The sequence below is a fragment of the Psychroserpens sp. NJDZ02 genome, from assembly GCF_004843725.1.
Classification (GTDB): domain Bacteria; phylum Bacteroidota; class Bacteroidia; order Flavobacteriales; family Flavobacteriaceae; genus Olleya.
In genome coordinates this window covers 2,025,658-2,083,328 of record NZ_CP039451.1, presented here as the reverse complement: position 1 = coordinate 2,083,328, position 57,671 = coordinate 2,025,658, and the positions used below count along the sequence as shown (strand labels likewise).

Annotated in this window: 41 protein-coding genes and 1 tRNA gene (2 of these 42 only partly in view); 15 read left to right on the top strand and 27 right to left on the bottom strand. The window is 33.6% G+C overall.

Annotated features, from left to right (window positions below; all coding sequences use genetic code 11):
- The 8 genes from E9099_RS09030 to E9099_RS08995 all read right to left on the bottom strand — a co-directional run.
- Nucleotides 1-1,238 carry the 5' portion of an alpha-amylase family glycosyl hydrolase gene (locus E9099_RS09030; RefSeq protein WP_136583326.1) on the bottom strand. It extends 187 nt beyond the left edge of the window, so 1,238 of the gene's 1,425 nt are visible here — the first part of the coding sequence; it begins with the start codon at nucleotides 1,236-1,238; its stop codon lies beyond the left edge, outside the window.
- Nucleotides 1,239-1,743: 505 nt separating this feature from the next.
- Nucleotides 1,744-3,420 carry an alpha-amylase family glycosyl hydrolase gene (locus E9099_RS09025; protein WP_136583325.1) on the bottom strand — a complete coding sequence of 559 codons (1,677 nt, stop codon included), beginning with the start codon at nucleotides 3,418-3,420 and terminating at the stop codon, nucleotides 1,744-1,746.
- 7 nt (nucleotides 3,421-3,427) lie between these two features.
- A complete protein-coding gene (locus E9099_RS09020) occupies nucleotides 3,428-5,815 on the bottom strand; it encodes a TIM-barrel domain-containing protein (RefSeq protein WP_136583324.1) in 2,388 nt (795 codons plus the stop codon).
- A gap of 42 nt (nucleotides 5,816-5,857) precedes the next feature.
- A complete protein-coding gene (locus E9099_RS09015; protein ID WP_136583323.1) occupies nucleotides 5,858-6,850 on the bottom strand; it encodes an alpha/beta hydrolase in 993 nt (330 codons plus the stop codon).
- A gap of 119 nt (nucleotides 6,851-6,969) precedes the next feature.
- The gene (locus E9099_RS09010; protein ID WP_136583322.1) at nucleotides 6,970-9,276 is read right to left on the bottom strand and encodes a glycoside hydrolase family 65 protein; all 2,307 of its coding nucleotides are present in this window, start codon (nucleotides 9,274-9,276) and stop codon (nucleotides 6,970-6,972) included.
- 88 nt (nucleotides 9,277-9,364) lie between these two features.
- Nucleotides 9,365-10,021 (bottom strand): beta-phosphoglucomutase, encoded by a 657-nt coding sequence (pgmB, locus tag E9099_RS09005; RefSeq protein ID WP_136583321.1) that lies wholly within the window; start codon nucleotides 10,019-10,021, stop codon nucleotides 9,365-9,367.
- A 2-nt stretch (nucleotides 10,022-10,023) separates the two neighbouring features.
- Nucleotides 10,024-11,397: an MFS transporter gene (locus E9099_RS09000; protein WP_136583320.1), complete on the bottom strand. Its 1,374-nt coding sequence runs from the start codon at nucleotides 11,395-11,397 to the stop codon at nucleotides 10,024-10,026.
- Nucleotides 11,398-11,528: 131 nt separating this feature from the next.
- On the bottom strand, nucleotides 11,529-12,569 hold the full coding sequence (locus E9099_RS08995; RefSeq protein WP_136583319.1) for a LacI family DNA-binding transcriptional regulator: 1,041 nt from the start codon (nucleotides 12,567-12,569) through the stop codon (nucleotides 11,529-11,531).
- Nucleotides 12,570-12,837: 268 nt separating this feature from the next.
- Here E9099_RS08995 and E9099_RS08990 point away from each other — a divergent pair, with 268 nt between their 5' ends.
- The 4 genes from E9099_RS08990 (at nucleotide 12,838) to E9099_RS08975 (ending at nucleotide 21,419) form a co-directional block, all read left to right on the top strand.
- Complete coding sequence (locus tag E9099_RS08990) at nucleotides 12,838-15,777, top strand: SusC/RagA family TonB-linked outer membrane protein (protein ID WP_136583318.1); 2,940 nt, start codon at nucleotides 12,838-12,840, stop codon at nucleotides 15,775-15,777.
- A gap of 12 nt (nucleotides 15,778-15,789) precedes the next feature.
- Nucleotides 15,790-17,364 (top strand): RagB/SusD family nutrient uptake outer membrane protein, encoded by a 1,575-nt coding sequence (locus E9099_RS08985; RefSeq protein WP_136583317.1) that lies wholly within the window; start codon nucleotides 15,790-15,792, stop codon nucleotides 17,362-17,364.
- A gap of 15 nt (nucleotides 17,365-17,379) precedes the next feature.
- A complete protein-coding gene (locus E9099_RS08980) occupies nucleotides 17,380-18,465 on the top strand; it encodes a SusE domain-containing protein (protein ID WP_136583316.1) in 1,086 nt (361 codons plus the stop codon).
- Nucleotides 18,466-18,533: 68 nt separating this feature from the next.
- A complete protein-coding gene (locus tag E9099_RS08975) occupies nucleotides 18,534-21,419 on the top strand; it encodes an alpha-amylase family glycosyl hydrolase (RefSeq protein WP_136583315.1) in 2,886 nt (961 codons plus the stop codon).
- A gap of 112 nt (nucleotides 21,420-21,531) precedes the next feature.
- Here E9099_RS08975 and E9099_RS08970 read toward each other — a convergent pair.
- Nucleotides 21,532-21,613: transfer RNA gene (locus E9099_RS08970), tRNA-Leu, on the bottom strand.
- A 114-nt stretch (nucleotides 21,614-21,727) separates the two neighbouring features.
- Between E9099_RS08970 and E9099_RS08965 the strand changes: the two genes are divergently transcribed.
- Together E9099_RS08965 and E9099_RS08960 are read left to right on the top strand one after the other, a co-directional pair.
- Entirely contained in the window at nucleotides 21,728-23,116 is a 1,389-nt protein-coding gene (locus tag E9099_RS08965; protein WP_136583314.1) for a dipeptidase, read from the top strand.
- A 132-nt stretch (nucleotides 23,117-23,248) separates the two neighbouring features.
- Nucleotides 23,249-24,112: a DMT family transporter gene (locus E9099_RS08960; RefSeq protein ID WP_136583313.1), complete on the top strand. Its 864-nt coding sequence runs from the start codon at nucleotides 23,249-23,251 to the stop codon at nucleotides 24,110-24,112.
- A 3-nt stretch (nucleotides 24,113-24,115) separates the two neighbouring features.
- Here the strand turns inward: E9099_RS08960 and E9099_RS08955 are convergent, their stop codons facing one another.
- On the bottom strand, nucleotides 24,116-25,486 hold the full coding sequence (locus E9099_RS08955; RefSeq protein WP_136583312.1) for a M28 family peptidase: 1,371 nt from the start codon (nucleotides 25,484-25,486) through the stop codon (nucleotides 24,116-24,118).
- A gap of 122 nt (nucleotides 25,487-25,608) precedes the next feature.
- On the opposite strand from E9099_RS08955, the gene E9099_RS08950 reads away from it, so the two are divergent.
- The 3 genes from E9099_RS08950 to E9099_RS08940 all read left to right on the top strand — a co-directional run bounded on the left by E9099_RS08950 (nucleotide 25,609) and on the right by E9099_RS08940 (nucleotide 29,421).
- Complete coding sequence (locus E9099_RS08950) at nucleotides 25,609-25,974, top strand: BlaI/MecI/CopY family transcriptional regulator (RefSeq protein ID WP_136583311.1); 366 nt, start codon at nucleotides 25,609-25,611, stop codon at nucleotides 25,972-25,974.
- A gap of 2 nt (nucleotides 25,975-25,976) precedes the next feature.
- Nucleotides 25,977-28,052, top strand: coding sequence for a M56 family metallopeptidase (locus tag E9099_RS08945; RefSeq protein ID WP_136583310.1), 2,076 nt, complete (start codon nucleotides 25,977-25,979; stop codon nucleotides 28,050-28,052).
- A 268-nt stretch (nucleotides 28,053-28,320) separates the two neighbouring features.
- Nucleotides 28,321-29,421 (top strand): DUF4407 domain-containing protein, encoded by a 1,101-nt coding sequence (locus E9099_RS08940; protein ID WP_136583309.1) that lies wholly within the window; start codon nucleotides 28,321-28,323, stop codon nucleotides 29,419-29,421.
- 53 nt (nucleotides 29,422-29,474) lie between these two features.
- Here E9099_RS08940 and E9099_RS08935 read toward each other — a convergent pair whose 3' ends face one another.
- From E9099_RS08935 to E9099_RS08920, 4 genes are all read right to left on the bottom strand, one after another.
- Nucleotides 29,475-30,053 (bottom strand): PhnA domain-containing protein, encoded by a 579-nt coding sequence (locus tag E9099_RS08935; protein ID WP_136583308.1) that lies wholly within the window; start codon nucleotides 30,051-30,053, stop codon nucleotides 29,475-29,477.
- Between the two features lie 64 nt (nucleotides 30,054-30,117).
- Nucleotides 30,118-31,119: a type I phosphomannose isomerase catalytic subunit gene (locus E9099_RS08930; protein ID WP_136583307.1), complete on the bottom strand. Its 1,002-nt coding sequence runs from the start codon at nucleotides 31,117-31,119 to the stop codon at nucleotides 30,118-30,120.
- Nucleotides 31,120-31,129: 10 nt separating this feature from the next.
- Nucleotides 31,130-31,627 (bottom strand): family 2 glycosyl transferase, encoded by a 498-nt coding sequence (locus E9099_RS08925; RefSeq protein WP_136583306.1) that lies wholly within the window; start codon nucleotides 31,625-31,627, stop codon nucleotides 31,130-31,132.
- A 48-nt stretch (nucleotides 31,628-31,675) separates the two neighbouring features.
- Nucleotides 31,676-32,839, bottom strand: coding sequence for a response regulator (locus tag E9099_RS08920; RefSeq protein WP_136583305.1), 1,164 nt, complete (start codon nucleotides 32,837-32,839; stop codon nucleotides 31,676-31,678).
- Between the two features lie 274 nt (nucleotides 32,840-33,113).
- On the opposite strand from E9099_RS08920, the gene E9099_RS08915 reads away from it, so the two are divergent.
- From E9099_RS08915 to E9099_RS08905, 3 genes are read left to right on the top strand one after another with little or no spacing between them, the layout of a single operon-like run.
- A complete protein-coding gene (locus E9099_RS08915; RefSeq protein WP_136583304.1) occupies nucleotides 33,114-36,203 on the top strand; it encodes a hypothetical protein in 3,090 nt (1,029 codons plus the stop codon).
- Nucleotides 36,203-37,420 (top strand): hypothetical protein, encoded by a 1,218-nt coding sequence (locus tag E9099_RS08910; protein WP_136583303.1) that lies wholly within the window; start codon nucleotides 36,203-36,205, stop codon nucleotides 37,418-37,420. Before E9099_RS08915 ends, E9099_RS08910 begins: the two co-directional genes overlap by 1 nt.
- Entirely contained in the window at nucleotides 37,414-38,928 is a 1,515-nt protein-coding gene (locus tag E9099_RS08905) for a glycoside hydrolase family 2 TIM barrel-domain containing protein (RefSeq protein ID WP_136583302.1), read from the top strand. The genes E9099_RS08910 and E9099_RS08905 overlap by 7 nt, the downstream gene beginning before the upstream one ends.
- A gap of 251 nt (nucleotides 38,929-39,179) precedes the next feature.
- On the opposite strand, the gene E9099_RS08900 is transcribed toward E9099_RS08905, so the two are convergent.
- The 3 genes from E9099_RS08900 to E9099_RS08890 all read right to left on the bottom strand — a co-directional run bounded on the left by E9099_RS08900 (nucleotide 39,180) and on the right by E9099_RS08890 (nucleotide 42,387).
- Nucleotides 39,180-40,376 (bottom strand): glycosyltransferase, encoded by a 1,197-nt coding sequence (locus E9099_RS08900; RefSeq protein ID WP_136583301.1) that lies wholly within the window; start codon nucleotides 40,374-40,376, stop codon nucleotides 39,180-39,182.
- A gap of 461 nt (nucleotides 40,377-40,837) precedes the next feature.
- Nucleotides 40,838-42,082 (bottom strand): oligosaccharide flippase family protein, encoded by a 1,245-nt coding sequence (locus E9099_RS08895; protein ID WP_136583300.1) that lies wholly within the window; start codon nucleotides 42,080-42,082, stop codon nucleotides 40,838-40,840.
- Nucleotides 42,083-42,108: 26 nt separating this feature from the next.
- Nucleotides 42,109-42,387 carry an STAS domain-containing protein gene (locus E9099_RS08890; RefSeq protein ID WP_136583299.1) on the bottom strand — a complete coding sequence of 93 codons (279 nt, stop codon included), beginning with the start codon at nucleotides 42,385-42,387 and terminating at the stop codon, nucleotides 42,109-42,111.
- 152 nt (nucleotides 42,388-42,539) lie between these two features.
- Here E9099_RS08890 and E9099_RS08885 point away from each other — a divergent pair, with 152 nt between their 5' ends.
- A complete protein-coding gene (locus E9099_RS08885) occupies nucleotides 42,540-44,600 on the top strand; it encodes a tetratricopeptide repeat protein (RefSeq protein ID WP_136583298.1) in 2,061 nt (686 codons plus the stop codon).
- Between the two features lie 83 nt (nucleotides 44,601-44,683).
- On the opposite strand, the gene E9099_RS08880 is transcribed toward E9099_RS08885, so the two are convergent.
- The 3 genes from E9099_RS08880 to E9099_RS08870 form a co-directional block, all read right to left on the bottom strand.
- On the bottom strand, nucleotides 44,684-45,412 hold the full coding sequence (locus E9099_RS08880; RefSeq protein ID WP_136583297.1) for a thioredoxin family protein: 729 nt from the start codon (nucleotides 45,410-45,412) through the stop codon (nucleotides 44,684-44,686).
- A gap of 6 nt (nucleotides 45,413-45,418) precedes the next feature.
- Nucleotides 45,419-45,982: a TlpA family protein disulfide reductase gene (locus tag E9099_RS08875; RefSeq protein ID WP_240788980.1), complete on the bottom strand. Its 564-nt coding sequence runs from the start codon at nucleotides 45,980-45,982 to the stop codon at nucleotides 45,419-45,421.
- 216 nt (nucleotides 45,983-46,198) lie between these two features.
- Complete coding sequence (locus E9099_RS08870) at nucleotides 46,199-47,482, bottom strand: APC family permease (RefSeq protein ID WP_136583296.1); 1,284 nt, start codon at nucleotides 47,480-47,482, stop codon at nucleotides 46,199-46,201.
- 348 nt (nucleotides 47,483-47,830) lie between these two features.
- Here E9099_RS08870 and E9099_RS08865 point away from each other — a divergent pair, with 348 nt between their 5' ends.
- Together E9099_RS08865 and E9099_RS08860 are read left to right on the top strand one after the other, a co-directional pair.
- Nucleotides 47,831-49,345: a sensor histidine kinase gene (locus E9099_RS08865; protein ID WP_136583295.1), complete on the top strand. Its 1,515-nt coding sequence runs from the start codon at nucleotides 47,831-47,833 to the stop codon at nucleotides 49,343-49,345.
- On the top strand, nucleotides 49,332-49,736 hold the full coding sequence (locus tag E9099_RS08860; RefSeq protein WP_136583294.1) for a response regulator: 405 nt from the start codon (nucleotides 49,332-49,334) through the stop codon (nucleotides 49,734-49,736). The genes E9099_RS08865 and E9099_RS08860 overlap by 14 nt, the downstream gene beginning before the upstream one ends.
- A gap of 165 nt (nucleotides 49,737-49,901) precedes the next feature.
- On the opposite strand, the gene E9099_RS08855 is transcribed toward E9099_RS08860, so the two are convergent.
- The 7 genes from E9099_RS08855 to E9099_RS08825 form a co-directional block, all read right to left on the bottom strand.
- Entirely contained in the window at nucleotides 49,902-52,505 is a 2,604-nt protein-coding gene (locus tag E9099_RS08855; protein WP_136583293.1) for a T9SS type A sorting domain-containing protein, read from the bottom strand.
- Between the two features lie 124 nt (nucleotides 52,506-52,629).
- Nucleotides 52,630-53,127, bottom strand: coding sequence for a CAP domain-containing protein (locus E9099_RS08850; protein ID WP_136583292.1), 498 nt, complete (start codon nucleotides 53,125-53,127; stop codon nucleotides 52,630-52,632).
- A gap of 231 nt (nucleotides 53,128-53,358) precedes the next feature.
- Entirely contained in the window at nucleotides 53,359-54,081 is a 723-nt protein-coding gene (locus tag E9099_RS08845) for a LytR/AlgR family response regulator transcription factor (RefSeq protein WP_136583291.1), read from the bottom strand.
- Between the two features lie 6 nt (nucleotides 54,082-54,087).
- Nucleotides 54,088-54,408 carry an Hpt domain-containing protein gene (locus E9099_RS08840; RefSeq protein WP_136583290.1) on the bottom strand — a complete coding sequence of 107 codons (321 nt, stop codon included), beginning with the start codon at nucleotides 54,406-54,408 and terminating at the stop codon, nucleotides 54,088-54,090.
- Complete coding sequence (locus E9099_RS08835; RefSeq protein WP_136583289.1) at nucleotides 54,395-55,459, bottom strand: sensor histidine kinase; 1,065 nt, start codon at nucleotides 55,457-55,459, stop codon at nucleotides 54,395-54,397. The genes E9099_RS08840 and E9099_RS08835 overlap by 14 nt, the downstream gene beginning before the upstream one ends.
- Nucleotides 55,459-56,592, bottom strand: coding sequence for an FIST signal transduction protein (locus E9099_RS08830; protein WP_136583288.1), 1,134 nt, complete (start codon nucleotides 56,590-56,592; stop codon nucleotides 55,459-55,461). Before E9099_RS08830 ends, E9099_RS08835 begins: the two co-directional genes overlap by 1 nt.
- Nucleotides 56,593-56,594: 2 nt before the next feature.
- Nucleotides 56,595-57,671, bottom strand: partial view of a PAS domain-containing sensor histidine kinase gene (locus tag E9099_RS08825; protein WP_136583287.1) — the 3' portion only. 516 nt of this gene lie beyond the right edge of the window; 1,077 of the gene's 1,593 nt are visible here — the last part of the coding sequence; its start codon lies off the right edge, out of view — the gene reads right to left on this strand; it ends in the stop codon at nucleotides 56,595-56,597.

The window sequence follows — 57,671 nt, the reverse complement described above, 5'->3', positions numbered from 1 at the left end:
GAAATGACAGATTTACCATTATCAATTGTATTGTATTTAGCGGAAGCTTTTCCGCCATTTAAAGCCGAATTACTTTGTTTAAGCATGGCTAATTTCTCTAATAATTTCCAAGTAGTTCCTTTAGTGTGTGGGAAACTATCTTTTTCAAAGAATAATAACCTGTGATCTAAATCATATTCTTGTCCCGAATAAATTAATGGCATTCCAGGTGTTAAAAAACTTAAGGCTGTCATCATTTCTGAGGCGTCTCCCATGCGTTCTTTTACTGTTCCATTCCATGAGTTTTCATCATGATTAGTCACAAAATTCATTAAGATATCATCACTTGCATAACGCTCAAAATCAGTTTGCAAAGCAGTAGTAAATTCGGAAGCATCCTTTTCTCCTTTGGCCATAGCATTCATGGCATGATGTCTGTCCCACGCGTACCCCATATCAAATAAACCATCTTCTAATAATTCTGGCTTCCAAGCTTCAGCTAGCATAAAAATGTCTTTTTTAGCGCGTAATTCAGGAATAGCTTGTTGCCAAAAATTGGTTGGCACAGAACCTGCCACATCACATCTAAAACCATCAACACCTTCTTCTGTCAACCAATAGCTCATATCTTTAATCATTGCCTTACGCATCTCTTGATTGTCGTAATTTAAATCTGCAACATCCGTCCAATCCGTATCCAAAGGATGTACTACTTCTCCTTTATCATTTTGTGTATAATATTCCGGATTAGTCTTTAACCAAGTATGATCCCAACCAGTATGATTTGGTACCCAATCTAAAATCACATAAATTCCGTTATCGTGAGCAGTTGTTAATAATGTTCTAAAATCGTCCATTGTTCCAAACTCTGGATTGATTTTAGTAAAATCCGATACTGCATAATAACTTCCTAAATATTTATCTTGCTCTGCTTCTGGAAACTCAGATGCAAACTTACTATCTGCTCCTCCTGTTGCTTTACGTTTTGTTTCCGAAATAGGAAAAATAGGCATTAACCAAATGACTTTTACACCTATTTGTTTTAACTGCGGGATGTCCTTTGTGAATTGTTCAAAAGTCCCTTCTGGGGAATATTGTCTAATATTAGCTTCGTAAATAACAGCTGTTTCTAAATCTGAATCTGCTATAGGTTTTAGTGCTGTTTTTTCTTCTGAAACCACTTTTGTCTCGACTTGTTTTTGCTCTTCTTTACAAGCAAAAATGGTAAATATTGCTAGAGATACTATTATTTTTTTCATTGTGTATGATTATTAAAGAGCACTTCGACTGCGCTCAGTGTAACATTAGTTGTTTGTGATAGAAATGATGTTTTGTTTGCTTCTTTTGAATATTCTCTTTTTTATTTTAAATCTTACTTACCTTTTATAAGCACTTCGACTGCGCTCAGTGTGACATTGGTTATTTGTGATAGAAATGATGTTTTGATTGCTTCTTTTGAATGTTCTCTTTTTTATTTTAAATCTTACTTATAACTTATAAGCACTTCGACTGCGCTCAGTGTGACATTAGTTGTTTGTAATAAAAATGGTGTTTTATTTGCTTCTTTTGAACGTTCTCTTTTTTATTTTAAATCTTGCTTATCATTTATAAGCACTTCGACTGCGCTCAGTGTGACATTGATTATTTGTGATAGAAATAATGTTTTGTTTACTTCTTTTGAATGTTCTCTTTTTTATTTTAAATCTTGCTTATCATTTACAAGCACTTCGACTGCGCTCAGTGTGACATTGGTTATTTGCTAGTTTAATTATTTGCTTTTTCTAACAAAATGATGTTTGTATCTGTTGCTATTGTAATTGTTCCGTTAGCCACTGTAAATGTTTCTCCCGAATAAAAATCTTTAACTGTCGTTCCGTTTTTAAACACAGAAGACACCGTAATAGTTTGTTCGCCTTCAGGCAAGTCTAAACCAATAATAACATCATCTTTAAAATCGTTTTTACTATAACTTCTGCTAAACACATAAGGCAATTCACTTATCATTTTATGTTGTCCTGCTCCTACTGCTGGATGATTACGTCTAAATTGCCCAAGCTTTTGCCAATGGATTACTATGTCTTGTTTTTGAGATAATTCGTTCCAATTCATATTACTTCTTAATGTCGCATCACCAATTGTCCCTTCGATGGTTAAATCTCTTGCAGACTCATCTCCATAATAAATTTGAGACGTTCCTGGCGCAAGTAATAAACGGGTTGCAGTTTCAAATGGTTTTTCTCTATTAGCATCAAAAGGTTGCCCATCGTCATGAGAGGTTAAGTAATTTAAAATACCGTAACCTTTTAAGTTGCTATTTAAAATACTACCATAGCCCTTAAATTGTGTTTCGTAAGATTTTTGAGCAGCATCCCATTTAAATTCAAAATTGATTAAGCTATTAAATGCTTTGTCAAAATAGTTGACTTTTTTATCTCCAAAATCAAAAGCTGTTCCTGCCGAAATTCCGTAGTTGTAAACCTCTCCAACCATATAAAAGTCATTATCATCTAAAACCTTATCTGGGTTGTTCTGCTTAAATTCCGCGAAAGCGTTATCACAAACCGACTTAAACTCTTGCCAAACATAAGCTTCGGTGTGTTTTACGGTATCGACTCTGTAACCATCAATTCCAAAATCTGTGATGTAATCGCTTAACCATTTCATGATATAAAAACGAGGTGCGCGAGGGTAACCCGTTGCTTTAAAAAACGCATCTAACTCTGCGACCTCTTGCTCATAACGCCCTTCTGCTTTCCACTTTTTGACTAATTCAGGTGGCAAAGCGACAGCCTCATTGCTTTCTGTTTTTATATCTGGAAGATTTTTAACTAACGTACACGTTACTGTATTATCGTAATTTTTATAGTCACATTGTGGCCCTATCCTCACCCAATCGCTTGGCCAAACAGGATCTTTTTCTGTAACAGGTCCCGTGTGGTTAATTACCGCGTCCAATAAAACACGAATGCCTTTTTTATGTGCTGCATCCACTAGATTTTTAAGATCTGCTTTGGTTCCCAAATTGGCATCGATATTAGTCCAATCTTTTGTCCAATAGCCATGATATCCGTAAGTATTTCCGGTCCCTTCATTGGTTGCACCATGAATTTGCTCCACAATTGGTGACATCCAAATCGCATTAACACCCAAATTGGTAAAATAACCAGCTTCAATTTTTTGAGTGATTCCTTTTAAATCGCCACCCTCAAAACCGCGTAAAATACCTGTTTCTTTAGTGCGACCGTAGTTAATATCGTTAGTTTTATCGCCATTATTAAAACGATCCGTTAACAGAAAATATAAGTTTGCTGCTTCCCAAACAAAAGGTGTTTCCATAGTCTTTGGTTTTTGATTATCGGCTAAGTTTTGTGCTTCTTTTGTCTCAGTTTTACAACTGAAAGCAAGCATTGTAATTGCTATTAAAAGTATCCCTTTTTTCATATTATACTTAATATTTTATTTGTGTTTTGCTGCCTTCTGACGTATTCCATTGCACATCAAAACTTAAAACCTTACTAGTTTGATTATAATTAAAGTCTATTTTTTTTCTGTTGAATTTTATATGCTTTGGATCCTTTGGAAAATTATGAATTACAACCGTCATTATTTTTATCGAAGTTGCATAACTAGAACCAACCTCCGCATCAAACTGAAACTCTAGTGCTTTTTTTGTGGTTTTAGAATCAAACTCTAAAATCTCGTATTTCCCTTTTTCAAAAGCAGCATTAGTTACTCCATCATCATTATAAAGTGTGCGCTTACTTTTTGAAACCGATGCATCAAAATAGTAATGCAACTCCAATCTGTTTCCGTCATACTCCGCTGTACTTTGCATTGGTTTTGCAGTCGGAATAAAGGCACCACCACGAACGTATGTCGGAATGCTATTTTCTTCCGTTTTCACGGAAAGTGTTTGTCCTCCGTTTACCTTTTGGTCTGTGTAATAATTAAACCAATTACTTTTTTTCGGAAAGTAAACCTCAGCTTCCGTTTGATTAGGATTTACAATTGGCGTAACTAAAAAATCATTACCCCAAAGATAAGTGGATGCATTGGTTTGCAAATTTGTATTGTCTTCCTCTTCAAAAAACAAGGCACGCATTAAAGGTGCTCCGGTTTGGTTATTTTGAAACACCAAATTGTAATTATATGGTAGTAATTTATAACGTAATTCGATTGCTTCTTTTGCCAATGCTTTGGCTTTATCGCTTCTAAACACAGGTTCTGCTGGCACATCTTCTTGCGCATGCGGTCTATAAATAGGTTGAAAAACACCATATTGTAACCAACGTGCATACAACTCGTCATCTAAATTATTACCAGCAAAACCCCCTAAATCACTGTGCATATACGCCAACCCTTGCAGTCCCATTTGTAGTGCAATTTCTGGCTGAGATTGTAATCCTCCCCATGTACGATTAACATCTCCAGACCAAGGAATCATTCCAAAACGTTGCGATCCCGAACTTCCGGCACGCATTAAAATAAAAGGTCTTGTGTTGGGCGTATTTTTGCTGTACATTTCTTGCACTAATTCCGCCCAATTATGACCGTAAATATTATGCATTTCGTCTGCTGTTCCTGTGGCGTGTTGTAATCCTTTAGGATGCACTTCGGGTTCTCCCAAGTCTCCCCAAACACCAGAGACACCTAAATCCGATAAGTCTTTATATATGTTTTGAAACCATTGTTTTCCTTTTGGATTATAAATATCTATCAGTCCTGTGTTACCAAAATAAAAATCGAATGTAAACGGGTTTCCAAGCGTATCTTTTGCTAAAATATCTGCTTTGACTGCTTCTTCCCAACGTTTTGATGTGGTTAATATAAAAGGCTCTGTAACCAAAACAGTTTTTACATTATTGTCTTTTAGCCCTTTTATCATTTGTTTTGGATTAGGAAAAGAATCGCGATCAAACGCTAAATTCCCCATGGTCCCTTGAATGGTTTTCCCGAACCAAAAAATGTCAATAATTATAGCGTCTAACGGAATCTCCTCCTCTCTAAATTTTTGAACCGTTGCTTCGACTTCTTGTTGCGAATGATAACCAAAGCGACTAGAAAAATTACCCAAAGCCCATCTTGGTGGCATCGGTTGTGTTCCTGTTAATTTCGTGTAGTTTTTGGTTAGATCCAACCAAGAATCACCAACCACTATTTGATAAGTTTTTCTACCTGAAATGGTTTCGTAAGTCAGGGTATTATCTTTTTTAGAATCTAAATCTAAAAAGCCAATGGGCGCATTATCAAAATGAATTAAATATTTGTTTGAAGACACCACAATTGGCATCGTGTAATTCATTAATTCACTACGGTCTTCATAACCATAATGTGCTTTGTTGTATAACTCTAAACGGTTACCTCTGCGGTTCATGCCTAATGCTCTTGCGCCTCCACCGTATAATACTTCGTCTGGTTTTAAGTTAAACTGAATCGTTTCTAAACTGTCATTTTTGACGTAACCCGCTTTTTCTGAAATGATAGGTTTATCATGATAAGAATATAAAATTTGAAACGGTTGTTTTTGAATGGTTATTGAAATACCTTCCGATTTATAACTAACCTGAGAGTCATCCTCATCAATAGTTATATGTGTTGCTTTAGGCTGCATGATTACTGCATGCGATTTACTGTTTACATCTTCACCCTTTGGAATGAAAGTCGTTTCAATAATTTCTGAATTATAAAAATTAATGAAATAAACACCATCATTAACTTCCACTTTAAAGGTATTACCAGATTGAAGATTGGCATCTACAAATTGCCTATCACTATTCTGAGCAATAGAAACTGTAGTTATTAAAAATAGAAGTAGTATGTATTTAATTTTTTTCATCTCTGTATTTTAAAAGGCACTTTACTTAGCACCAAATGCCATTTATTTTGCAAGTAAAAAAGTTAACGGAATATCAAAACGTTTTTGCCAAGACAACTCGCTATGATCCGTACCTTCAAATTTTAGATTTTTAAAATTTGAAGCGTTATACCCTTTATCTTTATAAATAGTGTTTACTGTTGCTTCGTATTGTGGATAAAACTGATCTAATGTCTTGGTTCCAAAATCAAAATACAACTTATGGTTTTTAGGGTTTGGAGCATTCGCTTTAGCGTAATCAAAAATAGCTTTCGCTATGGGATTATCTTTTTTTGGCTCTCCTCCTGGCCAATGTGTTGACAAACCTGCTGCCCCACCAAAAATGTCTGGATATTCTGAAATAGCATACATAGCCATTAATCCGCCCATACTAGACCCCGCCACAAATGTATTTGAACTGTCGGTGTTAACGGAATAAGTGGCATCTATAAACGGTTTAACCTCTTCTACTAAAAACTTGAGGTAATTGTCTCCATTTAAATTGGTGCTAAAGTTGTTTTTCTTAGCTTCTGATAAGACGGTTTCCTTATCTGTATCTGATAAATAATCGAATGCTTTTTGAGGAAATAAATCTTGCCAACGGATATCCGGGATGTTATGAATACCAACGACGATAAAATCTTTAACCACGTTTGCTGACATTAGCTTAGTCGCTATTTCATCCACCATCCATTCTTGCTTATTCCAAGTGGTTGTCGCATCAAATAAATTTTGACCATCATGCATGTATAAAACTGCATACGTTTTGTCTGTTGTATAATTTTCTGGCAACCAAATATCAACTGGTCTTGGTGTAATATATTTTGAAGGAAATGGATTGACCCGATATAATGCACCGCCAGCTAAAATTGCTTTTTCAAGTTTTATAGCTTCAATAGCATCAACACTATGCGCCGTTTCTATATCTTTATTAGAATTTGAAATACTAGTCTGATCAGGTTTCGTTTTACACGAAAAGTAACCGATAAATATTAATAGTACTAGTGCTTTTTTCATCTTTAAATGTTTTAAATGCTCCGTTAATCTCCAAATGACAATTATATTATAAGCGATTCTCCGAAAGATAATTCTATTATTTTTTTATAATAAATTAAATCCTTCGGAGATAGTAATGCTTATGCTTTCACCAAATTATTTGGCGAAACAGTTAAGGAGTTATTATTCACAATTATATCTAAATCGCAGTTACCTTCCAACTCGAAAGTCGTTTCGGATTGTGATACATTTACTTTTAAAATCTGCTCTCTAAAATTAACTTTAAACGAATAGGCATCCCATTGTTTAGGAATACGAGGTTCAAAATTTAGCATATCATTTTTAATACGCATACCACCGTAACCTTCCACAATACTCATCCAAGTACCAGCCATACTAGTAATATGCAAGCCTTCTTCTACCTCTTTATTATAATCATCTAAATCCAAACGAGACGTACGTAAATAGAACGTATATGCTTGATCCATCTGATCCAGCTTAGCTGCTTGAATACTATGCACACAAGGTGATAGTGAGCTTTCATGCACTGTAAATGGCTCGTAAAAATCAAAATGACGTTTTAATTCTTCAGTAGAAAATTGATCTTCAAAAAAGTAAAATCCTTGTAATACATCAGCCTGTTTAATATAAGGCGAACGTAAAATACGATCCCAACTCCACTTCTGATTTATTGGTCGGTCTACTTTTGGTAAATCCGCTACAGTAATTAATTCTTTATCTAAAAAGCCATCTTGTTGTAAAAACACTTGATGCTTTTCAGAATATGGGAAATACATATTATCTGCAACTTTTTGCCAAGCACGTAACTCTTCGTGCGTGATTTTGGTTTTGCCTGTTATACGCAAGTAATCGTCGTGATGTCCTTCTTTAACTTTCTCGATATTTTCTAACGCATAAGCAATACACCACTTTGCTAAATAGTTAGTATAAAAATTATTGTTGATGTTATTTTCATATTCGTTTGGACCTGTAACACCTAAAATAACGTACTTATTTTTATCTTCTGAAAACGTAGCACGTTGTTGCCAGAATCTTGCGATTCCGATAAGGACTTCTAATCCCATTTCCGGAATATAACTGTAATCGCCTGTATAACGATAGTAGTTAAAAATAGCGAACGCTATAGCTCCGTTTCTATGGATTTCTTCAAAGGTAATTTCCCATTCGTTATGGCACTCTTCACCATTCATGGTTACCATTGGATATAATGCGGCTCCGTTTTTAAACCCTAACTTCGCAGCATTTTCAATTGCTTTTTCTAAGTGATTATATCTATATTTTAATAAGTTACGCGCCACATTTTGATCTTTGGTAGCCATGTAAAACGGGATACAATACGCTTCCGTATCCCAATAGGTGCTTCCTCCATATTTCTCGCCAGTAAATCCTTTTGGACCAATATTTAGACTAGAATCTTTACCTAAATAGGTTTGATTTAATTGAAAAATATTAAAACGAATCCCTTGTTGTGCTTTTACATCTCCATCAATAGTGATATCTGACATTTTCCAAATCGCATCCCAAGCTTGCTTTTGCGCTTCTAAAAGTTGTGTAAATCCTTTTTCTGAAGCTGTATGTAATGCTTTTTTTGCTGCTGAAACTAATTGATCTTTATCGTGATTACGATCTACAGTATAACCTCCAAACTTAACAACACTTGCTGTTTGTCCCTTTACAACCGAAAGGCTATAAGTAAATGTAATCGCATTTTCCTGTTGGTTAATTTCAGGGTTTTGCTCTTGTTTTTGGTTATCGACATATACTGAAGCCTGCATAAACGTACACGTATGAAAACCTGTTTTCATTGTTTTTGCTTCAATAAAAGCTTCATTATTCTCTATAGTCAATTTTAAAGTATCCCAAAATTGGTCGTCCCAATTGGTGTCTTCATTAGTAATTCCTGAATCTAAATACGGTTGAAACTTGATAGTTGCGTCTCCATTTAAAGGTGTTACTTGGTAATTAATTGCACCAACTTCATCTAAATCCAAACTTAAAAAACGAAGTGCTTTCACTTCAATTTCTAGTTTATTTTGAAGCGTTGCAGTAAACGATCTAGACAACCAACCTTCTTGCATGTTAAGCTCTCTTCTAAAATTAGAAACAGAAACACACGTATTTAAATCTAGTTGTTCACCATTTATTTCTACATTTATACCTATCCAATTTGGTGCATTTAATACTTTAGCAAAATATTCTGGATAACCATTTTTCCACCAACCTACTCTGGTTTTGTCAGGATAGTAAACACCTGCAATATAACTTCCTTGAAAAGTTGGACCTGTGTATTGTTCTTCAAAATTAGCACGCTGACCCATTGCACCATTACCGATGCTGAATAAACTTTCTGAAGACTTAACGCGATCTGCATCAAAACCTTCTTCAATTATGGACCAATTGTCTGGTTGTATATAATCTTGATTCATTTTATATATTTATTTATCAATGCGACACATAAAATGAAGAAATACTCTTTTTATAAGATTCCTTCACTATGTTCGGAATGACGTTATTTTATCTATTTATTAATTCTTCTATAAAGCTATTTTCTATTTCAGTAAAATCTGAAAAGATATAATCAGCTTCATGTAGCACCTCTTTTTCGCCAATACCAATAGAAATCATGTTTGCAGTATTTGCTGCTTGCACGCCAGCTACAGAATCTTCAAAAACGATACAATCTTCAGGCTTCATGTTTAAATGCTTTGCTGCAATTAAAAACACCTCTGGATCTGGTTTTGCTTTGCTAACATCGTTACCATCCACAATAGCATCAAACTTTGAAAGTAAATTGACTTTTTCTAAAATTGGTCGTGCATTTTTACTTGCAGACCCTAAAGAAATTGGCTGTTGTTTTTCGATTAAATAATTTAATATTTTTGGTACGTCGGGTAAAATTTCTTCATCGGTCATTTTTTCAATGAAGCTTAAATACTCTTCATTTTTTTTACCCATTAATGATGCAAATAATTCTTCTGAAATGGTTTTATTTCCCCATTCTAATATTTTTTCTAATGATTTTACTCGGCTAACTCCCTTAAGTTGTTCGTTTTGTTTGTGTGTAAAATCAATATCTATACTTTTAGCAAGGTTTTGCCAAGCCAAAAAGTGATATTTTGCAGTGTCTACAATGACACCGTCTAAATCGAATATAAATCCTTTTTTATTCATCTTTAAATGTCTTCTGCTTGATATGAGATTGCGTGTTTGTTTGTAATTAATAGATTGCAAAGTCCCGCAATTATTAGACTTATTCCTGCAACCGTCATGGCATTTATAGCCTCTTCACCTAATAATCCTGAGATATAATTAATACCTCCAAGTGCTGCTATAATTTGTGGGATAACAATAAACATATTGAAAATCCCCATAATTACACCCATCTTTTTTGGGTCTACAGAACTGGACAACATGGCGTAAGGCATTGATAGAATACTTCCCCAAGCAAAACCAATAAGTACAAAACAATACTTAAGTTGTTCTGGCGAGGCATAACTCATTAATAAAAAACCTACTCCTCCTAAAATTAAGGACCCCATGTGTACTAGCTTACGATTTATACGCCTTTTGGCTGTATATAGTACTAGTAATAATGCAAAAGCCATAGACGACAATCCATAAATACCCATTGCTGACCCAACTAAATTTGATGATTTTTGAAATGCTGTATTCTGTGTATCAAAAGCTGCTTTTTGCACAGTATTTGCCATATCAAAAGCGGCCTCTATAGGCGCTGGTGTATGAAAAACATGTTCTGTTAGTGCTGGATTGGCTAAACTCCACATTGTAAAAAAGGCAAACCAAGAAAAGAATTGGATGATACCTAATTTTTTCATAGTCAAAGGCATATTTCCAATATTGTCTAAGATATCAGGAATGAAATTGTTTTTCTTAGCTTTCTCCCGCTCAAACTCTTCCATGTCTTCTGGCGGATATTCTGATGTAGTAAATACGGTATAAATAATACTTAGTAAAAACACAAAAGCACCAATTGCAAAAGCAATTTTAACCGAATCTGGTATAACTCCTAAATCTGCAGAGTCACTGACTCCAAACTTAGACACCATCCAAGGTAAATTACTTGCCACCCAAGTACCAATACCAATAATTAAGGTTTGAACTACAAAACCATAAGAGCGTTGCGAGTCAGGCAATTTGTCTGCCACTAAGGCTCTAAACGGCTCCATGGATACATTAATAGAAGCATCTAGAATCCATAAAAATCCTGCTGCCACCCATAGAGTTGGCGAAAAAGGCACAAAAAATAGTGCTAACGAACTTAATATAGCGCCGATTAAGAAAAACGGTCTACGTCTTCCCCATTTGACACTCCAAGTACGATCACTCATGTAACCAATTATTGGCTGAACCAACAAACCAGTTAAAGGTGCTGCTATCCATAATAATGGAATATCATCCTTACCTGCTCCTAAAGTTTGAAATATTCGAGACATAAAGCCTCCTTGCAATGCAAAACCAAATTGAATTCCTAAGAAACCGAAACTCATGTTCCAAATTTCCCAAAAGCCAAGGGTACGCTTTTTCATAAATAGTAAGTTTAAATTATTACTATTTTGATAAGCTTTTACTTATCAAAACTATATTACCTGAGAAGTAAAAATATATGTTTTGATTGCCGTAAAGATATAAAAGATTTTAAATGAGCAATGTTAAATTTTTATTTTGTGGACGCGCGTTCAATTAATTCGGTTTCAATAACTACGGTTTCGTAGACATCTTCCTCGTCTTCTCTTTCTAAATTATTTATCAATAATTCGGCAGCTTTTTCACCTATTTTCTGACTATGCTGACTTACGGTAGTTAAGGCTGGCACTGCATGCTTAGACAAAACACCGTCTGTAAATCCAATAATTTGAATATCTTCTGGTATTTTTAAACCAAGCTTTCTAGCGACCTTCATTGCCGTCAGTGCATACAGTTCATTCACTGCAAAAATCCCATCTAATTTTTTATTCTTTTGAAATAAAACTTCTATTTCTTTTTCAAGAGAATCTAAATGATCTTCGGATAATAATTGATCATCAACCTTTAAAATCAAGCCTGCTTTTGGGTTTATTTTATGGTCTTCTAAAGCTTCTAAATAGCCTTGTGTTCTTAATTTCCCAACACTAACATAATCCTTGGTAGTAATAATTGCAATACGCTTACATCCATTATCAATTAGTTTGTTCACTGCCTTTTTAGCGCCTAAAGCATCATCTACAATTACTTTATCACAATTAATCTCATTAACGACCCTATCAAACATAACTATAGGCATCCCTTGATTAATAGTTTCAATAAAATGATGATAATCTTGCTGTTGCAACGTCTCTTTGGCTATTGAAAGAATAAATCCATCTATACTTCCGTTCGCCAACATTTCCATATTAATGACTTCTTTAGAAAAAGACTCATTTGACAACCCTACAATAACATTATAACCCCGCTTATTAGCCACAGCTTCAATACCACTAATCACCTTAGAAAAAAAATGATGTACTATTTCTGGAATGATTATACCTATTGTTTTCGTCTTTCTGTTTTTTAAACTCAGTGCGATATTATTAGGCCTGTAGTTATAAAATTTAGCAAATGCCTGAATCTTCTGACGCGTATCCTCACTAATTTCGATACTGTTTCTTAAGGCTTTGGAGACTGTAGATATAGAAACATCTAGCTCTCTAGCGATCTGTTTAAGGGTTATTTTCTTTTTCATAAGTTACACTTAGGTAAACGGAGTGTTTAAGATTTGACAAATATAAGACGTTAAACTTATTGGTTTTAACCTAAACAGCACCAAAAAATGATGATTATTCATTATTAATAGTGGTTTTTTCTCAAAAACACAAAAACTTGTTAACACGAAAACGTTTTCGTTGCGGGTAATACAAGCGTCACCGAAAAATTAACGTAAAATTTACATAGCTTTAACCTCGAGAAGTAGAAATATACATTTATAATTTAAACTAATTTAATACTATTGTATGAAAACAATTTTAAAAAGGCTTCTACTAGCTTTACTGTTTATACCAACTGTTATATTTGCCCAAAGCAAAGTTACAGGAATAGTTACTGAGCAAACTACAGCCTTACCCATACCTGCGGTTAATGTTATTGTAAAAAACACGCGGAGAGGTGCCTCTACCGATTTTGATGGTAAATACTCGCTTGCTGTAAATAGTGGAGATGTATTAGTCTATTCTTACGTGGGCTACACGACTCAAGAAATAACCTACACTGGACAGTCAACGATTAATGTTGTTTTAATTGAAGACGCTTCACTTTTAGATGAAATTGTAGTTATCGGATATGGAGGCGTTAAAAAAGAAGATTTAACGGGTTCTGTAGATTTAGTAACAGAAAAAGATTTTAATGATGGACCAATAGTATCCGCACAACAACTTATATCTGGTAAAATAGCTGGTGTTAATGTAAGTTCTGGTGGAGGAGCTCCTGGAGAAGGACAAAACATTACCATTCGTGGAGTTGGTTCGTTATCTTTAAATAGTTCTCCTTTATATGTTATTGATGGATTTCCTATTGACAACGGAGGTGTTGGAGGAACAAGAAACCCATTAAACCTTCTAAATCCGAGTGACATAGAAAGTATCACTGTTTTAAAAGATGCCTCGGCGACTTCAATTTACGGGTCTCGAGGGGCTAACGGTGTTATTATTGTTACTACTAAAAAAGGAAAAAATAAAGACTTTGAATTTAATTTAAGTACTAAAACAACAGTTTATAATCCTGTAGATTATGTTGATGTTTTATCTGCTGATGAATTTAGAAGTGTCGTGCCATTAGATTCTAATGCAGACGCTACAAGTGTTGCTTTATTAGGAAATGCAAACACAGATTGGCAAGATGAAATCTACCAAACGTCTTTTGGTAAAGATTATGGATTTAGCGCATTAGGTAACGCCTTCGGTGTTCCAATAAGAGCATCTTTAGGGTATTCTGATCATGATGGTGTTTTATTAGGTGATAATTTTGAACGTATAAATGCCGCTTTAAGTCTTTCTCCAACATTTCTAGACGAAAGTTTAAAGATTCAAATAAATGCTAAAGGAAGTTATACCGAAAATCAATTTGCAAACAGAGGTGCCATAGGATCGGCAACATCGTTTGATCCTACACAATCTCCTTACGATGTAAATTCGCCATATGCTGGTTACTTTACATGGATAGATCAAAGTACTGGGCAACAAGCTAATTTAGCAACAACAAACCCACTTGCTCTCCTAAACTTAGTGGACGACACAGCAGAGGTTAGACGTTTTTTAGGGAATTTTAAAGCCGACTATACGCTACCATTCTTTAAAGACATTACTGCTACTGTTAATGTTGGTTTAGACAAATCTAACAGTCACGGAAGAAACAGCACATCACAGTTTATTCCTACTTCAGACCCGACATGGAATGGTTCTTTCTCTAATTACACACAAGAAGCAACCAACAAATTGTTTGATGCCTACCTTACCTATACTAAAACTTTTAAGGAAAAACATAACGTTACAGCAGTTGCTGGACACTCTTACCAATCTTTTGAATATGATAACTTTAGTTATAATAGCGAAAAAGAAGAAGATGGATTAGAATATGAATTTGTAGACAAATCTAAAAATGTATTATTATCTTATTTTGGAAGATTAAACTATAATTTTGACAGCCGTTATTTACTAACAGCTACACTTAGAGCTGATGCTTCTTCGAAACTTAACCCAGAAGATCGTTGGGGTTATTTCCCATCGCTTGCTGCTGCTTGGAATATCAGTAATGAAAATTTCATGGAAAATTCTTTCTTTGATGATCTAAAAGTTAGAGCTGGTTATGGAGAAGTTGGTAACGTTAATGGTTTAGGTGATTATTTATTCCTAACGCGTTATACAGCAAGTACGGATAGTGCTGGTTATCAATTTGGATATAACAATGGTTCCCCTTCATTTTATCAAACGTATAGACCTGAAGCGATCAACACTAATCTAAAATGGGAAATTGGTCGTACTTTAAACCTTGGTTTAGATTTTAGTATTTTAGACCGAAGAATTACAGGTTTATTTAATGCTTATTTAAGAAAGACACAAGACTTAATCGCAACATCTACAGTAGACCCTTTTACCAATTTTTCTAACACCATTCAAGCGAATCTTGGTGACATGGAAAACAAAGGAATTGAAATTGGTTTAAATGTAATCCCTGTTCAAAATGACAACTTTACGTGGTCCTTTAACTACAATGTTGCTTTTAACGAAAACACAGTAACAAGCTTACCAGGAGATCAACCCATTGGAGGAATTTCTACTGGTGTAGGAACTAACGTTCAAGTTCACCGAGAAGGAGAAACACCTTTTAGCTACCTAGTTTACAAACAACTTTACGACACTAATGGAAGCCCTATTGAAGGTGCTTATGCCGATTTAAACGGTGATAATGTCATTAATGATGCCGATAAATACCTATACAAAGACGCTTTAGCTGATGTTACCATGGGCTTTAATACTAATCTTAATTATAAAAATTGGGACCTAGCAGTTATATCAAGAGCAAGTATTGGAAACTATGTATATAACGATGTGGCTTCTTCAAAAGGAGCATTAAACAATGTCGTTCCAACAACAAATAACTACTTAAGTAATTTGAGTTCAGATTATCTAAATACAGGTTTTCTAAACACCACAGAAACTAACGCTTTAAGTGATCACTATGTTGAAGATGGGTCTTTTTTCAAAATAGACAATATCACTATTGGTTATAACGCCAAAGACATATTTAAAGACATCAATGCTAGATTCTATGGTTCTTTACAAAACGTGGCTACTTTTACTAATTACGATGGTATTGATCCTGAAATTAGCGGAGGTATAGATAACAACTTCTACCCTAGACCACGTTCGTTTGTTTTAGGTGTTAATATTGATTTTTAAAAAAAATAACATATGAAAAATTTATTCAAACAATTTAATTATGCCCTAGCATTACTTTTATTAGTATCTGCTTGTCATGATGATTTAGATCAATCCCCTATTGATCCTGATAGTTTTACTGAAGAAGATGTGTTTACAAATGCAACAGAGGCCAAAGGTGCGCTAGCCAAAGTTTATGCTAGTTTAGCTTTAACTGGACAAGAAGGACCTTCTGGACAACCAGATATCGCTAATATTGACGAAGGATTTTCACAATATTCTAGAATGCTTTTTAATCTTAACGAATTAACTACAGATAATGCTGTAATTGCTTGGGGAGATGCCGGACTACAAGATTTACATGGTATGTACTGGACGGCAAGTAATGACTTTACAGATGCGATGTACAATAGACTAGCGCAAACAGTCTCTTTTTCTAATTCTTTTATAGGAAACGCTGCTAACTTAAGTGATGCAGTCGTTACTCAATATATTGCAGAAGCTAGATTTGTAAGAGCTTTTGCCTATTACAACCTAATGGACTTATACGGTAACGTTCCTTTAGTAACAGAGATCGCAACAACACTTCCTAGTCAAAACTCTAGAGAAGAAGTTTTTACTTTTGTAGAAACAGAATTATTAGAAATCCAAAACCAACTAGCCACTAGTGGTTCTAACGAATATGGTCGAGTAGACCAAGTAGCAGCATGGGCACTACTATCTAAACTTTATTTAAATGCAGAAGTATGGATTGGTCAACCGCTTTATAACGACGCTGTAACATACGCTAACAATGCCATAAACTCAAGCTATAGTATTAATACTGTAGATGCGAATGGTAATGGTTCTGCTTATGACGAGTTATTCCTAGCTGACAATAATGTTAATGGTGCACAAAACGAATTTATTTTCACCTTAAATTTTGACGGTATAAATAGCCAAACTTATGGGGGTACAACATTTTTAGTACATGCCGCTATTGGAGGTGATATGGATCCTAACGAGTTTGGCGTTAATGGAGGCTGGGGAGGTCTTAGAACCACTAGTGCTTTAGTTAACAAAATGGGCACTGGAGACTCAAGAGCCCTGTTTTATTCCGCTGGTCAAAATTTAGAAATTACAGACATGACAACATTTACTGATGGCTATGCTGTGACTAAATTTAAAAACCTTAAATCTGATGGTACACAAGGTTCTGATACTGCTGGAGATTTTGTTGACACCGATTTACCTTTAATTAGATTATCTGAAATCTATTTAAATTATGCAGAAGCAACATTAAGAGGTGGTAGCGGAAGCACATCAATTGCTTTAGACCTTATCAATGAATTAAGAGAAAGAGCATACGGAGACACCTCAGGTAATATTTCGTCAGGAGATTTAACATTAGATTTTATTTTAGATGAAAGAGCACGAGAATTATATTGGGAAGGTCAACGTCGTACAGACCTAGTAAGATATAATTACTTTACGACTAACGCCTATTTATGGCCTTTTAAAGGAGACGCTGCTTTAGGTAGCTCTGTATCTAATTTCCGTAATGTATTTCCAATTCCAACTAATACTATTTTATCTAATCCTAACCTACAACAAAACACTGGTTACTAATTAAAAAAAATAACAATGAAAAATTTAAAAATCTTATTTATAGCAGCTATTTCGTTAGTTAGCTTTAACTCGTGTGATGAAGAAGATGATAATATTTTTGAAATACAGTCATCTGAATCTACAGCAGCAATTATTAATTTACCAACGTCTGGAACTGGACTTGTTTTAGATATTTCAAATCCAACAGGTACAGCAACAACTATCGTATGGGAAGATGCTACCTATAATATTCCAACAGTAATTAATAACACAATACAACTTGCAATCGCTGGAACAAATTTTGAAACGCCTTTTGACGTCGTAACAACAACAAATAATTATTTAGCTTGGACTAATGAAGAATTAAACGGTATCGCTGTTGGTCTATTAGGTTTAACGCCTTTTACATCTGCTGATGTAGATATGCGTATTAAATCTTCTATTGGAGATAATGATTCAGAAGCTGTTTACTCAGAGATGGTAACTGTATCTCTAACCCCATATACTACAGAAGCTCCAAAACTTGGTGTACCAGGTAATCACCAAGGTTGGGACCCCGCTTCCGCTCCTAGTCTATTTGCTTCTGCTTACGGAGAAACAGATTACGAAGGTTATGTTTGGCTTGATGGGCAACATAAATTTATCGCTACTAATGACGAAGGGGATTACGCGTGGGGAAATACCGATTGGGGGGATGCCTCTGGAACAGACGGTTCTTATACACAAGTTTTAATAGAAGATGGCGAAGGTAATATTGCTCCTCCTAATGGTGCTGGATATTACTTTGTACAAGCAAATACAGATGCAGATGTATTAGAGTATTCTGAAACATTACACAACTGGGCAGTTGTTGGTTCTGCAACGGGGTCTTGGGATAATGATACAGATATGACTTACGATAGCGCAACTTCAACTTGGACAATCACTATGGACTTAACAGCCGAAGAAATTAAATTTAGATCTAATGATACTTGGGATTGGAATTATGGAGATGATGAAGGTGATGGCATTTTAGAACTAGCGTCTGGAACCAACATTCCAGTACCATCCGCCGGAAACTATACCATTGTTTTAGATTTTAGTACACCAAGACATTACACGTACAGTTTAACACTAAACTAACACATTTTTTTTAAAGGCTTTGACTATGTTCAAAGCCTTTTTTTTATTCCATTTTAAATTCTTTCAAAATGAAAAAACACTACTTTTTAATAGCATTACTTTTTTCTTTATTTGCCAAAGCGCAAGTAAATATATCTCCGTTTCCTTTTAATGTAGATCAAAGCATTACCATTACTGTTGATGTTAATTCCACAGCTACAAACTGTAACGGTTTGAATACTCCCAACACCGTTTATTTTCACTCAGGAATTGGTGATGACACGAATGCTTTTGGTTACAATGCGGTCGGCAACTGGGGGCAAGACGATGGCGTTGGCGCAATGACAGATAACAACAATGGGACTTGGAGTATTACCATTGTTCCAGAGACTTACTATTCACTAACCTCAGCACAAGCAAACTCAGCTACAAAATTAGGAATAGTATTTAGAAACGAAGATGGAAGTCAAGAGCTTAAAGATAATGGTTGTTCAGACTTTATATATAATGTAGGTTCCTTTCAAGTTAATTTAACAACACCTTCAGAAAACAGTGTTACGCAATTAAATAACGGAAGTGATTTAAGCATCGCAGCGACTAACACAAACGGAAATGCCAATTATTCACTAAGTGCTAACGGCAGTGTTTTAAATAGTTTAAACGCTATCACAAACTATGCCTTTACACACACTAACATTACCGAAAACCAGTACTACACCCTAACAGTTACGCAAGGCTTAGAAACCGTTGTAAAAGAATTTTCTGTACTAATAAGCGCCACACCTATAACAGAAGCTTTACCTAATGGTATGGACAATGGAATAAACTACAATACTTCAGATAACACTAAAGCAACTCTTGTTTTAGAAGCTCCTAATAAAGATTATATATATGTAGCTGGTAGTTTTAATAATTACCAACCCACCAATGCTGATCTAATGAAAAAAGATCCAACTTCAGGTATCTTTTGGTTGGAACTTACCAATTTAACGCCTAATCAAATCGAAACTTACCAATACTGGGTTAACGATGCTAATCCTATTACTAACTCTCCGCAATTAGTTAAAACTGCGGATCCTTATTCAACATTAGTACTTTCTCCTTTTGATGATGCATATATCCCTACAACAACCTATCCAAACCTACCAACATACCCTGTTGGACAAGAGCGTGAAGTCACGGTATTACAAACTGGACAAATAGCATATCCTTGGGTTGTTACTGACTTTAACAAGCCTAAAAAAGAAGACCTAGTTATCTATGAAGTATTAATTAGAGATTTTGATGCCGACAGAAACTTTCAAGACTTAATTGATAAAATAGCCTATTTTAAAAACTTAAATGTAAACGCCATTCAATTGATGCCAATCATGGAATTTGAAGGTAATGAAAGCTGGGGATATAATACATCATTTCATCTAGCTTTAGATAAATTTTACGGTACAGAAACTAAACTAAAAGAATTTATAGATTTATGTCACCAAAATGATATCGCTGTCATTTTAGATGTTGCTTTAAACCATGCTTTTGGTAGAAATCCCATGAATAGAATGTGGATGACTGATGCTGATGGAGATGGTTGGGGAGAACCAAGTACAGAAAACCCTTATTTTAATACAACTGCTAGACATAGCTATAGTGTTGGTTCTGATTTTAATCACCAATCCTTATTAACGCAACATTATGTAGAACGTGTTGTTAAACATTGGGTTGAGGAATTTAAAATTGATGGTCTACGTTGGGATTTAACCAAAGGATTTACTCAAAATGCGCAAGGAAGCGACTCACAAACTAATGCTTATCAAGCAGATCGTGTTGCTATTTTAAAAGACTATGCAGACTACTCTTGGTCTTTAGACCCAACACATTATGTTATTTTTGAACACTTAGGCTTTGGCGGTAGTGCGCAAGAAGAAACAGAGTGGGCAAATTACAGACTTGCAGATAGCGAACCTAAAGGTATTATGCTTTGGGGAAAACTAACCAATCCTTATAACCAATTAACAATGGGTTATAATTCTGATAATAATTTTAATGACATGGGACATGTTAGTAGAGGTTTTGATGCCCCTAGATTAGTTGGCTACGCCGAAAGTCATGACGAAGAACGTTTAATGTACAAAAACTTACAATATGGTAATGCTTCAAACCCGTCACATGATGTCACAGACTTAAACACTGCCATCTCCAGAATGTCCGCTTTAGGCGCAGTAAGCTTAACTATTCCTGGTCCAAAAATGATATGGCATTTTGCAGAATTAGGTATGGAAAATTCGATATTTACTTGTAATAACGGGACTGTAAATGATACCAATGGTACAGATGGCGATTGTAAGTTAGACACCAAACCTCAACCACAATGGGCAGATAATTGGGAAGCAGATGCTATTAGAAGTCAAGTCTATAGTGATTGGTCTAGACTAAATGAGCTTAAAATAAACGAGCCTGTTTTTGAAGGAGATTACACCATTACCTCAGGAAGTCTAACCCCGAGAATAGACATTTTTGACACGTCCATTGCAAGTTCAGAATTAGGGCATGTTATTGTCTTAGCTAATTTTGATGTGGTTTCGCAAACAGTTAACACCAGCTTTCCTACATCAGGTACTTGGTATGATTTAATGGATGCTACGGGAAGCACTACAATTCAATCGACAGTAACCACTATAACTATTCCTGCTGGCGAATTTAGAATTTATGGTAATGCAGTGCCACAAACTTTAAGCACAGAAGACTTTCAGTTATCGGATAGCTTTAAACTTTATCCTAACCCATCAAAGACAACCTTCTCCGTGACTATTTCTGCACGCAAGGTACAAGTCATAGCTGTTTCAGGAAAAGTAATAAAATCTTATACTGGTACATTTGAAGCTGGTCATAAATTTAATGTCGAAAATTTAGCCAAGGGACTATATTTAGTTAAAACAGAAAATAATAAAGGTCAAATTAAAACGACCAAGCTGATTAAATCTTAAATACTTAATCAATTTTAGTACAAAAAGCTTCAGTTTAATACACTGAAGCTTTTTTTGTTTTCGCTAATAAGCATAAAAAAAGCCTCTCTATTAAGAGAAGCTTTTTTCTTTGTACAGGCGGGGAGACTCGAACTCCCACACCTCGCGGCACTAGATCCTAAGTCTAGCGTGTCTACCAATTCCACCACGCCTGCAACTTATACCCGCAATTTCGGATTGCAAATATAACAAATAGTTTGAATATTCATAACAACCTTAAAAGAAATTATTATCCTTTTTGTATTTTTACATAAATTCAATCTATTTTCATGAAAAATATAAAGTCTTACGTCCAAGAAAACAAGCAACGTTTTCTTGACGAATTAATAGAATTACTTAAGATTCCGTCAATAAGCGCCGACTCCGCTTACAAAGCACACACTATAAACACTGCAGACGTTGTTGCAAAAAGCTTAACAGACGCAGGATGTGATGTTGTAGAAATTTGTGAGACAGAAGGGTATCCAATTATTTACGCACATAAAATAATTGATAAAGACCTACCAACTGTTTTAGTTTATGGTCATTACGACGTACAACCACCAGATCCATTAAATCTATGGACCTCTCCGCCATTCGAGCCCGTTATTAAAACAACAGACCTACATCCTGAAGGTGCTATTTTTGCGCGTGGTGCTTGTGATGACAAAGGGCAAATGTACATGCACGTTAAGGCAATGGAGTTTATGACTAAAAACGACACTTTACCTTGTAACGTCAAGTTTATGATAGAAGGTGAAGAAGAAGTTGGAAGTGTTAACTTGGCTAAATTTGTAAAACAAAACCAAGAGAAACTTTCCAATGATGTGATCCTTATTAGTGATACTGGTATGATCGCTCAAGACACACCATCAATCACCACAGGATTACGTGGTTTAAGTTATGTTGAGGTAGAAGTTACAGGACCAAACAGAGACTTACATTCAGGTTTATATGGTGGTGCCGTAGCAAACCCAATAAACGTATTAACCAAAATGATTGCCTCATTACATGATGATGACAACCATATTACCATTCCTGGTTTTTATGATAATGTCGAAGAATTATCTTTAGACGAGCGTGCACAAATGGCAAAAGCACCATTTTCATTAGACAAATACAAAGCAGCTTTAGATATTGATGCTGTATACGGTGAAGCTGGTTATACAACTAACGAGCGCAACAGTATCAGACCAACATTAGACGTAAACGGTATTTGGGGAGGATACACTGGCGAAGGTGCAAAAACAGTAATTGCAAGCCAAGCTTTTGCAAAAATCTCAATGCGTTTAGTACCAAATCAAGATTGGGAGGCTATCACAGCATTATTCAAAAACCATTTTGAAAGTATCGCACCAAAAGGTGTTAAAGTAAAAGTAACACCACATCACGGTGGACAAGGTTACGTAACACCAATTGATAGCGTAGGGTATCAGGCAGCCAGCAAAGCTTACCAAGAAACCTTTGGAAAAACACCAATACCACAACGTAGTGGAGGAAGTATTCCAATAGTTGCTTTATTCGAGAAAGAATTAAAAAGCAAAACTATTTTAATGGGCTTTGGTTTAGACAGCGATGCAATCCACAGTCCAAACGAACATTTTGGAGTATGGAACTACTTAAAAGGAATCGAAACTATTCCGTATTTTTACAAGTATTTTACAGAAATGTATAAATAATTATTAGGGTGTCTCCACCTTTTGCTTTTTAGTAGCAAAAGGTGGTCACGTCATCCGTTATATCTTTATTTTGCCATATATGGCAGCAAAATAAAGGATGCCACTACTACCGCTTACACAAAACCAATCAAGATGAAAGACCAACACTTAAAGCGCGTTTTAGAACTCACCTTTGCCACACTACTCATTAGCACTTCGGGTAGTTTAGGACGCTACATAGACATGCCCGCTCCCGTTACCATTTGGTTTAGAAGCGGACTAGCGATGTTAATTCTTTTAGCTTACTGTAAGTATAAAAAAATAAAACTTAAAATTGAATCCAAAAAAGATTTAGGCGCTTTTGTGCTAAGTGCACTATTTATGGCGTCACACTGGATAACCTATTTTATAGCCTTGAGACTCTCAAGTGTTGCTATTGGTATGTTAGCTTTATTTACCTATCCAATAATGACTACTTTTTTAGAACCTTTGTTTTCTAAAACAAAATTCGACTATATGCATCTATTGTTAGGCGCAATGGTCATTTTAGGGATTTATATCTTGTCGCCAGAATTAGATTTTCAAAGTGATTCTGTAAAAGGGATTATGTTTGGTTTACTCTCTGCTTTCTGCTATGCACTGCGTATTTTAATACTCAAACAATACGTTACTACTTATCATGGCAGTAGTTTAATGTTTTTCCAACTATTAATTATTACCATTGTATTAGCACCAGCATTGTTTTTTCTAGAGACTACAAATATTACGACTCAGTTTCCATATATTATCATTCTAGCACTAGTAAGCACAGCTATTGGACACACTTTATTTGTCCAAAGTTTAAAACATTTTAAAGTCAGCACCGCCAGTATTATTGGAAGTACTCAACCTATTTTTGGAATAATAATCGCTTTTTTATTTTTAAACGAAATCCCTAACTGGAATACATTTTTTGGCGGTATGCTAATCCTATCTACAGTTGTAATAGAGAGTTTACGGTCTAGAAAAACAGCTTAACTATTAGTCTTTAATTAATTTTTGATTACTCTGTTTTCCATCAACTTCTAAAATAACAAAATAAACACCAGCACTTAACTGTGATAACTTCAGATCCGTAACGTTTTCTTTAATGGTTTGTGTTAGTACTACTTGACCATTAATAGTAACAATACGCAGTTCGGCTTGATCAAACGGAGGTAATTCAACCGTTAGAACACTTTTTACAGGATTTGGAAATATTTTAAAATCATCCGTATTCACACTTGATACATTTAACGTATTTACAGTAAAACAAGAACTAACTTCAGTACAACTTCCGTTAGTAATTTCGACTTTATAATTACCATTTAGCGTTGGAGAATAACTCTGGCTAGTAGCACCAACAATCACCGTTTCTGTTTCGCAATTAATCCATTGATACGTTGCTAGAGTTTCATTTGCAAGCAATGTCCCCGCATTTTGAGTAACTGTATTATCTAGAGCAACAAGGCCTCCTTTAGTCACCATATATCCCGTAATTAACTTAGTCAGTTGTAGATAATATGGAAAATTCAAAGTACTATAACGGTCGTTAGAACTGTGATAAAAAGGAGTTTCATCATTTGTTTCCCAAGATTCTCCTACTAAAACAGCGCTATACCCTTGATTCCAAAATCTTGAATGATCACTAGCTGTTGTACCTGGATTAACCACATTCACGTTTAATGTAAAACCATAGGTAGGATTATTTAAAATAGAAACAATATCATCTTTCATTGTTAGGGAATTTCCAAAATCCCTAACATCGATATCAAAATTATTATCATTATTCCCATCATACCCCATCATGTCAATATTTAAAACACCTAAAATATTATGGCCATTAGCTGCCGCTTGAGTAGCATAATAATTAGAGCCTACTAATCCGTTTTCTTCCTCATCCCAAAGGGCATACACGATAGTATTGTCTAAACACTGAGCAGATAACAACCTTGCAATTTCTAAAACAGCAGCTGTACCACTAGCATTATCATCGGCACAATAATCTGCAACCGAATCGTAATGGGCACACACCATATAAATAGCATCAGGATTAGTTTTTCCTAATTGTGTTGCAATAACATTCTTGCGTCCTGCTTCTCCATTAATTAATTGGTTGGCTACAGTTACATTATCTAGACCACTTAATTTTTCAAATAAATAATCGGCAGCCAAGTCATTATTGGTTTGTACTCGGTTTTGAATGGTCACAGAATTACCATTAACAACAGTAGCTTGCTCACCAGTAAACTCTCTTAACGTTAATTGTAAAGAATCTAAGCTGACTTGATTTATAACCTCTGAAATAGTTTGGCTATTAGCAAAAAAAACGATAAAAAAACATCCTAAAAAACTAACCAAATTCTTATTCATGACCTCAATATATTAACGTTAATGATTATTCAAAGGTAGCATTTTAAAAGAAAAAACAGCTCTACATTTGTAGAATCAATTATTTGTTCTACATTTGTAGAAGTTAATCTAAACTTGTAGACATGCAATTATCAAAAACGGAAGAAGATTTAATGAATTACTTATGGAAGCTAGACAAAGCTTTCATGAAAGACTTACTAGAATCTTATCCCGAGCCTAAACCAGCAAATACAACCGTTGCAACTTTGTTAAAGCGAATGACCGACAAAGGTTTTGTTAGCTACACAAAGTTTGGAAACTCAAGACAGTACTACCCTTTGGTTAAAAAAAAGGACTATTTCTCTAAGCATGTTAATGGCTTGATCAAAAACTTTTTTAACAATAGCAGCTCGCAATTTGCATCGTTTTTTACAAAAGAAACGGATTTAAGCAAAACCGAATTAGAAGAGTTAAGAGCAATAATTGACAACGAAATTAAAAACAAGTAATCATGGAACTAATTGTATTAAAATCCAGTGTTTGCCTTTTGGCTTTGCTATTGTATTACAAGATAGCGTTAGAGCCATTAAGCATTCATAAATTTAAAAGAGTTTATTTATTGGTTACTATTGCAATCGCGGTAATCATACCTTTTATAACGTTTGTAAAATATGTCGAGCCTACTTTTGACAATTCATCATTTATTTTTGATACTTCGACAACACTGCCATTAGACACACATTTTAAAATAGCAGAACAAACGAACTACTTATCTAACATTTTATGGAGTATTTATGTTTTAGGAGTAGGCTTATTCTTTATTAGATTTTGCGTTAATCTATTTCAAATAATTTCAAAAATCAGAAAACATACTAAAGTTAAAAGCAAGTCTTTTATCAATGTATTGATGGAACATTTAGAGATTCCGCATACATTTTTCAATTTCATCTTTCTAAATAAAAACAAGTTTGAAAACAATCAAATCCCTGCTGAAGTCTTACTACACGAACAAACGCACGCAAAACAAAAACATAGTTTAGATATTATAATTATCGAAGTAATACAAATACTATTTTGGTTTAACCCACTACTATATTGGCTTAAAAAAGAAATTAAACTTAATCATGAGTTTTTAGCTGATCAAGACGTTATAAACCAAGGTATCGACACTAAAACTTATCAAACAATTTTATTACAATTCTCGTCTAATCAACAAGAATTAGCATTCGTTAATGCTATCAATTATTCATCAATCAAAAAACGTTTCACACTTATGAACACACAAACACCACAGCCAACCGTTCGGCTACGCAGCTTATTACTACTACCACTTTTAGGGCTTTTAGTTTACAGTTTTAGCAGTACTAAAGAGCTTGAAAAAGAAATAACTCCTGATATACATTTTCAAGATGAAAAAGCAACAAATATTGATAAAAGCAACATAGTAAAACAAATTGAAGCAACTTTAGAGAATAATAAAGAAATAAAAATCAATTACGTTAATCAAAATTCATCATTACTAGTTAACGAAATAGAATGTGATGGCTGTCAACTTAATCTTACTAAGAAAGGTATAGCAGAGTTAATTTTAAGCACAACTCACAAAGAAGAAATAACTAGCTTTAAATTAAAAATTCCAGGAGTTACAACATCACATAATAAAGGAAACACACTTAATGACCAAAGTCGTCAATCCTTATCAACAATTAAAAAAGGAGACTTTATCATGCTTTTTGACATAACTTCTGAGTCTAAGAAATATAAATCTATAAGAATACAATTAGTAGACAAAGATGATGAAAACTATTCAGAGTCACCTGAAGTAAAAAAAGGAGAAGAGTCTAGTATTCCTCCACCACCTCCTGTAAATCCAAATACAACTCCAGAGGAGAAAGCAAAACAGGCAAAGGTTATAGAAAAGCACAATAAAGACAATAAAATTACAAATGGAAGAGTTTATAAAAACCCTCCACTACCACATCCTGCTCCATTAAAGTCAGATAAAAACACTGGATTTATAGATATAGATGGTAAACCTCATTTTTATGTAACAATAAAAAACGAGACTAAGTATTATAATAGATTAGGTTATGAAATTGATAAAAAAGGAAATAAGCTATCCAATACTCAAACAGATGGCAGCAAAGTTGTTCCTGGTCAAAAACTAACTAAAATATATAAAAACGGGGAAGTAGTAAGTGAATTTAGAAAAACATGGGAAGATGAAGAAATAATGCAAACATCAAGTATTGATTTAATAAAACAAGATAAAATAGCAACGATTGAAGCCAAACATAATAGAATGCTTTTATCCAGAGAAGACAAAAAAGAAATAATTGAAACCAAACGTAATGAAATGCTTTTAGATAGAGAAGATAAAATAGCAATGATTCAAGCCAAACGTAATGGAATGCTTTTATCCAGAGAAGATAAAAAAGAAATGATTCAAGCCAAACATAATAAAATGCTTTTAGCTAGAGAAGATAAAAAAACAATGATTGAAGCCAAACATAATGAAATGCTTTTAGCTAGGGATAAAAAAAAGGAAAGGTTACAAAACTATAACGAGGCAAGAAAAGCATTATAAATCACAAAATAAGAACCAAACATTAATATGAATTCCCCTATTGATAAAGGTGTCGGCATAATGCAATGTACCTGTGTGAAATAATTACACTAATTTATTTGAAAGATTATCAAACCTTGCAAGTTTTAAAACTTGTAAGTTTTAAAACTTGTAAGGTTTTTTTGTTATAAAAACACATTTACACTGTAACAAAAGTAACCATTTAGCGATCTAATAGACAATCAGTCCTGAGCTTGTCTAAGGATAATCAATCAAAATCAATCACATCATGTTAAAACAATTTTTCATCATCTGTTCTGGAGCAGATACAGACCTCCTTAAAACCTCTTCCATTGGAGAACAAAACAAATATGCAGGCATAGGCGCCACAATCTTTTTTACTGCAGTACTAGCTTTTATAGCTTCAAGCTATGCGCTATACACCATTTTTGACAGCCTATTCACGTCTATTGGATTTGGATTAGTTTGGGGGCTTTTAATTTTTAATCTAGACCGTTTTATTGTATCAACCATCAAAAAAAGAGGTTCATTTTTTAATCAATTGTTTCAAGCAACACCTCGACTAATTTTAGCTTTAATTATTGCTATTGTAATATCAAAACCTTTAGAGCTTAAGATTTTTGAAAAAGAAATCAATCAAGTCTTATTGATCGAAAAAAATGCAATGACGCTGCAAAACCAAGACGACATTGCTTTACAATTTTTGCCAAAAGAAACCGAATTGAAACAAAAAATTACAGCATTAAAGACTAATATTGACACAAAAGAAGCTGAAGTTACAGCACTTTACAACACCTACATCACAGAAGCAGAAGGCACTTCTGGATCAAATAAATTAGGAAAAGGTCCTGTCTACAAAGAAAAAAGAGACAAACACGATACGGCTTTAGCTGAATTACAACTATTAAAAACAGAGTCCAAAGATAAAGTTGCCATAATTGAAACCGAATTACTTTTACTAAAAACCAAATACGATAGTCAAATTGTCAATACACAACTTATAATTGACGGTTTTGATGGTTTAATGGCACGTGTGACCGCTTTAAACACATTACCCTGGCTACCTTCTTTTTTTATATTCTTATTATTCTTAGCTATTGAAACCTCTCCAATAATAGCAAAACTACTATCACCTAAGGGAGAATATGATTTTAAACTAGAAGATCAAGAAACAGCTATTAAAACGATTGTTGAGCAACGTGTACAAGAAAGAAAACTATCTGTAAAAGCTGACTTTAAAATAAATGATAAAATTTATACTGATTTATCTGAAGACGATGAGCTGTATCAATACAAACATAAAAATGCACGTGCATTACTGCAACTTCAAGCCGATGCGTTTTACAAACAACAACAAAAAGCGTTATAACAAAAAAGGCTTCAATTAATAATTGAAGCCTTTTTTATATGTTGTCATTAAGATTATAGTTTCTTAACGTATTCTGTAATAATAACGGTTAGTGTTGGTCCCACTTTACCTTCAATATAAGTTGCATTTTCGCGGTCCAATCTAATATTTCTAACTGCTGTACCTTGTTTAGCAACTTGACTAGATCCTTTTATTTTAAGATCTTTAACTAAAACAACACTATCTCCAGTTTCTAAAATAACACCATTTACATCTCTATGTATAATTTTATCTGCTTCGTCTTTATGCTCGTCCGTTAATCTAGCGATTGCTAAATTATCTTCATCCAAGTACATCATGTCTAACAAATCTTTAGGCCAACCTTCGCTTCTTAAACGTTGTAACATTCTCCAAGCCATAATCTGAACAGCAACGTGTTCTGACCACATACTATCGTTTAAACACCTCCAATGGTTTACATCCATCTCTGTGTTTTTTTCGATTTGATCATAACAATTTCCACACACTAATACGCAAGTATCTACGGTTTCTGTTAATGATGGCGGAATATTATATTGTCTAGTATCTGTTGGAGAAGTACACAACTCGCAAGTTGTGTTACTTCTTTCTTGTAACATTTGAAGTACGCTCATTATAAGTTTTTTTTGATGCCAACAAATATAGCAAAAGCTTTGTGTTTTGGCACCAAAATAAGGACTAAGATGCTTGTTGTAAGTTTTGTGTTAAGTGACTACCTACAAATACTTCTAATAATTTTGCGCCGTCTGAGTTAAAGTTAACTTCTTTTACGTTGGCTGGAATTAAAATAGTTTCCCCCATTTTTACAGTCTCAGTATGTAGGCCTGCAGTAATATCTACCCGACCTTCTACACACATAAAAATAATAAACGAATCAATGTGAGAGTAATCCTTTACTTGATGATTTGTAATATCTAAAATATTGGTCGTAAAATAGTCGCAATTCACTAAACTGGCACTAGTGTTAGGTTGTAAAGCGTATTCTGCTTTACCATTAGAGTCAAATTGTTTTGTTGCTTGTTCTGCTAACTTGGTATGCAATTCTCTTTTCTGTCCAGAATCATCTGTTCTGTCCCAATCATACACACGGTAGGTAATATCTGAAGTTTGCTGAATTTCAGCAGCTAAAACACCTGCACCAATCGCATGAATTTTTCCTGCTGGAATAAAAAAACTATCTCCTTTTGTAACTTGCTCTCTGTTAAAAATCGCATCTACATTATCTGCATTAATATGATTTAAAAGCTCTGGATCCGTTGTTTTATCTTTTAAACCTAATACAATATCGGCATTAGCATCACTATCCATTATATACCACATTTCTGTCTTTCCAAAACTATCATGGTGCTTTTTAGCCATTTTATTATCGGGATGTACTTGTACTGACAAATCAGTTTTAGCATCCAAAAATTTAATTAATAGCGGAAAATTACAACCAAAATTCTCAAAGTTTTCTGCTCCTAAAAGATCTGCTTTATGTGTTGCTATTAATTCTTTTAAATTAGCACCTTTATAATCACCATTACTAACTTCTGAAATATTTCCATTAACATCAGAAATCTCCCAGCTCTCACCAACATTATCTTTATCTGTAGCTTTCCCTAAAAGTTGTCCTAGTTTGTTACCGCCCCAGATTTTCTCTTTTAATATTGGATTAAATTTTATTGGATAGACTTTCATAATGACTGATTTATAGTTTACTTAAATACTGACTGTGCACAAATTTATTTTTGACATTCACTTTTTTCAAATACTCTACTACTGAAAATAAACTTTGAAATAATGTTAACTTAATACCACGATCTTTTAAGTTTTGTGTGTTATAATCTTCAATAACCTCATGGTTTTCGTTAATTGCTTTTACTAAACCATTTAATCCTTGGTATTTAATATTCAACAAATTGGTACAGACATATCCTAAATGTTTTAAATTAAATTGATTAAACATAAATCTAGCGCCTGCTCTTACTGCTGACACATCCGATTTAAATTTTCTGATATCTACTATTGATACATTGGGTAATCTAGCGTCTTTAATATCTTGTAAAGCCAAAAGCGTATTGTCCTTACTTGCATTATTAACTAAACAAAACTGAATGTCTTTGGACTCTCTAAGCTGATTAGTAAATACGGCTGTGTCTATATCTTTCTCATTGTTATGAAAGATTATTATGATACCTGTTTTCATGATTTGGGGATTTAGAAAGTTTGGTAATTAAGTTACTTGTAATTAATGTTATGCGGCTTTTTTAGTGTTTTGCTTTTTGTTTCTGTAAACCCAAGCAATCTGTCCTAATTGCCCAACAATTTTTACTGAATCTTTCATAGATAATTTAGAACCATCAGCATGAATCCATCTTTTTAATGGTTGTTCACAAAGCATAGCTTTAGCTTCTTTTAGTCCGAAATGAATACTCATTCTTTTAAAAATCTCTACATCAAAAATCCATTGAGTTATAAATTTTTCGCCAAAAGCGATATCGATAACATCTTTACGGAAAATTTTGGCACCACATTGCGTGTCTTTAAAATCCATTTTTAAAATCTTTCTGATTATAAAATTAATGGTTAGACTAATTATTTTTCTTGCAGATTCTTTTGTAATGTCAGCTCCCATTCTTGAGATTCTAGACCCGCTTACAATTTTAAACTCTGAAGTTTCTATCGTTTTAACTAGATCGTCAAAATCGGCTAAATCCGTAGATAAATCAGCATCTAAAAAACCGATATAATCTAAATCCTCTTTTTTAGCCATGTGTAACATTCCTAAACGTACTGCTTCTGCTTTCCCTCCATTTTTCTCACAGTCATACACGGTAATAAAGTCTTCTCTTCCTTTTTTTAATTGATTTAAAACTTCTAACGTTTTATCTTTACTACCATCATTTACAAAACATAAATGATAACCCGAATTTTTATCAATATAGCTAGTAAACTCATCACTTAACAAACGCTCTTCTTCATTATAACAAGGTATAACAACACCTACGCAACGCTCTTGAATCATCACATTACTTGTAGACACAGCAGCTTGCCCTTCAGGAACACCAATCAATCGTTTTACACGTGCGCTAATTTCGTTTAAGCTTAATGGCTTTTTCATGTAGTCATTAATTCCTAAATCAAAACCTTCCGTAATAGTTTCATCTTTTGTATCTCCACTCAGTACCATTATTGGTATTTGAGAGTTTTTAGTAATTCTAATATGCTTTACAACTTCTAATCCAGAAACACCTGGCATATTAATATCTACAATAACTAAATCAGGTTTAAAGGATTCGTATAATTCTAATCCTTTAGCGGCATCAGTTTCAATTTTTACTTCATAACCTAATTCGGCTAATCTTTTTTGTAATGGAAGTAGAACTAGTTGTTGGTCGTCGATGGCTAAAACTCTCATATTGGGGCGGTTTGTTTATTATTGATGGTACAAAAATACTAGGAAAGGTATTTTTAAAAACGCATTTTAGTTTAACCTATAACTAAGTGTCGACGAATGGTCGTTTGCTATAGACAATTAAAAATGCAAGCACTATTATATTTATTTATCTTTACCATATTGCTATGGCTTAGGCTTTAAAAAAATATCTTTATCTAGCATTATCTACTAAATATAATATATTATTTTAAACATAACACCTAGCTTTCAGTAAATTACACAAAAAAAAAAACCATTGAAAGAAACCTCAAATAAATTTTTAATATCAGCTATTCTCTTAGGATTGGCATTTCATGGTAGTGCCATCTTTTTTACTTTGGAAACCACCTATGATGCGTTGATACACTTGTTTTTTGCCGATCATTATGCCAATAGTTGGTTTGAGCCTTGGAATTACGAATGGTATACTGGTTTTACGGTACAAAGCTACCCGCCTTTAGTACATCAAACTATAGGCTTATTCTCTCTAGTTGGTGGTTTAAAATTCGGAATGTTTAGTGTTGCCTTAATTGCTATTGTACTATTTATTACTGGAGCCTATCGTTTTTCTTTAATGATGACTGGAAACAAAACGGTGGCAGGATACGCGACAGCTTTGGCTGTCTTTTCATCATCTTTTGTAGAAACCCTTCATATTTTTGGACAATTACCAAGCATTATTGGCGTTTCTGTGTTAATGCACGCCTTGCCAGAAATTTATTTATGGTTAAAAACTGGTAAGCTCTGGTATTTAGCGACGTCTTTATCTTTAATAGCCGTCACAGTAACTTCTCATCACGTCACGCCTATTTTCGGGATGATCTTTTTTATATTTCCACTTATAGGAATGGTAATTATGGACGTGTCTAGGGAGCAAGTCAATACCATGAAAGAAGTGACCTTTAAAATATTTTTAAATAGCTTTTTCAAATTATTTAAACGCATTGTTAGTTTTGGAATGTTGTCTTTGGTACTTATTGTGGGCTGTATTTTCCCCTATTGGCTAAACTCTAAAGCCAACCCAATTACACAAGTCCCTATTCCGCATGGGTCCCGTGATAATTTTTTAGAAATCACATCTTCTGGATTGGTATTCTTTTTAATTCCTTGGGGTGTTCTATTGGTTGTATTACCTTATATTTTTTATAGATATTATAGTAAACGTTATTTGTTTTTTGGTTTATCCATAACCATTTGTACCATTTTAGGAACTGGTGGAACAACGCCAGTGCCATTAAAAATGCTAGGCGAAACTGCTTTTAATATTTTAACTTTAGATAGATTTACCCTTTGGGCGTCTATCTTATCCATACCCATGTTAGGCGAATTTGCTTATCGTTTTGTGGAAGGTGATTTAAAGACATTGATACAATCTAAATTTGGCGCCATTTACCATCGTATAATTGGAGGTATATTGGCAGGATTATTTGTGTTTATGGTCGTTTTCACAATGAGTTTAAACTACTTTAGACCATCGCAACCACAGAAAATAAAGATGTTACCAATTGTAAACTTCTTAAATCAAGATGATCATGACAAATGGCGATTTTTAACGCTCGGTTTTGGTGATCAAATGGCCTGGCTTAGTGCGCAAACGGATGCCATGACTGTCGACGGAAACTATCATTCTGCTAGACGATTGCCCGAATTAACGACTAGACCAATCGAGCGTTTAGAGAATTCTAAATTCAAAGGTGTTGCTGGTATTGGCTCGTTACAGCAGTTTTTAACGACTCCCGAAAAATATAATCTTAAGTATATATTTTCCAACGATAAATTCTACGATCCCATTCTTTATTTTTGTGGTTGGCAACGCTTACGACAATTAGAAAATGGCATCATGGTTTGGGAACGCCTCAATATCCCTCCAGTATCGGCCATTTTACCAAAAGAAGATGTTGCCAAGTGGCTTAAAATTATGTGGGGAATCATTCCTTTTTTAACCGTTTTAGTTGCTTTTGTCTTAAACATACAAATGCTTTGGGTCAACATGTTAAAAACGCGCATCAAGCCTCAACCTGATTTTTTAAAATATAAAACAGCGTATACTAAATTTCCAAGACTTGTTTTATTCATCACTCATATTTGGTCTATTATACTGGCTATAGTATTGTTTTATGGTATTTATTTATTCTACCTGAAAAATGATTCGCAACGCAGTCCAGAAAATGCTATTATAGCCTATTATGATGCTTTAGATTTTAAGGAATTTGAAAAAGCACATAGTTTAATCGACCCTGAAAACACCTTGCCTATTGCGCAGTATATGTTAGAGATTTCAGTCACCGACGGTCTACTAAGTAGTTATGCAAAAATGGATGCTATTGAAACCGAAATCACTAAACACAACGACAGCACTGTCTCTGCGAAAGTGACGAGTCAATGGATTACACCTTTAGAAAAAATTGAAAAAATTGATTATAAATCATTGTCTAGGCGCAAAGGAAAATGGTATTTACAGCCTGACGACTTAAATAACGACCTACCACCAGACCAGCTATATTCTGCTAATGCAACAAAATACTTTAATCAAGGTCGCAGACGTATCACAACAGAACAAACGCATCATGAAGATATTTTAAAACAACCCGTTTTAGAAGTCCTTTCAGCCAAACTAGTACACTATGATGGTAGTTATGCTATTATTGGAGAAGTCCAGAATATAGACAATGTCCCTGCAGATGTTATTTTAAAAGGTACATTATATAACGACGACAATAAACAACTAGCAACCTATAACGCAAAGTACCATGTCAAACATAAATTAATGCCTAAGGAATCTAGTAGCTTCCGGATTAATTTTGAAGGCATTGCTTGGTCTAGAACACAAGATTCTATTCCTGACACGTTTAATCCAGATGAATTTACTCCTATTGAATTTGAAGAACAACCGACAAAATTCAATTTACAAGTTGCTGGTAATGTTTCTGGTTCTGATTTATATAAAAGCGTAGTATTGAGCGCCATTAACGTTAAAAATAAAACCATAAATGGAAATCTTTTTAATAGTGGTATCCAAGAAATTACAATACCTCAGCTATTAATTACATATTATGATGAAAACAAAATAATGGTATGGGTAGATCATCTATTTGTAAAAGAAGGCGTGAGACAGCAACGTAAACAAGATTTTAAATATCAAATACTAAAAGACGGTAGTGTCAAAATTATTAACGACAACATGACAAATATTTTTGTAAACGGTTTACCAAATGAAGACATTGCGAGTAAAATAGTACCTAACAGAATTGAAAACCATGGTGATGCGCAATTACAAAAAATTGACCACCCTGATTTTAGTTATATTAAAATAGAGATTAACACATACATAGGAAGCCCAAATTAATGCAGCTTAAACATACATATTTAGCCCTTTTAAGTTTGATTTTTTTATCATCCTTTGCTGTTGTGCAACAAAGTGATACTGTAAATACAATTGTATTAATAACCACACAAACCAATTACCAAGCAGGCAATCCAATTGTATTAAAATTTACAACATCTACAGCTAAAAAACCTTTATTGTATTGTTCTAACAGCTACGGTTCCACCTTAGTGTCTGCAATTTTAAAAAACAACACTTTACACTATAATATCCCTGAAAATATTACTAGAAAAAGAGGTATTAATACTTGGAAACTCTTAGATAAAAATACACGTCTTTCAGGAACTTTTACTATTCACCCGAATACCGAAGTGGCTAGCATGGAAACCTATATTGGCCCGCCTAGCATTGAAGCTGGAGGAACAGATTATACCATGCTGGTTGTAATTCCGACAGATTCCTTAGACAATCCATTAGCCGAAAACACATTAATAAACGCAAAGCACCAATTTTTAGCTTCCGAAGAAAATGATGTTATTTTTACTAAATATTTAATGTCGTACAAAAATATAAACTCAAAAAGAGAAAGTGGGCGCATGTTAGTCTCTTCAGAGTGCTTAGGGATTAATTCTAAAGAATTCACGATAAACGTGACGGCTGCCATACCTACAGATTTTAAAATTTCAGCTGTACGGCCTCATGATTACGCCGATGGAAACCAAGTGACCACATTTTCTACTTCAGTATTAAAAGACAAGCAAAACAATGTGGTTAGTGATGGTACATTTGTCACCTTTTTTATCACGAATGACAAAGGAAATATTTTAAAAACGACAGGAACAACTATTGAAGGCGTTGCACAAGCTAAGATGATACATCCTGATTATGGTGACCGTTGGAATATTAAAGCTTATGTTGACGGCATGTCAGATAGCAATACCATATCACTTAAATACAAACAAGTTATTGAAGACTTCGAGGTTGCTTTTACTAATAAAAACAGAACAATAACTGTCGGCCCTTTACAAAGTTTTATGAAACAAATGATTCCCGATGGCTTACAGGTTAGTCTTCAGATTTATAAAGACGGTTCGCTTTTAGACACTATTATAAAAACATCATTTAATGGGTACGTCAATTTCAACTTAAAGCCAGCTATTTATGCTACTGGTCATTATAATTTTCGCATTAAAACCGCTGGAAAATCAAAAGAATTCAACACAATTAAACTATGGTAGGTCTTAATAAAAACATACTACGTACCATATTAATCATCTCATATATTATGATTGTAGCCTTAATTATTTCTGGTATTAGTGCGTTGTTTAGTTATCTAAATACGGGAGCAGATCGAAGTAAAATGCTACATACAGAAATTAGGAAAGTAGAACAATACATCCCTAAAGTAACTTGGGAACCTTTACAAAATGAAGGAAGAGCAATGGATAATCAAACACTTAATGCTCTACAAAATGATTATCTAGATGCTTGGTACGTGAAACAAGTCGCTTACAGAACTAATAAAACTGCGGGTATTAAAGATTACTATACAGACAGTGCTAGAAAAAATATCATTGATTTTATAGCTTTAAATAAAGCAGACACCATTAGTCTTGAAGCGACAACGCTAAACCATAAACCTACTTTAGAGTTTTTTAGTGAAGATGGACAATTAGCAGTGATTACAGATCGTGATGTTGTCGAATATAAACGTGTTTTTAAAAATGAAGCATTAGTTTTAGAAACCACAGAAACTTCTACCTATAAAATGGTGTTTTTATTAGAAGATGGTTTTTGGCGTATTAGACATCTAGTAAAAGAAATGAGTACCCCTTTTGTAGTTGAAGCAAACAAAATCAATACGGATAGCTTAACACTTAAAGGTATTAACTACTATCCAAAAGCAACGCCTTGGGACATGTTTGGAGATGCTTTTTCTAAAGACACAATCAGTAATGACTTTAAAATAATAAAAGCTGCTGGATTAAATTCTGTACGATTATTTGTGCAATATGATGATTTTGGCAAAGCAGAAGTCAACCCGTTAAAGTTGGAAAAACTAAAACAAACCTTAGATGCTGCAGAAGAGAACAACCTAAAAGTGGTCTTAACATTATTTGATTTTTATGGCGATTACTCAGTGATGAATTGGACATTAAACCAACATCACGCAAAAAAAATAGTCTCTACTTTTAAAGATCACAACGCTATTATAGCTTGGGATATTAAAAACGAACCCAACTTAGATTTTGATTCTAGAGGAGAAGACTTAGTAGTCTCTTGGTTAGACAATATGATAGATGCAGTAAAATCTGTTGACTCGATTCACCCAGTAACTATTGGATGGTCAAATACACAAAGTGCAACTATTTTAAAAGATAAAGTTGATTTTGTATCGTTTCATTACTATGAAGATTTAAGCGCTTTAGACACCGCTATAAAAACCATGCGTAAAGACATTCCGAATAAAAAACTAGTGTTACAAGAATTTGGAATCTCCTCTTATTCTGGGTTCTGGAAACCTTTTGGTAGCTCTGAAGAAGATCAAGCTAATTATCACAAAAAAATCCAAGAGATCATCGCGTCTAATAATCTGCAATTCATGTCTTGGACACTATACGATTTTGTTGATGTGCCTAAGGCAGTTGTAGGTAGTCGACCTTGGCGTCGTAATACCCAAAAACATTTTGGGTTTATTGACAAAAACGGGGCAAAAAAGGCGTCATTTAAATACATTACGAATTAATGTATTGGGCTTGACGCGCTGTCATTCAGAGCAATTTAAAAGAGTCTTAACTTAAAGTAGGCGTTAAAGTTTAAACAGAATCCTCCATCATTAGCAATGCTAAATACCAGAAATTAAAATATACTTTTTAGTTTCAGTAGCGTCTGAATGACATATAGTAAGCGTATTAATGCTTGGGGCAAAAAAGGCTTCATTTATTATTTTATTCGATAGTAGTAGGTTCTATCACAATAGCTTTTCTAATAGTGCTATTAGCTATTATTTTTTCGTTTTTTTTTGATGATTGCATTAAATTGATTCAAATACATATCCGCAATCTTTTCCATTGGGTAAGCAGTTGCTGCTTCATAATTTGCTTTCCCTAAAGCTATTCTGTGTGTATCATTGGTAACGATAGCTTCAATTGCTGTCGCTAAACTCTCCACAGATGTTGGTTCAAAAAAATCACCTTGATACCCTTCATCTTTTACTAATAAAGCAAGGTCTCCTAAATCGGGCATAACCACTGCTTTTCCATAACTTCCTGCCTGGTGCAATACACCTGAGCTTCCTGTTGTAGAAGTATATGGAAATACAACTACTGCACTTTCCTGAAACAAGGTTGGCACCTCATACTCTTCTACATAACCCGTAAAACGTACTTGCGAAACATGCTTATAGTCGTCTTGTACTTTTGCTAAATAGCCAGGCACATTGGGATTGTCCGTTCCTGCAATAACAACTTCAAGGTCTAGCCCTGTGGATGCTCTTACTTTCTCAACCGCTTCAATCATAGATTCTACTTTTTTATACGTTCCAAACTTACCAAAAGTCATCACTTGTAAAGGCCCTTCAGGCAAGTTATATCCTGGTTTTTCTTCAGAAATTTCAAATGTGCCATGCGGAATTAACATCACATTATCTACTTTATATTTTTTCTCCAAAATAGCAACATACTTTTGCATGGTTACTGCAACTGTATCTGCTTGTAAAATTAATCGCGTTAAACTAGTCCCTATAAAACCATAGACTTTTTGCATGATTTTACTAGATGTAAATCCTGCTGATCCTAAATCGACTTCTTCCAATATATTATGCAATAACACGATATTAGGTATCTTTTTCAACTTACAAACCAGTGGTAACATTAACCCTAAAGCTGCTGCAATTTTTTTGTCTCCAAACTTCATAAATTGTAAATTGAATAATACAGCATCTGGTTTTGTACTATTAATCGCTTTAGTCACGTTTATAATATTTGTGTAGCTATTAAATGCCCAACATTCTTTTACTGTAATTTTACAGCCCTTTTCTGTAAACGCAATATCTTTAGCCCCCTCTGTTTTGTCTGTTAGTAAAACTATTTCAGTAACATTTTCTTTTTGTCTAAAATGTTTTACTAAGTGATAAGCATACTCATTTAAGGTTACTTTACTTGGAGGATATGCGGTTACAATGGCTAGTTTCATGGAGACTTTGTTATTACTTATTGATTAAATCTTGCTACATTCAGTTAGGTAAAATCTTTTAAATTCTGAATGCTTTGTTTTATGAATTTTAATATATTATTTCTTAATTACACTACAAATTTGCGTTATTAAAGTCATTAATAAGGATGAGCTTAGATAGTTTACCTATTACTGTAGACGAATGGTAAGAAAGTATAGATTTCCATTTACACAAAACGCTAATCATACTGTTATTCAATATAATAAACATATTTTTAAATATGTATATCCTGTTCAATAAATTATTTGAATTAGTAACCTTTACTATATGGCCTCTTCCCTAAATTCCGAATAACATACTAATCATCATTCCCATATACCCTTACAATCTCAAACTTCATCAACCAGAAAAAGCTGTAGTTTTAAACCACAACATTTTTCCTTGTTTATTTATAATAAGACTAATTAATATAAATTTATTTTTACTTTTTTAATTTAGAATCAAACATAAAAAAGACCAATTGTATTACTAACAATAAAACCATTGCTATAATTTGCATATGTACTACTTGTTCTAAACTCTCATGAAAAAAGATAACTAATCCCATTTGAAGCGTTCCAAAAACACCTGAAATAACGACAGGAATATATCTGTCCAACGATAAATAATAGTAAGCAAAGATGTTAGAAATAGCAAACAAGCCAGTAGCCAGAGCGTACTTCCATAATAAAGGCGCCATTGCTAAATAACTATCACCAAATAATAATGTTATGGCCGTTCTAGGAAACAACGCGCAACCAATAACAATTGTCGTTGCTATTGCAGCAATATAACCCACGTATTTAAATAATATTGGTGCTGTGGCTTTACCTTCTTTTTTAAGCTGAACCACTGTTGGCAATAACAACATGACAAACATCCAAGCCACAAAATATACTATACGACCAATCAAAGCTAGTGACGCATATAATCCTGCGTCGTAAGAGTCAAAGTAATGTTTAACCAGCAAGATATCACTATTGTTAATTATTATCTGTGTTAGCTCGTAAAATGCTGTTATAACAAAAAAGCTTTTAACTTGTTTGGATTGACTAGCTTCAACTGCAATAGTCTTTTTAAAATTTAAATTTTTGAATTTAAAAGGCACTAAACCAAAACCAAAAGAAATTAAAATCCCAACTGCAATAACTACGGAAGATTGCATATCAAGTAAAAAGATTAAACCTAAAGTGATTACTAATCGGCTTAACATTTCGGCTTGATAAGTAATGGATAATGATTTAAATTCTTTTTTACCCTGAAAAACACCCCTATTCACACTCATTAAAAAATAGATAGGCACTCCAATTCCAAATATGGTAAACATCGCAGAAGACGAGGTGTTAAATACCGATTGTAACTGTTTGGCAAAAACAATAATTAAAGCACCAAAGCCTAAACCAACAATCGTGGCATTTTTATAAATTGTAGCAACAAAATTGGTAAACGTTTCATTTTCAAAAATCACAGAAAATTTGGCCGTTACTAATTGAAACGTCATCGCCACAAAAGATAACACCAATAAAAAGGTAATTAGTACTGCTGCATCCGCAAATTGAGCAGGACCTAAAACACGTCCTAAAATAAGATTGTACAAATAATTCCCCCCATTGACTGCTAAAACGCTTAGCATAAACACTTGTTCTGGAGTTACTTTTTTGGTTTTTAAAAGAGATAAAAAAGACATCTTATAGGTTGGTTTGGGGTTACTAATTAAGCTACATTAGGATACTGAAATGCTTCGTAGATTGCTTCACTTCTGTTTCCTTCTACAAAAAACATCATGTTATTTTTTACACCATTGACATACATTGCTTTTAATATTTGCATTGCAGAGTCGTCAATATCTTTTACCTTATCGATATTTAAAGTTACATTTTTAAAAGCATTTAAAATAAAATTAAAATGAGATTTAAAATTATTTACAGTTTCAGTATTTAATGTTCCTTCTAAAGTAATTGTATTATCTTGTTGTGTAATTCTAAGTGCCATAAGTGTTATATTTAAATTATTAGTGTCTGATTTCTGACACAAAGATGCAACACAACTCCCTCAAATTCAGATGTATTTCGACGAGCGGACCATTGGTGTAGATGAATGAATGGATATGAATGACTAACTTGCAAGTGAATTAAAACATGAACATGAAACTCAAATTTTTCACCCTACTTACCCTACTATTAACTGTTGCTTTTAGTCATGCTCAAGACATGCAAGAAGGCTTTACCTATTTAGAGACGGGTAAGTACGCTAAAGCGGAAACATTTTTCAGTACGATATTAAAAGAGTATCCAGACAATAAGACCGCTAGACTATGTTATGGTCGTGCTATTGGGTTAAACGGAAAACCAGAAGATGCTAACACCCTTTTTACAAATCTATTAGCAGATTACCCAACGGATTTTGAGGTGAAGTTAAATTATGGCGAATCGTTATTATGGAATAGTAATTTTCCAAAAGCAAAAACCTACTTTAAAAGTTTAATAGACGAAGACCCAAAAAGTTTTCCTGCCTTATTAAGTTATGCCAATACCCTATCCAATTTAAAGGAGTATCAAGAGGCCCTAAAATATGTCGATAAAGCTTTAGACGTTTTACCAGGAAATCCAAATGCATTAACCTCTAAAAAATACATGTATTTAGGCTATGCTTACCAAAAGCAACAAGCACAACAGTATGATGAAGCAGAAATATTACTTAAAAAAAACCTAGCATTGTTTAATAACGACAAAGACACCTTATTAAACTTAGCTAACTTATATTTAATTGCAAACAGATTAGACGATGCCCAAGCAACCTATGCTATTTTAGCTGAAAAACCTGAAAATAAAATCACTGCATTAAATGGTTCTGCTTTAGTATCTCACTTAAACGGAAAAGAAAAAGAGGCCTTACATTTAAGCCAACAAGCTTATGATAGTTTAGAGACTTCAACAGATCCAACATTAATACAACAAACCACAGAGCGTTACGCACAAGCTTTAATTTGGAATAAAAAATATAAAACGGCAGATACGCTTATCGCGAAATTAATAGAAACTAAACCTAATGATAATTGGGTCTTAGCTTTACGTGCGACCCTTAATATTTATAAAAGTGATTTTAAAAAGAGTGTTACAGACTATGACCAAATTTTGGTTAATGATAGCACATCGTTTGATGGTAACTTAGGAAATGCAAACGCGCTAAAAGCTTTAGGAAAATATGATGCGGCTTATACCTCTGCAGAAAACACCTTAAAATTTTACGACAACCAAAAGGATGCATCCAATTTTATAAAAAACCTCAACACAACCTTTACACCAACTTACGAAGGCAAAACATCATACACCTTTGATAATGGAGACAACGAAGCTTTTGCTTTTAATAACAATTTAGAGTTTCCGTTTTCAACAAAATTCAAACTTTTAGGAAGTTATAACTACAGAAGCACCAATAACCCGGTAACTAATAATGAAGCAACATCGCATGACGTTAACTTTGGTCTTTCTTATCAACTACTTCCAAACGCAACTTTTAAAGGTACTGCAGGACTAACCTCTGCAAAGGCAACCACTAATGACTACACACAACTATTAACAGATCTTTCTTTTAATATCAAACCGTTTAAACTGCAAGATTTAACCGTTGGTTATAAACGTGAATTACAAAGTTTTAATGCCGAGTTATTAGATCGTGAAATTGTACAGAATAACTTTTATGCCAACTACAGCTTAAACACCAATTTTAATGTTGGTTGGTTTACACAGTACTTTTACACTAGTCAGAGTGATAAAAACGCAAGAAACCTTTTATTTACCTCATTATATTATAACATCTTACCAAAACCGTCACTCAAAGCTGGTATCAACTACCAATACATTACATTTAAAAATCAAGTCCCAACCATTTATTTTTCTCCTGAGACCTTCAATGCTGCAGAGGTATTTGCAAACATTATTAAAGATGAAGCCATTACAAAACCTAAAGAATGGTTTTATGAGTTAACGGCTGCCACAGGATTACAATATATAGATGACGATAGTAGCCAAAGCACCTACAGAATACAAGGAAAATTAGGTTACAAATTCTCGGAACGTTGCTTAGCTAACTTATTTACAACCCGTAGTAATATTGCATCTGCAACCGCTGCAGGTTTTACTTTTAACGAAATTGGTCTACGTTTTAAATGGCTGCTATTTGAGATGCCTGTTTTTAGAGACTAAATCTAATAACGCTTAAAATAAAACATAAAAAAAACACAAGCCTTACGCTTGTGTTTTTTAAAATAAAGGATAGTGCTATTAAATTATCCTCTACTTGCTTTTACTGGACATCCTATTGCCTTTGTTAAAGTAACCGCTGGTTTTTCTCCGGCTTCTAATGCTTTAATCGCGTCTTCAACATATTTAACTTTTACATCCTCCGGTGATTTAGAATTATCATCAATTGCACCAATATATTGGACTTTACGATCTTTATCCAATACAAATACGTGCGGTGTTCTTACGGCTCCGTATTGTGGATATATTTTTTGTCCTTCATCAACTAAGTATGCAAACGGAAATCCTTTTTCTTTAGCTCTGGCTTGCATGGCTGCATAACCTTCTTTTTCGTTTTCAGGGCTATTTGGATTGATTGCTATTACAGCATAACCTTGTGGTGCGTATGTATTGTGCAATGCAATTAAACGGTCTTCATATAATTTTGCAAAAGGACACTCGTTACAAGTAAAAGTTACAATATATCCTTTAGCATTTTCTATACTTGCTAAAGACACCATCTTACCATCCACATTTTTAAGATTAAAATCGGTTGCTACTTCTCCAATTTTGTACCCTCCAATTTCTTCTAAAGTCTTTGTTTGTTCTGGACCGCCTCCTTTTGGAGGACCTTTTCTATCACCGCCATGTGGTGGTCCTTTTCGGTCGCCATGCTCTAAAGCAGTCTCGTTTTTCTGACCCTCTTTATCCTTACAAGCTACAAGTACAATTGCGCACAGGGCAATCATAGATAATACTACAGTTATTCTTTTCATTTTAAATTAGTTATTAATTGTGTTATTTATTTCCGTTTCTAAATCTGATTCACTTTCAAACGAACGCTCAAAAAACGCACGTTTTGTATTATTAAAAATGATAGTATAAGGTATGGCACCTGACCAATTTGGATCTATTTTATTTATCCAAGTATTAGCATCGGGATCGTCTAAAATCACCACTTTATTAGTAATGCCTTTTTGCTTTAAAAATGGTTTTAGTTTGGTCTCAATATCTTTAGGAAAATCCATGCTTACTAATAACACCTCAACATCAGGATGTTTATCTGCATAAGCTTTTATGTATGGTAGTTCTTTAACACAAGGTGCGCACCACATGGCCCAGAAATTAACAATGTAAGTTTTGTTACTATCTGTATATAACAACGGTTCTAACTGATCAAAGTTGTAAACAAGGATCGTAGCGTTATTTGCAAAAACAACAGCATTACTCTTAGTATTGTTGCAGCTTACAAGTAAGAAGAATACAACCAACATCAAGAGTGGTCGTTGTAATTTTTGTTTTAAAAACAATGTATTTTCCAAAATTAATATCAGGATTAAAAGCATTAGACTTTTTAAATCTGAAAAGGTTTAATTTAGATAACTATTTATTCTAATAAAATAAAAATATTTCTGTCATTAACTTTATAAAACACTTAATACCTCAGTAGCCATATAAACAACAGACCATATCAATATTCAACTAAAAATAGATGCACTAAGATTCTGACAACAACGCGATTCTTGTCATTAAAAGCACAGCCAAGCATTTCTACTTAATTATTACTTTTTAAAGCCAATCGTTTTATACACCCACTCCATAACAAAACAAAACAAAATAATACCCAAAGCGACTAAAACACCAGTAATATTAGTTTCAAATTGCTGAACAATAAGTGTACAAAAAGCCAATAAACACAAAATACTAGCTATTAAATGAATACTTTTTTTAGACTCTAATTCTTGATACTTTTTAAATCCGATATAGTTAACTAGACAAAAAATCAACAAAAAACCAGCACTTCCGGCTGTCGAAATACTTTCAAGATTAAAGACATTAACCAATATAATGGACAAGATGGCTGTAATTAAATAGCCAATAGGTTTACCCCAAAAAATATGACAAAAATAACGCGGTAATTCTTGATCTTCAGCAATATCATAATTGACACGTCCGCTGCCTAAAATAGTCGCATTAATAGCCGAAAAAGTAGATATTAGCGCCGTAATAGTAATAATAGTAAATCCGATTTGCCCTAAAGTAGGCGCTGCAGCTTGTGCTAAAACATAGTCTTTAGCACTTGCTATTTTATCAAAAGGTAAAGACCCAACGGTAACTATGGCAATTAAAATATACAAAACCACTACAAAACCTACAGCTCCAAAATAGGCCTTTTCGGTATTTTTTTCGCGGTCTTTTAAGTCTGAAATAGAATTGGCTATTAGTTCAAAACCTTCATAAGCTACAAAAATCACCATTCCTCCAGAGAGTAATAAAAAAGGACTTTCCCAATTACTTGGTTGTAATTGATGTAAATTTTCTGGATGTAATGAAAATCCATAAAACCCAATGCCTATAAAGGCTATTAGTATCAACAACTTTACAATAACTGCAACAGACTCTATACGACCAACCAGACTGACACTTAAATAATTAATAGCCAACGCTATTATAATTATGGTCGTTTGACAAATACGTACATCGATAGCCCTGTCTTCTGTAATAGAAAATAACTCGGCAGCATAAGATCCAAATGCAGAAGCATATAAAGCTAACATCACAATATAACTTATCCAAAGTAGATTGTTTATTCCTCCGGCAAACACCCCATTTCCAAATTGTTGATGTACAAACCTAACGGTCCCTCCGTTTTCTGGAAATTTTCTAGATAATTTAGCATAAGAATAAGCCGTTAACAAGGCGATAATACCTGCAAATAAAAAAGCAACTGGTGTACCTCCTTTTGCCAACGACACAGCCAATCCAAGAACGGCGAAAATACCACCACCAACCATACCTCCGATACCAATGGAAATAGCATCTTTTAATGTTATTTGTTTACTCATTAATTTTGTATTTAAAACATAAAGGTAATCATAATAAAAAAACAATTTCAAGCCTTTTTTTTTCGAAACAACAATCAAAATTAGTAACAATAAGCTACAAACCGAACAATATTTATTTTTGTAATATAACACAACAATAACAACCTAAAACACTGACAAACTATAGATTCACTTTTAAAAACACACGATAAACAGAATAAAAATAACAAAAATCATGATTTTTTAGCTGACAATTATACTTTTAATCTATACTAAATACTATATTTGTAATCAACCAGTTATATTTTCGCTAAAATCAACAAAACCAACACTTTAAAGCCCTAACTTTTTAGTAATAACCTCCTAACCATGAAAGAACTTTACACCCAGTTATTTCAAAAACACAAGACCGAAAACAACACCACATTAACTTACATGGACTCTCTGCAAAGAGACATTGCTATTGGCTCTTGGGAAGTCAACCTTCAAGACAACACTGCTACTTGGAGCGCTATGACAAAAACCATTCATGAGGTAGAACAAGATTATCAACCCGACACCAAGGAGGGTATTAATTTTTTTTTAGAAGGTTACAACCGAGATTTAATAAATCTATTATTTACTCGCGCTGTTAATAATCAAGAACCTTACGACCATGAGTTTCAATTAAAAACAGCAAAAAACAATATCAAATGGGTCCGTATTGTTGCTTATCCTGTAATAGAGAATAATGCCACCAGAAAAGTGATTGGTGTTTTACAAGATATCACCGAAAAAAACAACACGCTTAACGAACTAAAATTAAAAGAAGAACTAATACGCACCACTTTCGATCATGCCCCAAACGCAATGGCTTTGGTTAGTTTATCAGGAAAAATAATAACATTAAATAAAAGTTTTTGTGATTACCTAGGCTACACAAAAGAAGAGCTTATTGACGTTAAAATAAACACACTATCTCACCCAGACGATATAGACCTTATTCCGAGCAATATTAAAAACCTAATAAATGGGGAATCCGATAAATTTCAATGCGAAAAACGCTATATCAAAAAAGATGGGGCGTTTATAAATTGCATCTTATCTATATCTATACTAAGAAACAAAAAAAACCAACCTGTTCATTTTATATCACATCTGATAGATATATCAAAACGAAAAGTGGCTTACAAAAAAGTAGAAACATTATTAGCAACTACAAAAAACCAAAATGAAAAGCTGTTAAACTTTGCCCATATTGTATCTCATAATTTACGATCTCATGCTGGTAACCTAGAAATGTTATTAGATATAATGAAAACCGACATGCCCGAATGCACAGAGAACGAGTTTTTTCCTTTAATACAAGAGGCCGTCACTAATTTAAGCGAAACTATTTCTAATTTAAACGAAGTTTCAATAATAAACTCTAAAAAACAAAAAAACTTAAAAAGCATCAATTTATTAAAATGCACCAATACTGCTTTAGCTAATTTTAAAGCTAAAATTATTGATACAAATGCTGAAATAAAAATCTCTATCGACAGTGCATTAAACGTTTTAGCGATTCCGGCTTACCTAGATAGTATTTTATTAAACCTAATATCTAATAGCATTAAATACAAAAGACCAGATGCCCATCCAGTAATTACTATAACTGCGAAAAAAATAGAAGGTTATATAAAAATCACCGTCGCAGATAATGGGCTTGGTATTAATTTAGATCTACATAAAAATAAAATTTTCGGATTATACAAAACCTTTCATAAACATAAAGAAGCAAGAGGCTTAGGTCTTTATATTACAAAAAATCAAATTGAAGCCATGCAGGGTACAATTGAAGTGGCGAGTAAAATAAATCAAGGCACAATATTTACAATATTCTTAAAAGATGACACACATTAATTCCACCTGCTTAATTGACGATGATCACATCTTTATTTATGCAGTAAAAAAAATACTTAAAACATCTGAGCTATGTGATGACTTTACCGTTTTTAACAATGGAGAAGATGCTATAAACGGATTAAAAAAAGCAATAACTGAAGGACAACATATTCCTGATTTAATCTTGCTAGATATTAATATGCCTATCATGGATGGCTGGCAATTTTTAGATGAATTTAAAAAACTAAAAACTTCAAAAAAAATAACACTATACATCGTCAGCTCTTCTGTCGACCCTGTAGACCTCAACAAAGCTAAAGAATACGAACAAATAACAGACTTTATAGTAAAACCGATAACAAGAAGCAACCTTATAAAAACGCTAGAACAAATAGATATAGCCCAATAATATTTGCACCCAATATGCTATACTAACCAATTCTTATCTCACTTATTTTTCTTCACAAAAAAGGGGCAAAAGATTGCGCTTTCACCCCTGTAGGGAACCAATTGTAAAATGCTATTATTAGTTCTTAGGCTCCTACACCATCAATCAAAAACTATAAAAAAAGCACTATTTAACTAGTAACTTTAAGGGATTATAGTGTGTTTGTGCACTTGATAACTTACAGATATATAAACCTGTACTTAAATTTTGTTTCTCTAATGCAATCTGATTTTTTCCAGGTTGCGCTGTTACAGTTGTATTGTATACCATCTTACCTAATTGGTTATAAATTGCTAACTGTACTGTTTCTGTATTATTAACTGTAAAATATAGATTTGCATTATCAATCATTGGATTTGGATAAATCGCTAAACTATTTGTACTTGCTTCGAAATTGGTAGTAGACAAGCTACTTTTATTAGAAAAGCGCACATTTTGCAAATTCATTTCTTTAGTCGTTGCTATACCGTCTTCACTTACAATAGTAAACACTATTGTTACAATATCGTCAGCAACTAACTCTGTACCTAATGCTGATGCAAAATCTGTAAATGGCATCTCAAACTCTTGAAGATCGCTTGTCAAAGCAATAGTTGCCTTGTACTGCTCTTCCCAATTAGTGATACTTTGTTTAACTAAAGTAATTTCTAAGCTACCAGTTCCTTTTGCTTGTAAATTAAAACTATCATAAGCTGTTAAATCCACAGCCTTAAAACGTGGTGTCAGCGCTCTGTAAGCAGCAAAATAACTACTTGTTGTTGCATTAAGCATTACGTTTCTTTCTACTGGAAAGTCTTGCTCATCAAAGGCTATTGTATTTTCTGTAACCTCATATGTATTAACTATTGTGCTCCCTTCAGAATCATCTACGCCCCAAGGACCATCAGACATAAATAAATCATCTGGTGTATTTACACCATCACCAATCCTAAATCCTACATCAAATAAATGCCCTGTTTGCACCGTTATATCTGTAATATAATTTTCATCTAAATCCAAGTTAGAAGATGTGTAATCAAAAGCACTAGTTTCAGTAACTCTAAATCCAGAATCAAAACTTACAGCATTAGTCGCATTAGTATTTATAATTTGCAAGTCTAATGCGCCATTATTGTACTTTCCTTTTCTAACAAAGACGGTTGGCGGTGTTGACAATTGATAATCAGAAATTGTTTTTTCTGTATCCAATAGATTTAATACTTCTTGAGCTAAACTATACAGATCATCCATCGAATCTGACCAAATCTGAAAATTATAAAACGTTACGTTTTCTTCATATAAGTCTAAATTCCAATGTGATTCTATTGCAAAATTAGCGTCATTATTTTCCACTTTGGCAGCTAAGCTTAATACATATTCAAAACTACCATCTGCATTTTTTATAATTGATTTAATAAATGCTTGGTCATTAATATCCATAGTTGATACTGAAATTAACTCAGCCCCTAATAATCTGTCACAAATATATTTAGTATGCTCATACACTCCATTTTCAGTTTTTAAAGCTAACACTGATGCTATTGAAGCACCATTCTGCATGTAATCTACAGAGTAAACCTCTGTTGCATTTGTAATATTTAATAAATCTAATGGTGTTGAGTCGATTGCATAATCCTCATTAATAGTTGTTAGCGGTACAAAATCTTGCAATTGAAAACTATTGTTTGCTGTCCTGTATGCTGTAGCACCTGTATCTCTTGAGACACGTTTTGCTGTTTTCTGATCAAAATTATAACTGTTCTTAGCCCGATTAAAATTACGTTTGTTAATCGCTTCCGATAGCCTACCATTACTTTCTAAGCCGCCATCATTAGCTGTTGTAGGCGCTGCAATAACAGCACAACTTCCAAAACCAGAACAAGACGGATCCTCACAATCAATTAAACCATCGCCGTCATCATCAATTCCATTATCACAAATCTCCTGTAATACGGGAGCTGTTGGACAACGTGCACCATCATTACTAGCACTTGAAGGTCCAAATGCAAATAAATTGGAGTCCATAGATGAGGTCGTCGTTACATTTTGCACATTTTGAATCGCATAAATAGTTCCTGTTTGGTTTGCTGACACATAAAAACGTCCGTCTGCATCAAAATAAACAGCACCATAAGTATAATTTAATCCTGATAAAATTGGCACTTCACCCAATGACTGAACCACACTAGTTATTGGGTCAATACGGTATAAAATATTCGAATTTTTTTCTACTGCATATAAATTACCATCCACTGCATTAAAAGCCCAATCATGGATACTAATATTTTGAGAAAGGTTTTCTGTAGATAAATACTGTGTGTATGTTGGTGAGTCTGGATTTAAATCAACTTTAAAGTAGCTTCTTCCTCCAGCTTTAAAATAATAAATCCCCTCTGGACTAATATCTCCAACATATTTATTACCTGATGATAATTCTGGAATAGTAAATGAAGTCGTTTGAAAATCGTCTCCTATTCGTACAATTGTTTGAGAAGGCGAACTTAAATAGCCCCAAATATAACCATCAGCAGCGTTATAAGCTGTTGCATTTATATTTCCTGGAGTAACATCACTTGCTACTAAATAAGAATTACCAGATGCCAAGTCAATTGCATACACATCATTGTATTGAAATAAGTACGCATTAACATCACAGTTAAAAGGCGTGTCTTGTGCTTGACTTGAAAAACCAAAAAGCAATATCGCAAGTAAGACTATTCGATGTTTTAAATAATGTAGTTTTGTTGACATGGGGTGGGGGTTTTAATTACAAGACAAATTTACTTTAGAAATGAGTTTTAAATTGACTTTTTCGATTAGCAAAATTTAAGTGTCGACGAATGGCAAAAAAGTATAGATTAGCTGATTTTCAACACTATAGACGCACAAATATATTAGTAAAATAATTGCGCCCTTCTGCATCTTTTTTAGTCGAAATCCCAAAATCAGTAACGTTTGGATTTTCTATATTTTCTCTATGTCCATCACTATTTAACCAGGCATTAACTAAAGCTTGCGCATTACTAAAACCATATCCTACATTCTCTGACACTGTTATTGCATTAACTGCATCTTTTAAGTTTTGAGATCTTACATAAAAATAATCATGACTTGATGCACCTTGATTAACCATATACTGGTTATGCGCAATAGCTTCCTTTGAAGCTTCATTTAAAATAGTTAACACCCTTAAATCTTTAGAAATTCTGTGGGCATTAATCAACTCCAATATCTCATAGTCTAGCTCAGTATATTCCACATTTACCACGCCTACTTTATATTCATTCGGAATCTCTATTTCATCCTCTTGAACAGAACAAGACATTAAAAACATATTTAATAAGACTGTTATGATAATAGCTAATTTTTTCATCGTGATTGGTTTATTTGATGACAAAATTAACTTGAAAGGCAACCCGAATTACGACTATTCGATTAACTCAATTTTAAGTGTCGACGAATAGCTAATTCACTTAGTTAAATGGCTTTATATGTTTTTAATCGGGTTTTTAGTGATATTTAACCACAAAAACAAGCATTTATATGGCTAAAACGCCTTATAAACTCTTTTCAACAAACACATAAATTACTAAAAAAAGAGACTTTAAAGCAAGTTCAATCGCTTCATAAGCTCTGGCCTATTAGAACGACTTACGGGGATGACGTCCTTTTTAATCAACACACTATTATCTTCAATATCAATAATTTTTTTAATATTAATGATATAAGACCGGTGTACTTTTAAGAATAAACTATCGGGTAATTTTTCTTCTATTTTCTTTAAAGTCGAATGGACTGTATAATTTTTATCTTCAGTTTTAACCTGAATATAATCTCCTTTAGCTTCGACTAAATAAATACTGGGAATATCTATTTTAATTAAACGCCTATCGATATTAACATATAAATCATTACCAGATGACGTCTCTACTTTTTCCGACTTTGAAATAGGCTCCGCCAAGTCTGCGGGCGCATCATGCATAGCTTTCGCTTTATCAATTCCTTTTTGAAAGCGCTCTTGTGTGATTGGCTTCACCAAATAATCTACAATACAATCGTATTCAAATGCCTGGATAGCAAATTTAGGATCTGACGTTGTTAATACTATTTTTGGTGGATTTTTAAGTGTTTCTATAAAATCAAAACCAGTAAAATCTGGCATATGTATATCTAAAAAAATCAAATCGACTTCGTTCTGATTTAAATATTTTATGGCTTGCATAGCGTTTGGAAACTCCTCTAAAACATTAAGACTTGGCACGTTTGAACATAACTGTGTGATAATCATTCTTGCTGTAGCTTCGTCATCAATGATAATGCAATTCATAAATTTTTATTTAGTATCTTCAAGGTATTTGGTTATACTGTCTAATATAGCTTCAAATTGTTCTTTTTCGTCCGTTTTACCGTCTTCTAAACTTATTTCGTAAGCCACTGCAACCTCATAACTTTTCTCAAGCCCTAAAATACTAATTTTATGCTTAAGTTTATGTACATTATCTGCAGCTAACTTATATTTTTTAGCATTAAAGTTATCAAAATAGACCTGTCTCTCTTCCGGAAACTCTTTTTTGATGATATCTATTAGTTTTTGTTTAAAGGCTTCATCACCTCCAGACAAATTATTAATGTAAGATTGATTAGGCTGTTCCATTCGGGGCTTTTTTTAAGGTGAAATAAAATGTAGTTCCGATATCAACTTGAGATTCAAGCCATATCTTACCACCATATAATTCGACAATTTTCTTTACAATAGATAGTCCAATCCCTGAAGACTCGGGGTTATTTTCTAATTTTAAAAAGGTTTTAAAAATTTTATCAAAGTAGGTTTCTTCAATACCTTTACCATTATCTTGGACAAAGAACTGCCAATAATCAGGTTTATCTTCGACTCCAATATTAATAATACCTTGCGCCTTATCATTATACTTTACAGCATTACAAATTAGATTTTGAAACAATTGTTGCAGCCTATATCTATCACCTTTTATTATTGGCAACTTGGTTTTTGTAAAGTTAATATGCTGTGGGATATGAATACTATTTAACATATCGTCAATAAGTTTATCTACATCAACATCATAAATCTCTATTTCGTTTTTACCAATCGTAGAATAGTCTAAAATACCAGTAATTAGAGTATCCATTTTTTCAACATTATTTCTAATCAGTTGTAAAGTAGATTTTCCATTAGCATCCAATACGTCTTTATAATCATCAGACAACCAGGTCGTCAATGCATCTATACTACGTAATGGTGATTTTAGATCATGAGACACCATATGTGCATAATCACTAAGTTCTTGATTTTGATGCGCCAACTCGTTTAACATAGACTGCTTTTGCTTGTTCATCTCGATAATCTCTTTGGTTTGATTATCAATAAAATCAACTAAACTAGAACCAGTTAACTCAACATCCCCAGGCTTTTCTCCCTCTTTTAAATCATAAAACTTAAGTGTATTAATAACGCTTTTTAGTTTATCAATAACTTCTTTCTGTTCATCAGCTTCTTGCTGTAATTTTCTATTAGCACTATATAACTCATCAGAACTAATAGCCATAGCTCGTTGAATCATTACTGATTGTTCGTCAAAATTATTATAAGACAAATCCACTGCATTAATAAACGCCGTCAAATCTGTATCACTCTTAAGTTCTTCACTTAAAAATTTACGTATTTGTCTTTTTAATAATGAGTTCATTATTCGCTAATTAGCGTTATTGTCATGGTTTGATTATGCAATTGACAAGCCATTTCTCCATGGAAAGGCGCAATTTCTCCATAACTATAAAACCCAGTGATCACTGTATCGCTACCCAACACATTAATAACCTCTTCCACCTCTTCTTCCACACGCTGATCTAATACCAACTTCCTACCAATACAACTAACTAGTATCGCTAACTCCGGTTTATTCTTTCTATAACCTAATGCTTGTTTTGCCGCACGCTCTGATGCATTTGCAATATTATCCACATTTGTCATCATCAGCTGTACTTTAGAATTTTCTTTAATATCTCCAGCTAAAACCACAGCATTCTCTTCTTCATTAATATTTAAAATAGACCTAACAATGGATTGTTTTTCACCTATGGATGTTACGTTTAGTGGATACAACAACGCTGCTCCTGGTAAATTTTTAGCCTTATCGCCTAAATATTTTTTATACAAATCTAATGCTGGTTGCCCATCTAACTCATATAAGGTATTGTCTTTCGATTTTGTAACGATGCGTTCTGGACCAAAAGGTGTCCATCCCCCGTAAATTGAAAATGAAATCTCCAAGGTATCTCCATAAAACCCAATAGCTACCAACTCGCCTTCTTTCGGGCTCTCATTGTAAGACGCTAATGTTTTTTCAAAACGTGCATCATCTCCACATAAACCTCCAGTAATTACTAAATTATCATCCGTAGAAGCACTCATTCCTTTTGTTAGCTGACTTCCGTTAACAAAACTACCTTCTGAGACTACAAATACATATTTTAAGTCTTCTTGAGGCAATTGTTCAATAAGCTCTTTTCCTGTTTTAAAACTATCTAAATCTGAATTTAAAACATTACTAGTTTTAATTACAAACTTGCTTTTTTCAAACTCGATAGCAGTAATAGTAATACTATCTTGATTTACTGTATTTGATGAAATCTCTGCACATGAAGACGCAAAAACAATATGCCCATCAGGAAAAAGTTGTCTAATCTCTTCATAAACCAAACTATCCTCCAACAGATACCGATTACCAAAAACTAAAACCAAAGGTGCTTTTAAGTCTTGCTTTCCAATAACATATTGCCACTCTTGATCCTTATGTTTGACTAACTGTACTGTTTTCATTGCTATTTTTTTAATGTGAAATAAAAAGTAGTTCCTACATTTGGCTCACTATCTAACCATATTTCACCTTCGTGTAAATTGACAATTTTTTTGACAATTGACAATCCAATTCCTGAGGAATCCTTACTCTTCTTTAACGAATGAAATATCTTAAATATTTTATCATGGTACTTTTTATCAATACCAATACCATTATCTTTTATTGAAAATTTGTAATGACTTTTTAAATCTTCGACATCAATTACAATACTCCCCTTTTCTTTATCTATAAACTTAACCGAATTGCTAATTAAATTTTGAAACACCTGTTGTAACTTGGTCTTATCTCCTTTTATATTAGGCAAAATATTAAGACTCTTAATCTCTATATAATCTGGAATATACAACATGCTAACCAGCTCGCTAACCATACTATTTAAATCCACATTTACCTTAACAGAGTTATCTGCTCCAACACTAGAGTAATTTAGTACGTCCGTAATTAACTGCTCCATCTTCTCTAAAGTAGTCTCAATAAGTCCAAAATTTTGAAGACTTACATCATCCAACTTCCCTTGATTGTCTTCTTTTAACCAACTTACTAATGCATTTATGCTTCGTAATGGTGACTTTAGATCATGAGAAACTATGTGCGCATATTCCTGCAACTCATCATTACTTTTTTCAAGTTTACTAAGTAATTTCTCTTTTTGATTCTGAAGATTTTTAAAATCCGTGATATCTAAAGCTACAGCAATAGACCCTATCTGCTCTCCTTCCAGGTTTAAATTTGGCGCTCCACTAACTAGCCAATATCTAGCTTCCCCAGTTTTAGTTTTTATTTGGAGCTCATACGAATTGGATTCGCCATTAACTCTTTTTCTTCTTTCTTCCTCTATTAATTCTACACCTTTGCTATCAAAAGGAAATATAACAGCCCCTTGTTTCCCTATAAGCTCTTCCTCTTTATAACCAGATAATTCTGAAAAACTATGATTAATCATCAAAATTTCTCCGGCTTTGTTTATTTCAATAAGCCCCAAATTCATGTTAGCAATAATGTTGCTATACTTTAAACGTTCGGCTTCTATACTTTTTTT

Bases quoted from the DNA above. Each gene is read 5' to 3' on its own strand.
- E9099_RS09025 (WP_136583325.1), bottom strand. From the start codon at position 3,420: ATGAAAAAAGGGATACTTTTAATAGCAATTACAATGCTTGCTTTCAGT.
- E9099_RS09020 (WP_136583324.1), bottom strand. From the start codon at position 5,815: ATGAAAAAAATTAAATACATACTACTTCTATTTTTAATAACTACAGTT.
- E9099_RS09015 (WP_136583323.1), bottom strand. From the start codon at position 6,850: ATGAAAAAAGCACTAGTACTATTAATATTTATCGGTTACTTTTCGTGT.
- E9099_RS09010 (WP_136583322.1), bottom strand. From the start codon at position 9,276: ATGAATCAAGATTATATACAACCAGACAATTGGTCCATAATTGAAGAA.
- pgmB (WP_136583321.1), bottom strand. From the start codon at position 10,021: ATGAATAAAAAAGGATTTATATTCGATTTAGACGGTGTCATTGTAGAC.
- E9099_RS09000 (WP_136583320.1), bottom strand. From the start codon at position 11,397: ATGAAAAAGCGTACCCTTGGCTTTTGGGAAATTTGGAACATGAGTTTC.
- E9099_RS08995 (WP_136583319.1), bottom strand. From the start codon at position 12,569: ATGAAAAAGAAAATAACCCTTAAACAGATCGCTAGAGAGCTAGATGTT.
- E9099_RS08990 (WP_136583318.1), top strand. From the start codon at position 12,838: ATGAAAACAATTTTAAAAAGGCTTCTACTAGCTTTACTGTTTATACCA.
- E9099_RS08985 (WP_136583317.1), top strand. From the start codon at position 15,790: ATGAAAAATTTATTCAAACAATTTAATTATGCCCTAGCATTACTTTTA.
- E9099_RS08980 (WP_136583316.1), top strand. From the start codon at position 17,380: ATGAAAAATTTAAAAATCTTATTTATAGCAGCTATTTCGTTAGTTAGC.
- E9099_RS08975 (WP_136583315.1), top strand. From the start codon at position 18,534: ATGAAAAAACACTACTTTTTAATAGCATTACTTTTTTCTTTATTTGCC.
- E9099_RS08965 (WP_136583314.1), top strand. From the start codon at position 21,728: ATGAAAAATATAAAGTCTTACGTCCAAGAAAACAAGCAACGTTTTCTT.
- E9099_RS08960 (WP_136583313.1), top strand. From the start codon at position 23,249: ATGAAAGACCAACACTTAAAGCGCGTTTTAGAACTCACCTTTGCCACA.
- E9099_RS08955 (WP_136583312.1), bottom strand. From the start codon at position 25,486: ATGAATAAGAATTTGGTTAGTTTTTTAGGATGTTTTTTTATCGTTTTT.
- E9099_RS08950 (WP_136583311.1), top strand. From the start codon at position 25,609: ATGCAATTATCAAAAACGGAAGAAGATTTAATGAATTACTTATGGAAG.
- E9099_RS08945 (WP_136583310.1), top strand. From the start codon at position 25,977: ATGGAACTAATTGTATTAAAATCCAGTGTTTGCCTTTTGGCTTTGCTA.
- E9099_RS08940 (WP_136583309.1), top strand. From the start codon at position 28,321: ATGTTAAAACAATTTTTCATCATCTGTTCTGGAGCAGATACAGACCTC.
- E9099_RS08935 (WP_136583308.1), bottom strand. From the start codon at position 30,053: ATGAGCGTACTTCAAATGTTACAAGAAAGAAGTAACACAACTTGCGAG.
- E9099_RS08930 (WP_136583307.1), bottom strand. From the start codon at position 31,119: ATGAAAGTCTATCCAATAAAATTTAATCCAATATTAAAAGAGAAAATC.
- E9099_RS08925 (WP_136583306.1), bottom strand. From the start codon at position 31,627: ATGAAAACAGGTATCATAATAATCTTTCATAACAATGAGAAAGATATA.
- E9099_RS08920 (WP_136583305.1), bottom strand. From the start codon at position 32,839: ATGAGAGTTTTAGCCATCGACGACCAACAACTAGTTCTACTTCCATTA.
- E9099_RS08910 (WP_136583303.1), top strand. From the start codon at position 36,203: ATGCAGCTTAAACATACATATTTAGCCCTTTTAAGTTTGATTTTTTTA.
- E9099_RS08905 (WP_136583302.1), top strand. From the start codon at position 37,414: ATGGTAGGTCTTAATAAAAACATACTACGTACCATATTAATCATCTCA.
- E9099_RS08900 (WP_136583301.1), bottom strand. From the start codon at position 40,376: ATGAAACTAGCCATTGTAACCGCATATCCTCCAAGTAAAGTAACCTTA.
- E9099_RS08895 (WP_136583300.1), bottom strand. From the start codon at position 42,082: ATGTCTTTTTTATCTCTTTTAAAAACCAAAAAAGTAACTCCAGAACAA.
- E9099_RS08890 (WP_136583299.1), bottom strand. From the start codon at position 42,387: ATGGCACTTAGAATTACACAACAAGATAATACAATTACTTTAGAAGGA.
- E9099_RS08885 (WP_136583298.1), top strand. From the start codon at position 42,540: ATGAAACTCAAATTTTTCACCCTACTTACCCTACTATTAACTGTTGCT.
- E9099_RS08880 (WP_136583297.1), bottom strand. From the start codon at position 45,412: ATGAAAAGAATAACTGTAGTATTATCTATGATTGCCCTGTGCGCAATT.
- E9099_RS08875 (WP_240788980.1), bottom strand. From the start codon at position 45,982: ATGCTTTTAATCCTGATATTAATTTTGGAAAATACATTGTTTTTAAAA.
- E9099_RS08870 (WP_136583296.1), bottom strand. From the start codon at position 47,482: ATGAGTAAACAAATAACATTAAAAGATGCTATTTCCATTGGTATCGGA.
- E9099_RS08865 (WP_136583295.1), top strand. From the start codon at position 47,831: ATGAAAGAACTTTACACCCAGTTATTTCAAAAACACAAGACCGAAAAC.
- E9099_RS08860 (WP_136583294.1), top strand. From the start codon at position 49,332: ATGACACACATTAATTCCACCTGCTTAATTGACGATGATCACATCTTT.
- E9099_RS08855 (WP_136583293.1), bottom strand. From the start codon at position 52,505: ATGTCAACAAAACTACATTATTTAAAACATCGAATAGTCTTACTTGCG.
- E9099_RS08850 (WP_136583292.1), bottom strand. From the start codon at position 53,127: ATGAAAAAATTAGCTATTATCATAACAGTCTTATTAAATATGTTTTTA.
- E9099_RS08845 (WP_136583291.1), bottom strand. From the start codon at position 54,081: ATGAATTGCATTATCATTGATGACGAAGCTACAGCAAGAATGATTATC.
- E9099_RS08840 (WP_136583290.1), bottom strand. From the start codon at position 54,408: ATGGAACAGCCTAATCAATCTTACATTAATAATTTGTCTGGAGGTGAT.
- E9099_RS08835 (WP_136583289.1), bottom strand. From the start codon at position 55,459: ATGAACTCATTATTAAAAAGACAAATACGTAAATTTTTAAGTGAAGAA.
- E9099_RS08830 (WP_136583288.1), bottom strand. From the start codon at position 56,592: ATGAAAACAGTACAGTTAGTCAAACATAAGGATCAAGAGTGGCAATAT.